A 57,671-nucleotide genomic window follows, 5' to 3' on the forward strand; every position below is an offset into this window, starting at 1 on the left:
CGGTGATCGTTCAGAATGCCTTGGAAACGTCTGCCATTTCAGGACGGAACCGTGACGCGGCGAAGATAGCAAACATGTTCGTTGCCAAGCTCTGGGAAGCCATTCCCGACTTGATTGCAGGCAGGAAGGGACCGAAGCCGTCCAACTTCGCGTTGGCAATCGGAGCCATGACGAACGGCCTTCATCGGACTGAGCCGGGCTCGGAAGCGGAAGACGCAGTGTTCCTCGCTCTCGGCAGTCTTTTGCACACACCGCAGGCAGCCAAAGCGGCAGCCTTGAATGAGGCGGACGCATTTCTCATTGAGGCTGGAGCCTCGCTCTACATGTCTAAAGGGCATGAGAAAGGGCTCTTGGCTCCAGAGGAGTTGGCCACGTTTGGCTAGGACCGCTTCTTATACCTATGGGCTAGCCCTGGACTTTGCCGGGTGCACCTCATACCCCACCGCCTCTCGGTCTCAGTCGCTCCCCTCCGCTCCTTCCACGCCCCCCACTACCCATACCTGACCTGAGTTTGATGTGTTGTCGGTAGGCTGCCCGGCTCCCTGCTTCCTATCTCCTCGGAAATAGATGCAGGACTGAGCCGGACACCCCTAGAAATCTGACCTTGAGAAGATCGCGCGTCTGGTGAGTGTACCCGGTGATCGCGACCCGGCTATTGCCGAGCTCCCTCAGGATTGCTCCGTCTCGCGATCATGACCGTTACGTAGGCCCCCGCAATGCGGACGACACAGACAGCGGTGGCGCCTATGTGCGTTAGGGTATCAATACGATTGAGACGAGAAATCCCAGGGTCCCCGCAAAGAGAGAGCTAGGCGGCAGATCACAGAAGCTGCCCTCTTAATCCCGGTCCGACGATCTTCGGCCTCGGCTAGTACGTGGCCGCTGCGGTCAGCCCGCTATTCAGCTCGCTATCGGCGCGCCCACCAGTAATGCGGTCAGAGCGGGGAGAAACGGGGCCACTACCTGAATATGATTAGCTGCTGCTGTGACGAACTTCTGGTAGGCGTCCGCGAAGTCGGAGCCGCCACGCTTGGACCTCATATCGTCCAAAGCCTCCAAGAGCCGGATCTGGTCGTCGCCGGAGACACCCCCCTCTATCGCGGATTTTAGGTCGCCGAAGACGTCGCCTTGAACAATCTGATTGGTGGATCGATCAGTTGAGCCCAAATTGGCGCGTGCGTTGGGACCGGACACGTCACCAGACAATAGGTTACCGTGCATTTGTTCGATCTTGATGGTCACGTGAGATGCCTTCTGCCGTTCAGCTTGAGAAAAACTGAGACCCTCGCCAGTGATGCCAGCTCGTTCGAGGTCTAGCGCCCAATCCAACACCTTCCCGCGAACACGGTCCACAATCTCTACGAAACGGGAAATGTCCAAGAACAAGCTAGCTTGGTTGATGTAGCGCTGGTTTGGGAATAGCTGCGTGATCATCTCCTGTGAGAACGGAAGGTGCCACTCCCCATCAGGCCGACGCACGTAGTCCTCAAGGCTGCTGATGGGCAGCCGGACCCGCCGCTGGGTCAGCAGCTCCATGATTGATGACGGGCCTTGGATCGGGAGCCAACCATGGACGGGGTTGAACCATTTAGGCTGTCCGCGCTGTACGCGGTACTCCGGCAAGACCGCATCGGTTTCATAACCGTTCAGCTCGGCATCAAGCCAATCACTCACCATGTCCAGTTTCAGCTTCACGGCCACAACCTTGGCGCGGCGCAGTAGCTGTGTGACTGGAACAGTTGGATCGAGGGCTTCGCGCTGCAACTCTTCGACTAGTCCGGTCATGCGCGGTCCTCATTGCCCGTCTCGCTTCTAGACGAGAGGCACTGCTTATTCGACCAAAGTGGAGCATCGTCGAGGTCGCACATCGGATTTCGGTGAGCGCCCATGTTGGCACTGAACGAGAACGGGCCAATCCCAAGCCGAGAAAAATCCTTTCCGGTCGTGAGGTCCGGGATCCGCACAGCCGATTTCCAAGGAAAGATAAGCCACCGGTGCCCTTTGCTTTTCTCGTCCTCAGCAGCCGGGAAAGCGGCTGTCCTGGGGAGGCTCGACCGCACGGCGTCAGTCGGCCGTTTCGAGAAGGCGATAGACTGAAGCCCGCCCGATCCCAAGGCGCTTGGCAATCTCGCTGGCCCCAACACCCTCAGCTCTAAGAGAGTTCACGGCATCCGCTTTGATGGTGGCAGGGCGTCCCGTGTACCGCCCTTCGGCTTTCGCCTTCTCGATCCCGTCCCGCTGGCGCTCTGCCCTTAGGTCCGTCTCAAACTCCGCGAACGCTGCGAGCATGTTGAGCATCAGCCGCCCGTTGGACGTGGTGGTGTCGATTGTCTGATCCAAAACCCTGAAGCCCACACCGCGCTTGTCGAGGTCAGCGACGATGGAAGAGAGGTCATTCACGGACCTAGCCAGCCTGTCGAGTTTCGATACCAACAGGACATCGCCCTTTCGCACAAACCGCAAAGCGGCATCTAGTTCGACGCGGTCAGCCCTAGTCGTACCGGATCGCTTCTCTGAGAAGATTTCCTCGCAGCCCGCCACAGTGAGCTTCTCTAATTGGACCTCTAGAGACTGGCCCGTTGATGAGACCCGCGCATACCCAACCAGTGCCATCTCGCTGCTTCCAACCACCGACGCCCATAGCGCCTTGTCTCGAAAGGTCTAGACCTGGATCGGGCTTATTGCAAGACATATTGTGAGACGCGCAATGTCGGCACTAAGCGGCGTTCGTGAGACGCCTCGCAGCGGTATAGCTAAAAAAGACAGCGGACCGGCCAAGGGGCTCCGGGGGGATTGCCGTGCCGCCATAGTAGGAGGTGGTGTCTCGCATGATCGCAGAAATTTTCATTCCTGCCGAACGGTTTTGCCAACGCGGAAAATCACCCTACAGGTTGTGCAGGGGGAGAATTTGATGGACTACAATTTCGAGTGCCTTGGCGCTGAGCGTTTCCAGAAGCTCTGTCAGAGCTTGGTTATCGCGGATTGGCCTAACGCTCGCGCTCTGGCTGTCGGACAGCCTGACGGTGGACGTGATGCTTTCATCCGCGGGCCAGACGGGTCAAACGAGGTAGTCTTCCAAGTCAAATTCTCCAGAAGCCCAACAAGCAAGGAAGCACGTGAAGAGCTGATTGCACTCGCCAAGCTCGAATATCAGAAAGTCCAACAGCTAAAGGCCGAAGGCCTAAAACGATACTATTTGATCAGCAATGTCTCTGGAACCGCGCACAAGGACGCGGGGACAGTGGACCGTTTAGACACGATCCTTACCGGCCTTCTAGGTATCGAAGCAACCTGCTGGTGGCGGGAAGATTTACAGGCGAGACTTGATGGCTCGACCTTGCGTTGGGCATATCCCGAGATTTTATCGGGTGCCGACGCGCTAGCCATTCTGATGCAGAGTGATTTGGGCGATAACCACCGCCGACGGAAGAACGCTACATCCGCATACCTAGCACACTATTATGAGGCAGAGCGTGACCTCAAGTTCAAACAGGTTGATCTTGAAAACAACATATTTAACCTGTTCACGGACTTGTTTGTCTACATCAAGCCAAGCGCCCCAGTAGACGGCCGCTCTATAGAGGGAGAGCGCCTTAACCGGAGCTTGGCCCACTCAGTAGCCTCAGAACTTATCGAGAGCGGCCTAACAGCTTCACTTGTTGACCGCTCGTATCAACGGGTCAGTGCATCTGCACTTTTCAGCCTTGGGAGTGTATCCGCTAGCTATCGCAATATTATCCTCGAGGGCGGACCGGGTCAGGGTAAATCGACCATCTCGCAATTCATGGCGCAAGTCTTCCGCGCCCGCCTGCTGGGGCGCGAAGCCGATCTCTCTGGCCTTCACTCGCAATACAAGAGCGGCCCCGTCAAACTGCCGCTCAAGGTCGATCTACGCGACTATACGGTCTGGGCAAAGCGGTGCCTGAAAGCGCAGGGAGATGAGGCGAACCTTTCGTTCGAAATGTATATAGCGAGCGAAATTGCCACCCATTCCGGCGGCATCCCATTTGACGTGTCCGACCTACACGAATTGCTCAGCAACAGCTCCACGGTAATTATCTTGGATGGTTTTGATGAGGTTGCTGATGTCAAACTCCGCACCCTCATTATCGAGCAAGCCACCTATTCAGCAATGCGCTTCAAGGGCCTATCTCTTAACTACCAGCTGATCGTAACGAGCCGTCCGACCGCCTTCGTTAACGCACCGTCATTTGATACTTCGACCTGGCAGCATGTGGACTTGAGTGCCCTAGAGAAGGAACAGGTTGCAGAGTACCTCGGGAGGTGGGTGAAGGCCAAGAGCATTAAAAGCTCCGAGGTGGAGACCTTCACGAGACGCGTGCTTCGACGCATGGAAGAAGAGCACATAGCGGAGCTCGCTAAAAATCCAATGCAGCTCGCCATCCTCCTAGCGCTCATGTGGCAAATGGGAGAAAGCCTGCCCGATAAGAGGACCGCTCTCTACAGAAGTTATGTCGAACTTTTCTTGAACAGGGAAGCCGAGAAGGACGAAGTCGTCAGAGACTTTCGAGAGGTTGTACTCGAGCTGCACGGCCATATAGCCTGGCTTCTTCAGTGCAAGGTCGAGACCGAAAAGAGCGACGGACGCATGACGGAGGCCGAACTTCTAGCCGCTGTGGGCACATACTTGAAAGCGGAAGAGTACGATGACGACCTCGCTGGCAAACTATTTACCGCGATGCGGCAGCGAGTTGTGGCAATCGTGTCTCGCGTGGAGGGTACATATGAGTTTGAGGTTCAACCACTTCGCGAATACTTTGCAGGCCAACATCTTTACGTAACGTCGCCATATTCCCCGACCGGTAGTGAGAAGAAAGGAACGCGCGGGGATCGTTTCTCGGCACTTTCTAAGAATATTTACTGGGGAAATGTCACTCGGTTCTTCGCTGGGTGTTACGACAAAGGCGAGCTCCCGGGGCTTCGCGAGGGGTTAGACGAACTGTTCGACACTCCGGACTACGGACTGACCAGCGAGCCTGCCACACTTGCCGTCACCCTACTTTCTGACTGGGTCTTCAATCAGTCAATACCGTCTAAGACGGCTATCCTGAAACGTGTATGTAACCCGCGCACCTTCCGCGTACTATCCAGCAAGGTTTATTCTCCACGCTCGCGCAATTCGCTTTCCTTACCAGAGCGGCAGGGGCGCGGCGATATCGTAGATGCGGCTGTGGAAGGACTGTTATCTTCTCGTACGTGGGACGCTAGATACGGCTTCTCAATGATTATCAAATCAAATCTTGGCCGAGCTGATCGTACTGCCCTATGGTTGTCTGCTTTCTCTGAAACGGAAGTCGCTCTTAGAGCGTCTGTCGGTCACTCCTTGGACGTTTTTCAAGACAAAGGACTGCCTTACCAACTAGTTCGAGAGCAGGTTGCCTCTGGACTGATAGACCTGTCTGACGTTTATGGGAACGAAAGCTACGCGGACGAGCTAGTATTAGACGACGACCTATTTTCGAACGCCTTAAGCGCGATGCTAAGCGGGGTTGTTCACAACTTCTATTTTGATCCACCCTCGACCGGGCGGCAGCTCCTGCTTACTGTACTTACAGCTATTACTGATGATGAGTTACCGTCAGCGCTACAACATCATGTAGGTGATAGGCCACTTATATCTTATCTGCCAGTAGCCCTCTCCCCCCAGAGGCCTGACGTTGAGGCCGACGACAGCCAATTGGCACCTGAGGTAGCCACATGGACGCGGGGCCTTATAGATCATCTTTACGCGCAAAGAGACGATTGGCTGACTAAGGCGGAGCCTTGGAGGGACGTCGTTAACGGCGGGGTTGCTGTTTGGGGTGAACGGCTTCTTTTCTACCGTCTGGCGATGATCGCTTGCTCTTTAGGAAGCAGCGATCTGAAGGCCGATTTGCAAAAGGGAGCTGACGGCCCACTAAAGACCGTCGCAATGGCGTTCAACTCACCACAGACGGATTTCTGGCAGAGCGTGCTACACTCTGCTGTGGGACCGAAGACGCTGGTCGGATGTGCACTTTGCGTGCTCTTGGCAGGACGTGATCAATCGATCGAATTGATTGATTATATAGATGACATTGTCGCCCGTCTTGACGCAGACGAGTTCGATATGGCCTGCTCTCTAGTTAAGGAGTTCTCGGCCCTCTTAGATGCTCCGGAGCGAGACTTAGATTTTAGTCAGGCAAGCTTCCGAACGGCTGCGCTGTATGCCTCTCTAGCAAGTCATCCAGACGGCGTACGGGCATTCTCAAGCCGTTTGGCAAACTATAGCGGCCCCGATGTAAAAATTCACGAGGTCCGAGCATCGTTCGCCCTGGATCCGGGACTGGATCTGACAGACGACGATAGACTTTCCATAATGAGCTCGGCATACGCAGTTGGGGCCATGTCATATCCGAACGCTCTAACGAATGGATCCGCGGACACGTCTAAGATGAACCGCAATCTATGGGTTCGTATTCTTGCAGAGCCAGAATGTTACCCACTTTTCGTCGTGAATGCAGCGAACCAGCGAGTTACAGACTTTTATGAGCCGACCCAAGTTTCGTTGACAGCGAACGCGGAAGAGTGGTTTTCCCACCACGTCGCCTGATCACGTCTGTCTGGATGAACAAGGCAACGAGACTGCGGAGCTTGGCGGAACAAGGGTAACTAGTCCGTCAATCCCCGCTTCTGACCTAAGTGATCATCGCTAGAGTGCACATCAAAGGGTGGCATGGGATTACCGTTCCGTCATGGCAGCCGCGTGCCGGAATTGCCAACTTCACGTGGCTGGGGCGTTTTGAGAGGGTCGCTGCCACCTTCTTCAACGTTAGGCGTTGCAGAGCTGGTTGGATAATCGTTATTTTCAAGCTGATACAATGAAGGCGGTCGGCACCCCCTGCCCTCTCTAATCGGTCGTGGATTTTACTCAGGCGGGTTGTGGTGTTGCTTCTAAGTTGCCTAGATACGGGACCGGCAACCGGCGCATTTTCCAGCTGCGCATCTGATCTAGTGGGATAACGCGGGTTAGCGGGGACCGTCAGTCTCCCCCGGCCCTTCATAAATCGATGTCGAACCCATTGGGTAATCGGCGGCGAGCTGTTACAGCTGCGAGCTCCAACCGTTACATTCGTATCGTAAAAACTCGTTTAGTTTCAATGTGCGTGGCAGGAGCGGTGACAGTCCCACCCTCTCCGCCACCGGCCCACAACCTGTCGCGACTAAAAAACTAGTTGTTTGACAAAGGGTTGGCGGTTAGCGCTGCGACAACGAATGCGACAAAAGCGGTCGTGTATCTTGGCTGCTGATCGGCTCCAGCACGCTGGCCACAGCGACCGCCTTTATCGTCGCGACTCTGTCTATTCCGCCGTAGCGCCCCTCCGGCACTCCGCGCAGCGTTTGGTAAGCGAGTCGCTTTCCCGAACAGCCGTGGTCGCGAACGTCTGACTTCAAATACCGTGTCGATGTCAGCTGGCTAATCAGCCTCCCTGCCCCGCGTTGGGCCTAAGCGCCATTCCGCGAGATCGCTCTGCGAGTGAGATTGCTGACTGCACCCCACCACCGACCGACTGACTACCCCTGAGGCAACTCGCAGACACCATCGGCCCCAGCGAAGCCCGACAGATCGATAGCATTCGCCATCGCCTGGTAGCCGGCGTCATTGGGATGGAGCCGGTCGTTTCCGACCAGATCTGCCCGGAGGGCCAGCGGCTCATCCGGATTCCGGGTGGCGAGATCAAAATCGGCGACGGCGTCGAACTCTCCGCTGTCACGAATGAAGGCATTGATCATCTGACGCGCGCTTTCGGACCGCTCGTCGAACCGCTCGGAGCCGCCGAACGCCGTCATGGTGCCGCCGATGACCTTGATGCCGCGCAGGTGCAGGCGAGCGATCACCTGACGATAGGCGGCGATCACCTCCTCCGGCGACCGGCCGACATTGGCCGGATTGCCGTCGTGGCGGATATCGTTGATCCCCTCGATCAGGATGACATGGGTCACGCCGCTGTGAGACAGCACGTCGCGATCCAGTCGAGCGCGTGCATTGGCGCTGCGTCCGTCGCGGACCATCTGGTTGCCGCTGATGCCGGCATTGACGACCACGAAGGCCCCCGGACAGGCGACCTCCAGTCGTCGGTTCAGCACAGCCGGCCAGTCGGCTTCCGCACCCAGGGTCGAGCTGCCGCCTTCGGTGATGGAATCCCCGAACGCCACCACCACCGCCGAAGGCTCGTCGGTCAGGGCGTAGACGGCCGAGACGAAACTCTGACGGCGCTCCAGCGGGGCCTCGGTCGGAACCGGCGCATCGCCCGCGCCCAGCCGCACCGCCACCCGCCGCACCACGCCGCGCGTCGGCCCGGGCGCATGCAGGCTGACGCTCAGAATCTCCGACCGCTCCAGCGCGATCGAAAGGGGATCGCTCAACAACGCAACCCCGACCGGCAGGGTGATGTCGGAAAGCCCGCTGAAGGTCACGGGCGACACCCGTCCGTCAGGTCCCGTGGCGGTGACGCGCGTCAGTGTCAGCGGCTCCAGACCGACCTCGTTGCTGATCCGCAGACGCACAGCCTCGGCCGAGACGCCGACCCGGATGTCCTGACGGATGGTCTGGTCCAGATAGCCGAGCGGAGCCTCTGGCGGGCCGTCGAACCGGGGCGGCGCCGGCGCGGCCGTCCAGGCGGGTAGCCACACCGATGCCTGCTGGGCCAGCGCCGGCGACCCCGCCAGCGCCAGCGACAGCGCGATCGCGACCCGCCCTAGCCGGATCACGAGAAATACATCCCGCCGTTGATGTCGATGTTGGCTCCCGTGACGAAGGCCGCGTCGTCCGAGGCCAGATACAGCACCGTCTCGGCGACCTCGCTGGCCCGACCCTGGCGACGAAGGGGCGTACTGCCTTCGACCATCGTGCGAACCTCCGGCTTGGTGAAGGTGTCGTGGAAGCTGGTCGCGATCATACCGGGACACAGGCTGTTCACTCGCACGCCCTTGGGACCCAGTTCCTTGGCCATCGACCGGGTGAAGGTCATCAGCGCGCCCTTGGACGTCGCATAGATGGCGGCGCCGGGGCCGCCGCCGTCACGGCCGGCCTGGGACGAGAAGTTCACGATGGCCGAACCGGCGGGCATCAAGGGCGCGACCGCTCGCGTCATCAGATAGGCCGACTTGAGGTTCAGGGTCATGACCTTGTCGAAGAAGGCCTCGTCGATGTCCGCCAGCGGACGCCGCTCGACCATGCCGCCGGCCAGGTTGACCAGGACGTGCACGGCCTCGCCGAAGGCCGCCTTGCTCGCGGCGACCAGGGCGTCGACGCCCGCCTGGGTGGTGACATCGGCGCGGCAGATGATCGCCTCGCCGCCCGCAGCCTTGACGCTCTCCAGCGTCTCATTGGCGCTCGCCTCGTCGTTGGCGAAGTTGATGACGACCTTCGCGCCTTCGCGGGCGAGAACCCGCGACACGTCGCGACCGATGTCGCGTCCGCCGCCGGTGACGATGGCGACCTTGTTCTTGAGGCGCATTAGGAATCCTTCAGAGCGTTGGGGGTGGCCGGCTGGACGGGCGCGATGCGACCGGTGACGAACCACAGGGAGAGGAGGGAAAGTGGAACCAGGGCGGCGACCAGAATGAAGATCGGGCCGTAGGAGACCTTGGTCATGACGGGTACCAGCCAGGTGGTGATCAGGGTGCCGGCCACCGCCGCCATGCCGCCGATGCCGGCCAGGGATCCGACCGAACGCCCGTCGAACAGGTCGCCGGGGATGGTCTGGATATTGCCGATGGCGATCTGGAAGCCGAACAGCACGCCCGCGATGACCAGGACGGCCGCAGTGGGATCGATCATCAACGGCGCCGCGATCAGGCAGGGCACCATGATCGCGCCGCCCAGGGTGACCACGATCTTGCGCGCGATTCCCGGCTCTCGGCCCGACTTGATGAGCTGGCCGGACAGCCAGCCGCCCAGCAGGCTGCCGATCATGGCGCCGACGAAGGGCACCCAGGCGAAGATGCCGATCTGCTTGATGTCGAAGTCGAACGTCTCGGCCAGATAGATCGGCAGCCAGGACACGAACAGCCACCAGATCGGGTCGAGGAAGAAGCGCGACAGGATGATGCCCCAGCTTTCGCGGTGGCTCAGCAGTTGCTTGACCGTCGGCACATAGGCGGGAGCCAGGGGTGCCTCCGGGTTCTGGACCTCGGCCTTATCCAGGATCAGGGCGCGCTCGGCCTCGCTGACCCAGGGATGCTTGTCCGGCCCGGCGCGATAGATGACCAGCCAAGGCAGCAGCCAGACGAACCCGAGCACGCCGATCACCAGGAAGGTTCCCTTCCAGCCCATGTAGAGAAACATCAGGGCGATCAGCGGCGCCGACACGATGGCTCCGATGGAGGCGCCGGCGTTGAAGATGCCTTGGGCGAAGGCCCGCTCCCTCGCCGGAAACCACTCCGCATTCGCCTTGACCGCACCCGGCCAGGCGCCCGCCTCGCTGATCCCCAGCATGGCGCGGAAGATGCTGAACGAGGTGATCGAGCTGGCCACTGCGTGCAGAGCGATCGAGATGGACCACACCCCGATCGACAGGGCGAAGCCCAGCCGCGTCCCGATCGCGTCGAACAGCTTGCCGAACACGAACTGACCCAGGGCGTAGAACAGCATGAAGACGGTGACCAGGAGGGCGTAGTCCTCCTTGGTCGCGCCGATCTCGGGCGCAATCTCCGGCCACATCACCGCCAGGGCGTTTCGGTCGATGTAGTTGACCACCGTGGCGATCGCGATCAGGCCGATGATGACCCATCTCATGTTGGACTTCATCGTCCCGCTCCTCAGCGATCGAACCGGGCGTAGGGCCCGGTCCATTCATAGGTCTGGCCGTCCGCCTGAACGCGATGCCGCGCACCGGCCGCGACGTCGTCGGCGACGCCCAGCGCCAGGGTCTTGCCGGAGACCAGCGTCAGCACGATCACATCCGCCCCCTCGCCGCGCAGGCGGGAGATGTCGCGAACCTGGCTCGTCGCCCCCGACACGATCTCGGCCGTGCCGTCCGACAGGCCGTGAGGCTCCAGCACGGAGAAGAAGCTGGCGTCCGCCTGCCCCGACATCCGCTGGATCAGCGCCTGTTCGCGTCGCAGGTTGAAGTTCGGATCATTGGCGCCGCTCTCGACCAGCAGGGCGCTGATCGGCGACGAGGCCGCGAAACGATAGGTGTAGAAGCGCCCGTCCAGCAGCCAGGTCAGGCTGCGGCTTTCGCTCGTCGGCGCGGCCACCGCATCGACCCACAGGTGCTGGTATCCGTTCGCCTCGCCCAGCACCGGCCGCTCGCGCACCGAGTGCTCCGCCTCGAAGGCCGAGATGATGTGACCGTTGAAATGCAGCGGCAGATCGTAGTCGGTCGCCGCCTCCCCGTCCGCGCGGAACAGGTCGATCACGATCGGGAACTGCAGGTCCGGATGCTCCACCATCGCCAGGGTCCGGGTCAGGACCACGCCGTCATAGCCTTGCTCCAGCCGGGCCGAAGCGATCTGCAAACCGTCCTCGACCTCGAAGAACAAGGGCGTGGTCGGATGTTCCTCGCCGGTCTGCCAGACCGCGCCGAACTGGCTCGCTCCGCCGACGACCAGCGTATTGTGCGCCACCGTCTGCATGGCCCAGCTGTGGTTCTCGTCCAGGTAATGACCGCCAGCCTTGGCCTCGATGTTCAGGAACCGCGCGGCGCCGTAGTCGCGCACCACCGGATTTCCATTGTCGTAGAACAGCATGCCCAGCCGGTCGAAATGGCCGTGGCCCTGCCCCTGCTGAGTGTTCTTCATCACCAGCGCCTGGCCGGTCTCACCGCCGTGCCTCAGGAAGACCAGGTTGCCCAGGTCCCCGTCCGGCCCGTCGCGAAGCTGCATCGAGCGAAAGTCGAACGGCTGGGCCAGCCCCTCGGCCACGCCCCGCGCCACCGCCAGACCGTCGGGCGAGAGCAGCGTCCGCCCCTGCCCCTCGGCGATCGACAACAGGCTCGGGTCCTGGGTCTGGGAATAGGCGACGGCCACGCCGGTGACGATCTCTTCCGACATCAGCCCCTTGTCGGGCATGGCGTCGTTGATCGGGAACAGCAGGCCGTCATAGGACGACTGGATCACCCCATCGACGGCCTTCAGCAGCACCCCGTCACGCCGCGCGAAGATGGCCCGATCCGGCTCGTTCTGCTGGATCGCGCGGGCGAAGATGATGAAGGGCGCCAGGGCGTAGCGCTGGTAGTACGGACCCTCGGCGTAATAGCCGTCCGGCGAGAACAGCTCGTCCACCTGCCGCAGGAACCCGGCGCGCCCGTCGCCCGCCGTGCCGTTCAGCGCGCGGTCCACCAGGTCCGGATCGCGCAGCACATAGCCGGTCATCCCCACCCCGGCCGTGGCCCAGGTCGCATGATTGTGGATGCGGTCGAAATAGGTCGCGTTCTCTTCGGACAGGAACCGCGCCATGCGCCTGAAGACGTCGTCGTCGATCGTCGTGCGCTGCTCGGGCGTCAGGGTCTCGCGGATCGCGTCATAGCCTTGCGCCGCATAGACCAGCCAGACCGAGTCGTTCAGCGCCTGCCAGAACAGCCGTCCCTTCACCGAGGCCGCGCCGCCCGAGAAGTCGCTCAGCGTCGGATACAGCCGCGCGTATTCCAGCAGCATGTCGCGCGCGAAATCGGCATAGGCCCGGTCGCCCGTCATCCGGTACAGGGCCCCCGCTCCGGCCAGGGCCTTGTAGTTGGCCTTGTGCTGTTCGTGCGTGACACCGCCGCCCAGATCCCTCGGCTGCGGCACGTTGATCCCGGCGGCCATCGCCGCACGGACCTCGCGCTCGACCCGCGCGCGCTCGGCGGCGAACATCGGATAGCGGTCGCCCGCCTCGGCCATCGCCCGCCACTGATCCGGCGAGACCAGCACCGGCCCGGTTTCGTCCGCGCGCACCGTCGCGGCCGGAACGCCTTGAGCCAAGACGCTCGCGGGCGCCCCCGCCGACAGGACGGCCAGCACCGCCATCAGGACCGAACGGTTCATGGCGCGATCTCCAGCGGCGCAACATTGGTGGTCAGGTCCGGCGTGTTCTCCAGCCGGTTGTCACTCCAGATCAGGACCGGATCGCCCACGCGTCGAACGAAGCTAGGCGCGCCGGAATCGACGAAACGGTTGCCCCGCACCTCGGTCCGCTGCACCCCGTGCAGCTTGATCGCCCCGGCGTCCTCGCCCCGCCCGACGCGCTCGAACCGCGATCCGGTCAGCGTCAGCCGAGGCCCGAAGGTGCTTTCGTCCGTCCCGCCGCGATAGAGGTCCAGCACAGGCCCCATCACGTCGCGGAACACGCTGTCCACCACCTCCACCACCTCGGCGTTATAGGTGCCCAGGTCCGCCGTCTCGGTATGGGCGGCCAGTACCGCCCCCGTCGCCTTATCGACCGTCACCCGCTCCAGGCGGATGCGATCGGCCAGCGAGCCCGGCCCTGCGGCGAAGACGTTGAAACCGCGATTGACCGTCAGGTCCTCGAACGACGAGTCCTCGACGATCAGGGAATAGCCCGCCGCCCCCTGCCCCGCCCGGATCACCGCCGCTCCCGCGATGTCGGGTGCCAGAACGCCGGACACGGCGACACGCGAAAGCCTCAGCGATCCGCCGCGCACGATCTCGAACAGGGCCGGACGCGAGAACCGGATTTCCGCCCGCCCCTCGGCCGGCCCCTCGACGGTCACGGCGCGGCTGACGGCGAGGGTCTGGTTGACGACATAGACGCCGGGCGTAAGCGTGATCCGGTCGCCGGCCGCCGCCTGGGCGATTGCGCGGGTCAGGGTATCCTCGCCGGGCGCGACCTCATGAACGGCCCCGCTGTCCAGTGCCGCCACGGTCCTCGTCTTGGGATACCAGCTGACGCCGGTCGCCTCGCGCGGAAGATAGGCCAGGTCGCGCCGCGCCCCCACGCCGTCCACACCCACGGGCGCCAGCAACCCGTTCGGACCTCGCTCCAGTACGATCTCGCGCCCTGACACGTCCGGCAGATCGCCCGCCGTCGGCGACTGCACATTGCCCGCGAAGGCGATGCCCGACATGTCGCCCATCACGCGCACAGGGTCACGGCCGTCGCGATTGACGATCAGGTTGTCGGCGAAGCGGCTGTTGATCGGCGCGGCCGACCGCTCGGCGTCCATCCCGGCGCCCAGCAGCATCTCGCGCGCGTCGATGACGGTGTTGTTTTCGATCACCGCGCCGTCGACCTGGACATAGCGGTGCAGCGGCGAGTTCGGCACGCCGTACATGATGGTCAGGGCGCTGCCGAAGTTCGACCCGCTCAGCCCCTCCATGTAGTTGTTGCGCACGGTGTTGCGCCGGTTGATCACCCGGACCCCGCCGGAGTTCGCCACGCCGTTGCCGAGGAAGACGTTGTCCTCGATGACGTTGCCGTCGCCGTGGCGCAGCACCATAGCCCCCTGGCTCTCGAAGAAGACGTTGCCGCGATAGGTGTTGCCGCCCGACTTGTTCGAGACGATCTCGACCTCGCCGTTCACGTGCTCGAACCAGTTGTTCTCGACCGTCGTGAAGCTGTCGGAGGCCGATTCATGGCTGGTCCCGACGCGGATCGTCTCGCCGCCGTTCGAGCCCAGCACGGGCCGGTCGCCGAAATAATTGTGGTCGATCCGGTGCCGGTTCACCAGCCCCTGTTCGGGATCGCGGATCACGACCAGGGTCGTTCCGGCGTTTGTCTTGCCGGTCAGTTGGTTGTGGTCGAAGCGATTGTGCTCGCCATACAGGGCGACCCAGTTGTCCGATTCGGCGCGGTCGGGCTTGGAAAAGCCGTCCACCACCACACTGGTGATCCGGCTGTAGTTGGCCCGCTCGGTCAGTGACGCGCGAAAGGCCAGCACCTCGCCCGTCGGCGAGAAGCCGTCGCGGAACACCAGGTTCGACACCACCAGATGCTCGCCCGACAGGCGCAGGTTGGACCGGCCGGTGATCCTCACCCCGCCGGGCGTCTGGGCCGTCAGGGTGATGGGCCGATCCTCGGTCCCGCGCCCGGCGAACAGGATCTCGAAATCCCTCCACTCGCCATCCGCCAGGGTCAGGGTGTCGCCGGGCTGCAGACGACCGACCGCCGTCGCGAACTCCTGCGGGTTTCGAACCAGGGCCGACTCGGCCGACGTCGTCGACGGCGCGCCGATCGCGGCGACCGCGACCGTGATCGCGAGAAGTGGCGTCTTGAGCCCCAGCGTCGGCATCGTTCCTCCCGGCGGATCTTGGCGATCTCTACCGGACCGAAGCTAGAAACTGGAACTGCAGCCGTCAACCGACTTTACGGACCAATTCCAGGACCGTTGTGCAAACCAGTTGCCGGACCAGTGAATAGTCCCTGCTGCGGCCTTTGCACAAATCTGCATAGCCATCCTCGTCGAACTCGACGAATGGCGGCGGTCTTTGCATTGTCGAAATCACCGAAATCGTCGGCGATCTGCGGTCATTGCCTGGTCGAAATCGCCACTTGGGGGCTCGACTGCAAAACGGACGCGGCGGGCCTCAGACCCGTGCGGACATGGTCGCCATGAACCGGTCCCGGTCCAGCTGGGTCTTCCTGCGGACCTCGGCCAGGGCCTCGGCCTCCTCGGACTCCAGCATGGCCTCGAACAGGCGGTGGAAGTGATCCCGCATCGCCGCCCGCGACGCCTGCGGATCCCGGCTGCGCAGGGCCTCCACGATGGCGGCATGCTCGTCCGTCCGGGAATCCCAGTCGTGATGACAGACGCTCTTGTAGACCTGAACCACCTTCGGCAGCTCGGTCCGCATCCGCCAGATCAGCTTGATGCAGTGCTCGACCACCGGGTTGCCTGAGATCCTGGCGATGGTCTCGTGGAACCTCTGGTCCGCCGCGCTCGACTGGGCATCCGTGGCCTTGGGGTCCGACATGACGGCGATCAGGGCGTCCAGCTCGGCCAGACCCGCCTCGTCGATATGGGCCGCCGCCAGGGCGGCCGCCTCCGCCTCGATCACCGCTCGCGCGGCCGTCAGGTCGAAGGCCGTGACGTCGGGCAGACGCCCGGCGACATGGGCGTCGCGCGACAGGACATAGACGCCCGATCCGGTCTTGATAGAGATCCAGCCCAGCGCCTCCAGCGCGATCTCCGCCTCACGGATCGTGACCCGGCTGACGTTGAACCGCTCCGCCAACTCGCGCTCGCCAGGCAGGCGCGCGCCCACGGGAAACTCCCCGCTTTCGATCGCGTCGCGGATCTGTTTGGCGACCGACTGGTAAAGGCGTTGTTCTGACATCGGCGACTCTTGAGGCTCCTCAGCCCTTCTCTACACCGTTACGCCACCATCTTCACAACCCTTGGGGGACGCCCGTCAGGACGCCCCCTCCGGTCGGGGAGAAATCTAGAAGCGCAGGCTCAGACCCGCCGTGATCCGACGATCCGTCAGGCCGTTGTAGCAGAGCAGCGCGTCGTCATTGATGCAGAACTCGTTGGCGTCTTCGCGCGTCAGATTGATCGCCTCGATGCCGACGCTCGCCCAGCTGGTCAGGTCGTAGTTGACGCTGGCGTTCAGCTGCCCACGGTCATCGCTGACCCGCGGCACGTCGAACGCCGAGGTGAAGGCCTCGGTGTTGATGAAGTCCGACCGCCACGTATAGCGAACCCGCGCGCTCAACCCGTCCCGCTCATAGAAGATGGTCGTGTTGTACGAGTATTTCGACAGGTTCTCGAGCTCGATCAGATCCTGCGGCAGGGGGCTGAAACCCAGGTCGCGCGTGGTGTTGCGCGACAGGCCGATGGTCCGGTAGTTCTGAACATCTCCCCCGGTTTCCTGGTAGGTGAAGTTGCCGATGAAGCCGAAGCCGGAGGCCCAGCCCAGGCGATCTTCGAACTGCGACAGGTCGTACTGCAAAGCCACCTCGACGCCGGTCTGGGTTGTCTCGCCATCGACGTTGAAGGTCGAGGTCAGGGGAACGCAGATGCCGACTTCGCCACGAGCGGGATTGTTCTGGTTGATGATGGCGATGGGGTTGTAAACCCCGCCCCCTGGGCAAGCCTGATCGCGGCTGCGATTTGCGACGCCGCCCACGGCATTGTCCGGCGGGCTTTCGGTTACGCTGGCGAACAGGTTGTCACGCACCTTGTGGAACACCCCCACGCTGATCAGGCTGGCGGGGGCGAAATACCACTCCGCGGCCAGATCGAACGACAGAACCGCCTCGGGCTGAAGCTCCGGATTTCCACGAACAACGGCGCTGGTCTCGCTGGTGACGAAGGTCACCGAGGAAGACAGATCATTGAAGTCCGGCCTGCGGATATCGCGGGCGATGCCGCCCCGGATGATGACGTCCTCCGCCGGTTCGGCCACGATGTTGAAGCGCGGCAGCCAGAACTCGTAGGACGAGGCGTTCTGCGCCTGCACCGTCGTACCGCCGGTAGCGACGGTGTTGCCTACGGATTCCAGATCTGTGGTGATGTAGCGCAGACCCAGGTTTCCGCGCACCGGAAAGCCGAGGGCTTCCGTCTCGTAGTTGGCCTGCACATAGGCGGCAGTCGTGTCTTCGGTGATCTCGAAGAAGGCGCTCGCCTGTGACGTCGGCACCCGGATTTCGGCGATGTTCGATCCGTTAGCCGCATTGCTGGCGACGATGGCGGCGTTCAGCGCGGCCAGGGTTCCCTCAGGATCGCCGAAGGCGCGCTGGCCATCGACGATCAGGAAGTCGGGGAAGTAAAGCCGCCGGTCGTCCGCGGCGTTGAAGTTGTCCGGGCCAGGGGTCAGCAGACCCGCGAACAGATTGCCGCTAGGCCGGAAGAACGAGTTGGTCAGGTTTGTGAAACCCGTCGTGCCGGTGACGTTGTCGTTCACCGCGCTCGTCTGGTTCCAGCGCAGGCCGGCGTCGATCGAAGTGATCAGCGGCAGCATGTCGAACGTGTCGTAGGAGGCGTCGAAGCGCAGCGCCTTCTCTTCGTTCTCACGCAGGTTCCGTGATTGTGCCACCTGGTGCAGGCGATAGTTGGCCGGGTCGCGCAGCATGGCGGGGGTGGGCGTGGACGCCAAACCCTGGGCGATGCCGAATTGCAGCGTATCGTTCCTCAGATCGAACTCGATCGGCACCCCATTGGCTAGGCTCAGCCCCCGAACCGGACGCGGCGAGTTGGGGTTTACGAACTCCAGCGTGGTGTTGAAGCTGGGCAGGAAGGAATCCGACGTCGACAGCGCCGCCTGACCGCTCAGGGTCAGCCGTTCGCCGGTCCATTCGAAGCCCGTCGACCAGACACGGCTTTCTGTAATCCGCGATCCAGTGTCGCTGGTGGTCCGCAGATAGGGCGCGAGGTTGCCGTTCAGGCGCGGCTGGATGATGCCGGCGACGGCCGCCTGAACGGTGCCCAGATTGATGTCGCCGTTCGGCCCCTGGGCCGTGCCCAGATTGACCGTCTCGAACGCGGTGTTGTCGGTATTGTCGACCACGCCGTTGTCGGACACGGTCGAGATCTGCACCGTCGAACTCTGCTCCGCCCGCTGCTGATCGTTCAGAACGGCGTCGAAATAGAACTTCAGATTGTCGGTCGGCTTCCACTCCGCAGAACCCGCGAAGTTCTGAGTTTCATACTCGAAATTATCATAGTCCTGGTTGAAGAACTGGATGCGCAGGAACGGAAACGCCTCGGCGCTGGCACGGCCCGAGGTCGGGGTCACCACGGCGTCGCGGTCGACCCGCGGACGGAAGGCGGCCACGTCCTGTTCGGCGTAGCTGAAGCTTCCCACCAGGCCGATTTCGCCGATGCCGGTATCCCAGCGACGGCCGACGGTGCCGGAGTAGCGCGGCGTCGCCGTGTCGGACAGGTCGCTGTATTCCGACTGTGCGCGCACGGCGAACAGGGGTTCGGTCAGGTCCAGCGGACGGATGGTGCGCAGGTTGATGGTGCCGCCGACCGACCCTTCGATGGTCGCGGCCTCCGAAACCTTGATCACTTCGACCGACGAGATCATCGAGGCGGCAAGGTCGTCGAAGCTGATGCCTGACCGGCCCGAGCCCGACCCCACGGTCGAGACGCCGTTGATCTCCACGCGGTTGGCGTCCGTACCCCGGATCTGCACGCCCCGGCCGACTCCGGCCTCGCGCGTGATCTGGATGCCGGTGACGTTCTCCAGCACCTCTGCGAGGTTCTGATCGGGCAGCTTGCCGATGTCCTCGGCCTGGATCACCTCCACCAGATTGTCGGCGTTCCGCTTCTCCGTCAGCGCGTTCTGCAGCGAGGCCCGGATGCCGGTGACGATAATCTCATCCACCTGATCCGCCGTCTCTTCGCGGGTCTGGCCGTCCTGGGCGAAAGCTGTTCCCGCGACCATCAGCGACGTACTGGCCAAAAGCGTCGGTATCAGCCGCCGGCCGAACTTCACCCGTCCCTTGATACGCATAATTATGGACCTCCCAATCCAACTTTATTGTTAGCTAGGAGGCTGGATTGGCGAGGCATATCTGTCAACCTATATCGACATCCAAAGAGCCTGTTATTTGCATACCAATTTAAAGGACCAATCGTGGGCGCACACGAATAGGAGATCGGCACGCTGAGCTTTCAAGTATCTCGATCGACCAATCGGCAGCGCCAAGCAGCAATGCCCGAGCAATGCACTTTCTCGGGATAGAGACCACAGACCCTATCAGGCCAAACTTAGCTCGACGGTAAGGGAACCCACTTAGTGGTGCCGGCCTGCCGAAATCGACCAACCCTTTCCGCTACTTCGACAACTCGCCTGAGGTAGTCCGGACCGTGGACATGACGTATGTTAAGTCCCCGCTGTCGCTCCGAAAGGTGGCTGACCTGCTGGCCGAGCGGGGCATCGATATCTGCTACGAGACGGTGCGGCTTTGGTGGAACCTTTCGGCGCTCAGTCCTGCCACCGGACAGGCCCTGCATCATCCGGATGCCCCCCTGCGCCGCTTCCCGCAATTCTACAGCGTCTTGTGTGGGCCATAGGCCGCCGGCGCGTCATGTCGTCGAAGCCCGTTGCGATGACGGAGATGATCCCGCTCAGCATTGGGCGATCGCCCATTCTGGCCTGCCGTGGCTCTTGGGAAAGTGCGGCCTGAGCCGCTCCATCTGCTCGTCGTCAGCCAATCAGGGGCGCTCTTATTCAGTCTCCTTGCAGAGCCTGAAGAAGATCGAGCGCATCACATCAATGGGGCCTGAGCCTAGAACGGACCGACGCCCTGACCGACGCCCTGACCGACGGTTCAGCGGGTCCCGGTAAGATGGTCAACCATCGTCCGGCAACCGGGTGGTGGCGGCATAGACAGGGTCGAGGCATTGATCGCATACCATCAGCGGCTTCATTTTCTGACCGCAAGCTCCGTGCAGAAGAATCTCAGGCGCGCCCTGATCGTCGCTCAACCACTCGTCGCCCCATGACATCAGTGTGGCGATGATGGGGAACAGGTCCAGGCCCTCAGGTGTCAGCCGGTATTCGGATCGTGCCGGGCGGACCTGATACTGAATTTTCACTAGGACCCCCCTGGCAACCAGAAGCGCCAGACGATCGGCAAGGATATTGGTGCCTGCTTTCAGGGCGCTCTGAAACTCCGTGAAGCGCCGACAGCCATAGAAGGCGGCCGCCAAAGTGTGGGTGGTCCAGCGGTCGCCAAGGATGTCGATCGAGCGTTCGATCATTGGATGAAGCTGTAGAGCGCTATCCTCGGGCATGGGCGCTGCGGCCAGAGTCGAACGGCGCTGCAAGCGGGCTTTGGGGGCAGGCTCGAGACCCGCGCCAGGACCATCGATCAGACTGACGCCGCGAGCGGTCACCGGCTCGCGACAGGCTCCACACACCAGGGTCGGCGTGAACGTCTTGCCGCACGTCGAATGGACCAGCCGATGCGACTTGAGTTCGCTGTCGTAGTGCCAGCGCTTCTCCCAGCCCAGCACCGCCAGGGCTGTGGGATACAGACCGACACCGGCGCGGGTCAGCACATATTCGTACCGTGCGGGCCGGTCCTGATATTTGCGTCGGTGAAGCACCTTCGACTCTTCGAGCCGCTTCAGGCGGTCCGCGAGAATGCTGCGCGCCATGCCGGTCAGCCTTTGCAGCCCGTCGAATCGCGTTTCGCCGGAGAAGGCGGCGTAGAGAATCAGCAGGCTCCAGCGATCGCCGACGATGTTCAGCGCGCGCGCCGCCGAACTGACGCGGACCAACTGGGATGTACCGGGCGTTGCAGCCGCCGCGGCGGCGTTTCCATGTAGCATTGTTTCAGGTGTGCGACCCAGCGCCCTCGAGGTCAAGCGCGGCCGAGACACGTTCGTCTCCGGCGCTGTTGCCGTCTCCATAGTAACTTGTATAGTGAAACTGACAAGGCGGCCGCAGAGCCGCCGGGATCGGAACGACCAACGAAACACGGGCGAGACGGCGTTCCCGCCGCTGCCCAGCCGCGTGAAGGGACCGAGGCATGGCCGGACACTACGAGATACTGAAGACGCTGATCGAAGCTTGGAAACAGGCGGATATCGAGGCGGTCGCCAGCCTGATGACCGACGATATCGTCTGGCACTACGCTACCGCGATCGCACCGCCGCTGATCGGCAAGACGGCGTCGGTGGAGTTCCTGACCAAATTCCGTGGAACGATGGGCGAGGTCACTTGGCGCATCTTTCACCACGCCGAGTCAGGCCCCCTTCTCTTCCTCGAGGGGGTCGACGAATACGTCGGCAACGACGGCGTGCGCGTCGCCGCACCCTATGCCGGCGTGTTGGAATTCCGGGACGGAAAGGTCTGCGCCTGGCGCGACTATTTCGACATGGGACTGGTGAAGCGGATGAAGGCCGCCGAGGCGGCGCCTGACTACGTCGAGGCTCTGATCGCCCGCCCGGCGGTCTGAATCCTCCCCTTTTTCCTCAAATCGAAGGACTGGATCGCATGAGCGAGTCCGCTGACACCGGCGCGGCCCCCAGCCGCGCGGACCTGAAGCCGTGGGCGTGGCCGGCGCTCGGATGGTGGGCCGTCACCATCCTGACCTTGGCCTATACGGTCTCGTTCGTGGACCGGACGATCATCAGCCTGCTGATCGACCCCATCAAGTCGGATTTGAATCTCAGTGACACCGAGATTTCCCTGTTGCAGGGCCTCGCATTCGGCATCTTCTACGCCATCATGGGCCTGCCCCTCGGCTGGGCAGCTGACCGGGTGCCGCGCCGGTCTCTGATCGCGGCGGGGATCACCTTCTGGTGCGCGGCGACAGCTCTGTGCGGCCTTGCCCAGAATTTCTGGCAGCTGTTCTTGGCGCGGATGGGCGTGGGTGTCGGTGAAGCGGCCCTGTCGCCCGCCGCCCTGTCCTTGATCAGCGACCTGTTCCCGCCCGAGAAGCGCGCCCTGCCGATCGCGGTCTATTCGGCAGCCTCTGCCGTCGGCGCCGGTCTGGCCCTGGTCATCGGCGGGGCAGTGATCGCCCTCGTCGCTACGGCCGAGACTATCACCCTGCCCGTCTTCGGCGCCTTGCGCCCCTGGCAGGCCGCCTTCGTTCTGGTCGGCCTTCCCGGATTGATCCTGGCGGTCCTGATGTTCACCATCCACGAGCCCGGTCGTCGAGGGCTGGACGCGAGCAAGGCGGCCGTCGCGGCTACCGGCATCGCTGAGCAGCCCTTTCTGACCCGGCTGAAGGAGCAACGCGGCTTCTATCTGCCCCACTACGCCGCCTGCGCCATCTACACTGCGTTGGTCTACGGCGTGCTGTCCTGGGCTCCGGCCTTCTTCATGCGTAAGTATGGGATGACCCCAGCGGAGGTGGGCCTGCAGTACGGCCTGGTCGTGCTCGTCTTCGCGGGTGCGGGGCCCATCGTCGGCGGCCTGATCGCCGGCAAGCTGTCGCGCGGCGGCATGAAGCTGGCCAACTTCCGCGTCGCGGTCGCAGGCATGATACTAACCGCGCCTTTGCTGCTGGCGGCCGTGGCCATGCCGAGCGCTGGCCTCTCACTGACGGTCTTCTCGGTGGCGCTGGTGTCCTTCTCCCTGCCCGGCGGCGTGGTCTTGGCCGCGCTTCAGGATGCCACGCCCGCCGCCCTGCGCGGTCGCGCGTCGGCCACCTACTATCTGGTCGTCAGCATCATCGGGCTCAGCGTCGGTCCGATCTCTGTAGCTCTGTTGACGGACAGGCTGTTCGGCGACCCTGCTGCCGTGGGCTGGTCCATCGCCGTGGTCGGGCTGATCGCTGCCCCGGTCTCGGCTTTCCTGATGCACCTGGGCAGCCGCAGTTACCTGAGGACACTTCCGGCTTGAGACCGGCCTGCGGTTTCGGTCGCGGCGTCTTCTACACAAAAGAGCCCCCGCGATCAGATCGCGGGGGCTTTCAGTTGTCAGGAATGCAGGCTGGGGAGGCCTTTCGGCCCCTCCTTCAGAAGTCGGCGCGAAGCTCGATGCCGACGGTGCGGCCCGGTGCCAGATAGGTCTGGTAGGCCCCGGACCACAGAACCGCATCGATGATGCGGAAGGCGTAGGTCTCGTCGAACGCGTTCTCGGCGAAGGCCACCAGTTCGTACCGGTCGTCCAGACGGACCCCGGCGCGGAAGTTTGCGACGCCATAGGCGGGCTGCATCGTGGCGGGGTTAAGGTCGCCGCCGAACGTCACGTCATCACGCCAGGAATACTCGCCCTGGACGTAGAAGGTGTCGTTCTGACCGAAGTCGAAATCATGCCGGTACGAGACGTTGAACTGATAGCGGGGCGAGGCATTGACCTGCTTGCCCGACAGGTCCTGCCCCACGGTCGGCAGACAGGTCCGCGCGAGCGTCGAGGGCACGGTACAGGGTGCCCCCTTGTACTCGTCGAACACGGCGTCGACGAACGAGAACCCTCCCATCAGGGTGCCGCCGTCCCACGGGATAGATTTGAAGTCGACTTCGAGTCCCTGCGTCCTGACCTTGCCGGCGTTGCGCAGGATGAAGGCGGCGGTGGTGCCATCGAACTGACTGGCCTGGAAGTCCGTGAAGTCGCTGTGGAACAGGGTGCCGTTCAGGACGAACCGCCCGTCGTTGAACCGCGTCCTCGCGCCGAGCTCGAAGTTCAGCACCGTCTCTGGACGAAGCACCGCCGACTGCGGGTTCGTGCTGAGGAAGAAGGGCGAGCTGATGGACACATCCACCGCCTTGCCCTTGTAGCCGCGTGACACCGATCCGTAGAATGACATGGCATCGTTCAGGATGTAGCGAGCACCGAACCGCCCCACCCAGTTGGTGTCGTCGTCCGAGACGGACGACCGGAATGTGCCGGGGAAGGCGAAGAAGTTACCTGACCGCGTGCCTGACGCCTCAACTTCCTCCTTCAGAAGACGCGCTCCGCCGAACACCTGCCACTGGTCGGTCAGGTCATAGGTGGCGTCCGCGTAGACAGCCATATTTCGGACCGCGACGTCCAAAGGCACCGTCGTCTCGCCCAGTCCGAACGGCGTATTGCTGCCGCCCTTGGTGGAGGTGAACTCATGCAGGTCCTGGTCGTAGAAATACAGGCCGAGAACATACTGCAGGCGCGACTCGGGCGCCGATAGCAGCTGCAGTTCCTGGGTGAACAGATCCAGGTCGCGGCGCTGGATCGCGAAGCTACCGACGTCGATGTCGATGCGGTCGCCGTCGTTGAACTCGTACTGCTCCCATTTGCGAGCGCCGGTGATCGACTTGATCGTCTGACCGCCGCTGAGCTGGTAGGCCAGGGTCAGGACGGCGTAGTCGCTGCGCATCTTCTCCTCGACGCCCTGTTCGGAGATCGAGACCCGGTTGTCCGGGCTGGGCGTCAGGCCGTTGGCTGTCAGGCGCGGGATCAGGAAGGTGTTCGTCAGCCCGCCGCGGACCGCTTCCAGCCCAGAGAAGGTGCGGGTGCAGCAGTCGTCGTCGCGTTGTTCGTAGGTGTAGATGAAGTCGGTCGTCAGCGGACCACTTTCATTATTGACGTGGAAGCGGGCGCCCCAGCGGTTGCGAACGTCTTCGGTTCCGCCGCGGATGGCGTTGGTGGTCCAGCCTTCGTTCTGGTCCAAATAAAAGCCCGCCAGACGAACCGAGGTGTTCTCACCGATCGGCCCGGTCACGGCACCCTCGACGCGGATTTCCTCCATCGCCTCGCCGTAGCGGACGATGCCATAGCCGCCGAACACGTCCTCTGGGGCATTGCTGACGACGTTGATGGCACCGGCCGACGCGTTCTTACCGAACAGGGTGCCTTGCGGCCCGCGCAGGACCTCGACGCGCTGGACGTCGAACAGGTCCGACAAACCCGATGCGGCAGGCCCAGTCACGACCCCGTCGATGATGGTCGAGACGCTCTGCTCGGTCCCGGCGTTGAAGGCGGCTGAGCCCACGCCCCGCACCCGAAGACCGGAGCCGGCCGAGGACTGGGAGCCCTGGTAGCTGAGAGCCGGGGTGACGGCGAACAGGCTGTCGATCTTGGTGATGCCCTGGCGTTCAAGGCCTTCGCCGTCCAGCGCGGTGATCGAGATCGGCACCTCGGACAGGCCCTGGTCGCGACGCTGCGCCGTGACCACGATGTCGTCGATCCGGTCGGTCCGGTCCTGCTCTGCGGCCGGCGTCTGGGCTGGAGCCGTCTGGGCCATGGCGGTGCCGGACTGGAGTGCCCCGATGGTAAGCGCGATTACGGCGCAACTGCGCGCCAAGGCTGACTTCCTCATGTGTTTCCCATCCCTATGTGTGACTTAGTGTCACTTTTATAGTGAGACTGACGATACTCGCTTTTTCGAGCCTGACAAGTCCGTCTCACTAAGCAAGACACCCCTTGCATCGCGCCGCGATCCAGTTACTTTCATAACGAGACTATCAAGGCGCGCGCTAATGATGCGCCCGGGAGGACAACATGGCCGACGACCGGCTGCATCCAGACAGGGCGCGGGCTCCGTTCCGTCCCGCAGGGTTTCTCGATGTCGATCTGGACATCGAGCGCCGCCCTGACGGCGTCATCCTCATGCGGTCGCGCCGGCCGCTGGACGCGTATGAATCAAACATCCCCGCCGCCTTCGCCGAGGTCGCGGCGATGAAAGCCGATCAGCCCGCCCTGCGCTTCCGGGAGGGTCCGGACCGCCAGTGGACGACGATCGAGTATGACGAACTGAAGGGCCGCATCGACTCCTTCGCCCAGTGGCTTCTGGACCAGAATATCCCGGCTGGGCGGTCGGTCATGCTGCTGGCGGCCAACACCCCGACCTTCGCCGTGGCGCTGTTCGCCTCCTATGCGGCAGGCGTTCCCGTCTGCCCGGTCAGCGTCCAGTACGGTGCTCTCGGCGGCGACTTCGGGCGCCTGAAGCATGTCGTGGACCTGACCGAGCCGGCCATCGTCGTGGCCGAGGATACCCTCCTGCTCAGGGCCGCGCTCGAGACGCTGGACTGGGCCGACGCCCGCATCATCACAGCCGATCCTGCCCTGCTGACGATCCCCGCAACCTCTCTCGATACCGTTCTTTCAACTCAGCCGACCGAGGCCGTCGCCCGCTCCATCGCGCAGCTGGACACTGATGCGGTCGCGGCCATGATGCTGACCTCCGGCTCGACAGGCATGCCCAAGGTCGTCGGCATCACCCTCGACAACCTGGCCTCCAACTCCGCCCAGTGCTTCCAGGCCATCGGACGCGAGGCGGGCTGGCGCGAGGCCATGCTGGACTGGCTGCCCTGGCACCACGCGGCGGGCGCATTTGTGCTCCGTACCACCCTACTGAAGGGCGGCGTCCTCTACATCGACGACGGCAAGCCTGCACCCGGCCTATTCGACGAGACCCTCAAGAACCTGCGCGAGATCCCCGTCAGCTTCTTCAACAACGTCCCGCTCGGCTATGCCCTGCTGGCCGATGCGCTGGAAGTCGATCCGGCCCTGCGCAAGACCTTTTTCTCGAAACTGCGCGTCATGCTTTACGGCGGTGCGGGCCTGTCCCAGCCCGTATACGACCGGCTTCAGGCCATGGCCGTCGCCGAGACTGGCCACCGCATCCGCCTGACCACCGGCTATGGCTCCACCGAGACGGTCTCGGCCTTCATGCTGATCCATTTCGACACCGACGAGGTCGGCATCGGCCTGCCCTCTCCCGGCGCGACTGTGAAACTGGTCCCCTGTGGCGATGGTCGGTACGAGGTGCGCGCCAAGGGCCCGAACGTGGCGCGCGGCTATCACAAGAACCCTACCCGCACCGCTGAGGTCTTCGACGACGAAGGCTTCTACAGCATGGGCGACATGGCACGGTTCCACGATCCGGAGACGCCGGAGCGCGGCCTGGTCTTCGCCGGCCGGACGGCGGACGAGTTCAAGCTGGCGAGCGGCGTTTTCGTCCACGGCGGTGCCTTGCGCGAGGGCCTGCTAAAGGCCCTGTCGCCTTGGGTAACCGACCTCGTCCTGTGCGACGACGACCGCCCCTTCCTGACCGCCCTCGTCTGGCCCTCCGCCAGGGCGCGCGAGACCGATGCCGCAGTGTTGAATGCCGCCCTCGCCGAGGCTCTGGGCCATTTCAACAGGTCTCAGGGCGGCTCGAGCGGCCGCGTCCAGCGCGCCCTGCTGATGAAGACGCCCGCCGACCCCAACGCCCACGAGATTTCCGACAAGGGCACCCTCAACCGCCGCACCATCGTCGACCGCCGCGCCGCCGATCTGGACAGGCTCTACTCCGACACCCCCGACACCGACGTCATCCTGGCCGGCTGACCGCCGCCGATCCGAGGACACACACCATGGCTCATCCCCCCGAGATACAGGCCCTGCTGGACAAACAGGCCATCGCCGAGGTCCTGACCCGCTACACGCGCGGGGCCGACCGTGGCGACGCCGACCTGATCGCCGCCGCCTATCATGACGACGCGACCGAGGATCATGGCGGCACATTCAGGGGCACAGCGGCAGACTACGTCGCCGGCCTGCGCAAGATCCTGCCTCGCTCCGGCATCATGACCCACTGCGGCACCAACCTGCTGATCGAGTTGCAAGGCTCCGACAAGGCTCTGGTCGAAAGCTATCTCCTGACCTTCGTGCGCATGAAGAAGGACGGAGAGGAGTTCGACACCCTCACCCTCGCCCGGGCCATCGACAATTTCGAGAAGCGCGACGGCGAATGGAAGATTGCAGCCCGGCGCCTGACCTGGGAATGGCATCACGAGATGCCAATGCGCGAGACCTGGGCGCGCGGCCTGATCACCGCCGACCCGTCCAGCCTGGTGCGCGGTGCCAAGAAGCCCGACGACATCCTCTATCAGGTGACCGCATGAGCGGCATGATCATCGAGGGCGCTGTCGCCCTGGTGACCGGCGGCAACCGTGGCATCGGCGAGGCCTTCGTCATCGCCCTGCTGGAAGCCGGTGCCGCCAAGGTCTGGGTCGGCTCGCGCGATGCTTCGGCCGCCGCCCATCTGGAGGCAGCCTACCCCGGCCGCGCCGTGGCCGTAGCCTTGGACGTCTCAAAACCCGAACAGATCAAGGCGGCCTCGCAGACCTGCGGCGACGTGTCGATCCTGATCAACAACGCCGGCGCCTTCAACGGCCTGACGCTGATGACGGCGCCCGACATGGCCTCGATGCGCGAGGAGATGGAGGTCAACTATTTCGGCGTCGTCGGTCTGTGCCGCGCCTTCGCGCCGATCCTGAAGGTCAACGGTCGCGACGGCCGCTCGGCCATCGTCAATGTCCTGTCCACGGGCGGCATTCTCGCGGCCCCGGTCATGGGCGGATATAGCCCGTCGAAATTCGCCGCCCGCGCCGCCAGCACCAACATGCGCGCCGAACTAGCGGGTCAGGGCACCAGCGTATCGGCCCTGATCGTCGGCTCGGTCGAGACCCGGATGTCGGCCCATGTCGCGGGCGCCAAGGAGAAGCCGTCGGACATCGCCGCCGTCGGCCTGACCGCCATTCGCAGAGGTCAGGACGAGGTTGATACCGACCGCATGTCGGTTGAGGTCCGCGCCGCCATGGCCCGCGACCCCAAGGCGCTGGAACGCGCCATGGCGCGACAACTGACCGCCACCACCATCTCGACCGGCCGCTGAGGGGAGCACCATGCTACAAGACATTCTGATCCTGCTGGCGACCAATGCGGTCGTCGTCTTCGCCCTAATGATCGCCCTGTGGCTTGTCGGTCTGAAGATCCGCGACGTGACCTATGTCGACGCCTTCTGGGCGCTGAACATGGTCATCGTGGCCATCGCCACCTGGTTCACGACTCCCGACGGGGATCCGACACGCAAGGCGCTTCTGGTCGGTCTCTGCGCTCTGTGGGGCGTAAGGCTGGGCGGCTACATGCTGTGGCGCTGGGCAGACCACGGGCCGGATCGCCGCTACAAGTCCCTGCTCGGCCGGGCCGAGGCGAAACAGGGCCTAAGCTTCGCCCGCGCCTCCCTGACCATGGTCTTCCTGACCCAGGCGCCGCTGCTGTTCATCGTCTGTCTGCCGGTCCAGTTGGGCCAGATCGCCGGCCAGCCGCCAGTCGGCGTCGTCTCCTGGATCGGCGCGGCCCTGACCGTCTTCGGCGTCACCTTCGAGAGCATCGGCGACTGGCAGCTGACCCGCTTCCGCAAGGATCCGTCCAAGGCCGGACAGGTGCTGGACACCGGCCTGTGGCGCTACACCCGTCACCCCAACTATTTCGGCGATGCCTGCGCCTGGTGGGGCCTGTGGCTGATCGCCGCCGAGACGACGCCCGGCCTGTTCGCCGTCGTCGGACCGGCCCTGCTGACGTGGACCTTGATGAAGTGGTCGGGCGCGCCGACGACCGAGAACCGCATGCGCAAGACACGCCCCGATTATGAAGCCTACATTGCGCGCACCAGCGGCTTCGTTCCGATGCCGCCCAAGCGGATCGCGGAGCACTGAGCCTCATGACCGACCGGATCGCCGAAGCCCCCTATCGCGACGCGCAACTGCTGCCGATCGACCTGGAGGTGGAACGGCGAGATGACGGCACAATCCTGATCACGTCGCGCGTGCCCCTGGCCGACCACGACTGGAATCTGCCCCGCCGCCTCGCCGAGGTGGCGGCGGCCCAGCCTGACATGCCGGCCCTGTCACGGCGCGATGGCGGCACGGGCGACTGGCGCACCGCCAGCCATGGTGAGCTGAAGCGGCAATGCGACGCGGTCTCCCAGTGGTTGATCGACCACCCGACGTCCGGCCCCGTGCTCATGATGGGGGCCAATTCGGTCGCCATGGCCGCATTCATCTTCGGCACGATGGCGGTCGGCGTCCCCAGCGCCCCGGTCAGTCCCCAACTGGCCTTGATGGGGGGCGACCTGGCGCGGCTGAAGCACGTGCTGAAGCTATTGAAGCCAACGGTCCTGTTCGTCGAGGACGCCCGTTTGTTGGCCACCGGGCTGAACGCTCTGGACATGTCCGGGGTCACGATCATCACCGGCACGCCCGAGGCCCTGACCTATCCGTCGATCCCGCTGGCCGAGGTCCTCGCCACCCCGACCACGCCCGCCGTCGCCGAACGGATCGAAGGCCTGACCTCGGCCGGCACGGTCCAGTTCCTGCTGACTTCCGGCTCGACCGGCCTGCCCAAGGCGGTGCCGACGTCGCTCGCCAACATCGCCGCCAACAACGCCGCCAATCTACAGCTGACCAGTCTGGCCTGGACCGAGGAGGTGCTGAACTGGATGCCGTGGCACCATGCGGCGGGCGCCGGGATCCTGCGCGCTGTCCTGCTCACCGGCGGCCACATGTATCTTGACGACGGCAAGCCGATCCCCGGCCTGTTCGATCTGTCGGTGCGAAACCTGAAGGAGCGGCCGGTCCGCTACTACGTCAACGTCCCCATGGGGTTCGCCCTGCTGGTCGATGCGCTGGAGGCCGATCCGGCCTTCCAGACGATGTTCTTCTCCGAGTTGCGGCTGATGCTCTACGGTGGCGCGGCCCTGTCCCAGGCCCTGTCTGACCGGCTGCAGAAGATGGCCATCGAGCACACCGGCCACCGCATCCTGATGATTTCCGGCTATGGCGCAACCGAGACCACGTCCGGTTTCATGGCCATCTACGACTACACAGAGACCGTGGGCCTCGGCCTGCCCCTGCCTGGCCCGACCATCAAGCTGGCGCCCAACGGCGAACGCTATGAGCTGCGGGTCAAGGGTGCGACGATCACCTCCGGATATCACGACGACCCCGAACGCAGCGCCGCCGCCTTCGACGAGGAAGGCTTCTACCGCACCGGCGACCTGGCCCGTTTCATCGACCCTCAGGATCCCGATCGCGGCCTCGCCTTCGCCGGGCGTCTCGCGGAAGAATTCAAGCTCGCAACCGGCGCATGGGTCTCCGGTGGAGAGATGCGCGAGACTGCTCTGCGCGCCCTGTCGCCGCTGGTGACCGAGCTGGTTCTGGCCGACGACAACCGCCCCTGTCTCTGCGTCCTCGCCTGGCCATCGCCCGATGGCGTAAAGTCCGAGCTGGGCCTGCCGCTCGCCGAGACTCTTGAGTCCGGTGCCCTCGCTGAGGCCCTGCAGGCGCGCCTGGACGCGTACAATCGCAGCGTCTCGGGCACCAGCCGCCGGATCGAGCGCCTGTCCCTGTTGTTGACCCCGCCCGACCCGAACGCCCACGAAGTCTCCGACAAGGGCAGCATCAATCGCCGCGCCGTCCTCGATCGCCGCTCTGCCGATGTGGACCGTCTGTACGAGACGCCCGTCCCGCCCGGCGTCGTCGCCACCACCGCCTGATCGGAACCGCCATGCCCGCCTATATCCAGGACGCCGTCCGCTCCCCGCGTGGCAAGGCCCGCCCCGACGGCGGCTTGGCCTCGATGAAGCCGCATGAGTTGGTGGCCGGGCTAATCGACGCGCTCGACGACCGCAACGACGGCACCGCACGCCAAGCCGAGGGACTGATCCTCGGCGCCGTGGGACAGGTCGGAGCCCAAGGTGCCAACGTCGCCTTGGTCGCCAAGATGCACGCGGGGCTGCCCGATGAGGCCTTCGCCTTCAGCCTGAACAACTTTTGCGTCTCGGGTCTGACCGCGATCGGACAGGCGGCGCGGATGGTCGAGACGGGCACGGTCGCTTCGGCGCTTGCGGGCGGGGTCGAGATGATGTCGCGCGTGCCTTTCATGGCGGACAAGGCCGACTACTACGAGGACGCCAGCTTCCCGAACCGCATCCGCTACATCCCCGTGGCCGTGGCCGCCGACCGGCTGGCCGAAGACCTGGACATAACGCGCGAGGAGATGGACGCCGCCGCCCTGACCTCGCAGCAGCGCACGGCGGCAGCTGAGGGCACCGCCCTTACCGCCTCCCGCATTTCGCTGAACGGGCTCACGACCGACGAGGCCGCTCGAGCCTCCACGACCGCTGAATCCCTCTCCGCTGTCCCGGCTGCTTTTGGACCACTGGCTGCACAGTATGCCGATGCTCTGGGTGGCCGCGCCCTCGACCACCGTCACACCGTCGCCCACGTCCCGCCGATGAGTGACGGCGCAGGGCTCGCCCTCATCTCGGCCAAGGCTGACGGAGCCCGCGCCAGAATCGTTGCCTATGTCGAGGCCGGCGGCGATCCCGAGGCCTCCCTGACGGCCGGCTTCACCGCCATGGACAAGGCTTTGGCCCAAGCGGGACTGGCGCTCGCCGACATGGACCGGATCGAGTTCATGGAAGCCTTCGCCGTCACCATCGCCCTGTTCCTCAAGACGCGTGACGTGACGCCCGACCGCGTCAACGTCGGCGGCGGTCACCTGGCCAAGGGACATCCGATGGGCGCGACCGGTGCCATCCTGCTGTCGTCCCTGCTCGACGCGCTGGACGCCTGCAAGGGCCGCTACGGCCTCGTCGTCGCGGCGGGCGCGCAGGGCGTTGGCGCCGCCATGGTGGTCGAACGTCTGGGCTAGACTCCGATCACCAGGCTGACGGTCGTGGTCGTGGATCCGCCGATGTTCAGCGTCTGGACGGTCTTCGCCGCTTCGACCTGATTGTCGGCCGCCGTGCCCGTGGTCTGTCGGAAGGCGTCCAGCGCCATCCGCACCCCGGTCGCCCCGACGGGGTGGCCGCAGCCGATCAGGCCTCCCGACGGATTGATGGGCAGTTTCCCGCCGATCTCGATGTCGCCCGCCTCGATGGCCTTCCAGCTCTCGCCCGGAGCCGTCAGCCCCAGATGGTCGATGGCCATGTATTCGGTCATGGAGAAACAATCGTGCGTCTCCACCGCGTCGATGCCGCCCAGATCGACGCCCGCGCGAGTGCGGGCATCGTCGATGGCCCGTTTCACCTGCGGGAAGACGTAGGCGTCCGACGCACTGGCCTCGACCTTGGTGCGATAGCGGATCGGCGCCGAACGGTGACCCCAGCCCTTGATGCGCGGCAGGCTTTCCAGAGGCACGCCCCGGCGTTTCGCGTACTCAGCCGCCCGCTCCGGCGAGGCCAGAACGATCATCGCCGACCCGTCCGTGACTTGGCCGCAGTCGGTCTTGCGCACCCTCCCTTCGACCACCGGATTGGCCTCGTCGTCGTCGGTGAAGCTCAGGTTGGTGAAGCCCCAGCTCCGCGTCTGGGCGTTCGGATTAGTCTTGGCGTTGCTGAAATTGATCTCGGAAATCCGGCGCAAATGTCGCTCGTCAATGCCGTAGCGGGCGTCGTACTCGTCCGTCAGGTCAGAGAAGGCGCGCGGCCAAACATAGGTCGCGTCCTCGAACTCATGCCCCGTCCAGGCCGCCGCACCCAGATGCCGGGCCGCCTCCACACCGGGAACGTTGCGCATCATCTCCAGCCCCAGGACGGCTGCCGTCCCGTACCGACCGGACTCGATGTCCGCGCAGGCCGCGAGGATGGCGATGCTGCCCGACGCACAGGCCGCCTCGTGTCGCGACGTCGGCATACCGTCGAACCCGGCGTTCGACTGGGCGAAGAAGCCGCCCAGCAGTCCCTGGCCCGCGAACAGGTCGCCGACGAAGTTGCCCACGTGCCCGACGTCGATATCGCCCGGCTCAAGAGCGACCGAGGCCAGACCCTCGTCCAGCGCCTCAGAGAAGCCGTCGGCGATCTCCATCCCCTCGCGAGCCCAGTTCTTCGAGAAGTCCGACTGCCAGCCGCCGAGGATATAGGTCACCGGCCCAGCTCCGCCTGAGACGCGCGGATGGTCTCGCCCTGTGACCAGGTCGCATGGGTCCCGCTGGACATCCGGCCGGGCAGAATGATGCGGCATACCGGCCCGTCCGCCAGCTTGCGCGCGTCATAGATCACGCATTCCGATCGATCCTCGATCAGGTCGCTGATGAATGTGATGAGATAGCCGTCGTCCTCCTCGGTCGCCCCGACGCGCGGCGCGAAGCCGGGCTCGGACCCGTAGCGCTCAGGCCCGAAGTCGATCGTCCAGCTCTCGCCGGTGTCCATGTCGTGCTTGACCAGGCCGGTGAACAGGAACCAGCCGGGCTTGGACACGGCCGAGTAGGCGTAGCGATACTTCACGCCCGCGAACTGGTTGTTGATGATGCCGAACTCCAGAATCCGGTCGTCCAGCTGGGTCTCGGTCGTCTCCCCGGTCGCGAGATCAAAGCGCCACCGGTGCAGCCGGGGCTTGATCATCGCCTGATCCAGGAAAGTCATCAAACGCTCGTGGCCAGGCCAGGCATCGGGGCTCGTTTCCGGCACCGGGTCGTGCTGGAAATAGCCGTCCATGACGATGGCCTCGCCGTCCTCCCAGGCATTGAGGAAGTGCAGAACGTAGGTCGGCTCGGCCTCGAACCAGCGCACCTCGGCGTCGGTCCCGAAGCGCGGGATGATCCCGAACCGTGTCTTCATCTCCGGATAGAACCGCGACACATGCACGCCCCGCTCCAGCAGGTTCGGGTCCCAGAACAGCGGGAAGTCGTTCAGGATCGAATAGTTCGTCGTGAACGCCATGTCGTGCGGCAGACGCGGCCCGGGCAGGGTCACGGGCGTCAGATGCTTCAGCACATTGTCCGCCCCGACAACGCCGTAGTGCATGTAGGGCGGTGTCTTGGAGTAGTTGAAGAACATCAGCTCTCCGGTCTTCTCGTCCACCTTGGGGTGGGCCGAGATGCCCTCCGGCGGACACCAGTCGTCGGTGCCCAGGGCCTCCAGCGTGTAGGGATCCATCCGGTAAGCCTCCCCGCATTGGTAGAAGGTCGACAGGATGGCACCGGCATGGATGATCACGTCCGTGGACGAGGAGTCCTTCAAGCCGCCGTGCGCGCCCCAGCCCGGCCGTTCGGACTTGGCTGGATTCTCCGCCAGCCCGGCCCACAAGGCGCGCCCGGCTTCCTGTTCGGCCTCGAACCCCTTGGTGCGGACGAAGCGGTTGCGATAGGTCGCCTTGCCGTCGCGCAGCGCCATGACGTGCAGCATGCCGTCGCCGTCGAACGGGTGATAGCGGCCGATCGGCTCGTGCAACGGGTTCTCGGTGTTGCGGACATAGACGCCGTCAATGTCGCTCGGGATCGTGCCGATCACCGGCATGTCCTCGGCGTCATGCTCCTGATGCTGGGGCGTCCAGGCCCCGGACATGTAGGGGTGGTCCTCGGTCGTCAAGCTGACCTTGAAGGCGGCTCGGCCTGCGCCGGTGCGTTCGATGCCCATGGCATCCTCCAGACAAATCGACAGGCTTTCGCCTCGGTGCGTTTCGTTACGATACCATCCTGATACGCCTTGGCTAGCGATTAAGTCTCGTTACGCAAGTGAGCCTCCAATCGAGCTTCGCGCAGTGCACGGCGGCGCACCTTCCCGGCGTCGTCGCGAAGGATTTCAGTCGTCGCCTCCAACGACCGCGGTCGCTTGAACGGTGCCAAACGCTCTGCGAGGAAGGCGTTCAGCGCCGCCTGGTCCAAGTCCGCGTCGGTTTGCACGATAGCATGGGCCCGCTGGCCCAGGTCTGCGTCCGGTAGGCCGATCACGACGCTGCACAAGACGCCGGGGAAGGCGTCGATCGCCGCCTCCACCTCGGCCGGATAGATGTTCGCCCCGCCCGAAACGATCAGGTCTACTCGCCGATCCGCCAGGAACAAGAACCCGTCCTCATCGACATAGCCCATGTCGCCGAACGTCTCCCAGGGCCCAGAAGTCCTGGCCTCGGCCCCGATGTAGCGATAGGTCGCTCCCTGCCCCCGGTCCGGCAGGAAATAGACCTCGCCGATCTGGCCCGGCGCACACTCTGTCCCTTCCTCGTCAAGCACCTTCATGCTGTAGCCCGGCAGGACCCGCCCTACCGATCCCGGTCGCTCCAGCCAGTCGGCACCGTTGATCGCCGTCCCGCCCATGGATTCGGTGCCGGTGTAGATCTCCCAGATTGTCTCGACACCGACCCAGTCGATCCATGCCCGCTTCAGCCATGCCGGACAGGGCGCCGCGATGTGCAGAACGGCCTGTAGCGACGAGATGTCGAACTTCTCCCGCTGTGGCGAGGTCCAGATCCGGTGCATCATCGTCGGCACCTGAAACAGCCAGGTCACGCGATGGCGTTCGATGAGACTCAACGTCTCGACCGGATCGAACCGGGGCGTCATCACGACGTGCATCCCCCACCCCAGCGCCATCACGTTCACGCCGAACGGTGCCGAGTGATAGAGCGGTCCAGGGTTGAGGACGACGTCGCCCGGCAGCATGGCCAGAACCGGCATGTCCGGGTCGTTCAAAGCTGGAGCGCTGTCCACAATCACCTTGGGCCGCCCCGTACTGCCGCCGCTGGCGATGGCCTTGAGGCAGGGAGAAGTGACGCTCGGAAGGGGCGACGGGTCGCACTCGGGATCATAGGTGGAGTCGGCGCTGACGTTTGGCCATGCCGTCAAACGGGTCGCGTCCTCAATCACCACGATACGCGGTTCGAGCAGGTCCAGAATCGCCTCAAGTTCTGCGTCCGCCAACTTGTGGGACAGCGGCGCAGGCGTGGCGCCCAAAACCCAGACAGCGTAGGCGATCTCAAGAAATGCCGCGCCGTTAGGTAAGACGATCGCGATGAAGTCGCCCTGACGCACGCCCAGCCCTGCGAGCATCCTGGCACGGCGGTTCACCCGCTCCGCCAGTTCTCGCCGAGAGAGCGTTACGCCATCACAAGTCAGCGCGGGCCGGTCCGGATCCCGCGCCGCCTGGATGTCGAGAAGGTCGCCCAACGGATGCGGCGTCATCACCGCACCGCCAGGGGGCCTTAAAGTGCGAGCCGCCATAGTCACCACCACTCAGTTCATCTCACTATGAAAGTGAGTTAAGTCGATATGGAGGTGTCTGGCGAGACCTCAGCAACGTAGCGATCAAAACTGGAGACGATTTGTCAGATGACTGGGTGCACCGCCACCGGCCTGCCGCCGCGATAAGCGAAGCGGGCTTTTGAAGCTGTAATTTCAGGGAGGGATTGAAATGCTCCCGCCAACAGATGCCTACGCCGGGATCAGCTGAAAGCCAGGACCATGTCGTAGATCAAAGGAGTCCGGCCGGTGACATAAAGCCGCTTGCCGGGAAGGGTCAGTTGCCCACGCGCCCAAGAATATTGTTCGCCCGAGGATATTATGACGGGCGTGTCTCCATTCCCCGGACCGACGTTCAGTCGATCATCTCCCACGACGTAGGTCGCCTGCCCCTCGACAAGGTGCACACCGCCGTCGGGGAGCGGTGTCCCTCCCTCGAGTTGGCCGCCATCGCGCAGCGTGATCTCGATCGACACCTCGACCTCGTCTTCGCCATCGGCCTCGAACCGGAGTCCGTAGCCAGTTGCTTCGGGTGTGGCCGTCATGCTCAGCCTGAGCACGCGGAACTGTGCGGGCCGATGGCTGAAATCGAGTGAGCTGTTGAAGCGGCCGTCAACCGACCGGCTCAGGGCGTAGGCACCGTCTGCATCGCGGCGCTGGGCAGGCATTGGCAAATAGTATGGCACCCGCATCTCGCCAGTCAGCCGTACTACGCCGTTGTCTTCCACGGCGACGGCTGAGGGCCGCCACTGTCCCATGCTGAAGAAATTCGGCGTCATCCGGATCGCATCAATCACCAGACCGCCCTTCCACAACCGCGCGATGGTCGGGTTCGTGGCCAGACCGGAACCGATCATGTTGTAGAAGGGCGAGGGTTCGCCATCCGCGAACCAGTCGCTGCCGGCGAAGAAGCTGGCGGTCATCTCCCCTCTGCGTTCCCGCACCAGGTTCACCGTCTCGAAGTGCCGCTGCAGATCGACGAACGGCGACACAGGCGTCGGCAGTGGGCGGGCGAGTTCTGGCTCGTCGATGATGTTGGTCAGGGCGTCGCCGAGCTGGCTGCTGTCATTCTGCTCGATCCAGCGCGCCACACCCGCGAAGCGGGCGTCGTTATCCCTCTGCGCCAACTCGCGGAACTGGAGGTAGTAGGGATGCAAGGTCTGCGTGGTCTGGGCCTGGTCCTGACGTCGCGACAGGATCGTTTCAACGTCGCCGTAGAAGGGCTCGGAGAGGTCGATGGTGGCTTGCAGATTGCGACGGACCAGGGCGCGCAGACCTTCATGTCCAGGCATATGCGCCAGACGCAGCAGGGACGGATTGCTGACGGCCTGGGCGTAGTTGGAACTCTGCTCCGAGTAGAAGCCTTCGGCGTTTATATCGATGCCCTCGGCCAGCCACTCTTCGACGCGGGCGCGGTAGGAGGGGTGTGGATCGACCTTGTCGATCTTGTACAGCGCCGCCGACAGTTCCCAGCGGTGGTTCGGGGTGTGGATGCCCCCCGTGCGCAGAGCCGGACCCGCCTTGCGCATCATGGCGACGAGACGCTCAGAGACGTCGAGACTGAGGGCGTGACGGCTGGTCTTGAGCGCGCCCAGCACGGTGGCCATGTCCTCGATCAGGAAGGCGGAATCCGGCGGCGAGTGGCGGTTCCCGCCGCTGAAGGTGCCGTCGTCATGCTGGGCCGCTTCGACCCGCGCCAGCAAGGTCTGGATCGGCGCTATCAGCGTCTCATCCTCGAAATAGCGTGAGTCCGGCCAGATGAAGGGCGTCACCAGACGGCGCATCTGGCGCAACGTGCCGCGCGCGCCGCCGTAGCCTGGTCCACCCGATGAGGCGAGTGCCGCTTCTACCAATCCATCAGCGGCTGGGGTCAGCAAAGCCAGCGTCGCCGTGTCCTTGGTCCCCGCCTGGGCGGCTAGCGCCGGAATCACTCCACCGGAACCGACTGCAAGGGCGGCCGTCGTGCCGGTCAGGAAGGTGCGTCGAAGCATAGTGAACTCCTCGGCCCGACCGGGTCGGGCAAACTGTCTTTGCTCCCCAGGTTCCGGCCGGCGCCGCATGGAGTACGGACGCCGGCCGGGGTTGCCCGGGGAGGAACGATCAGAAAGCGGTGCGCAGCGTGACCGTATAGGTCCGACCGTCATAGTCGGCCTTGCGCGGCAGGTTCAGCTGGTTCTCGTATTCCACGCGGATCGAGTTGGTCAGGTTGTAGGCGTCGAAGCCGATCGTGGCCCAGTCGTTGATGTTGTAGGACGCCGACAGGTCAAGTTGCCCCCGCGACCGCACCTGACGGGCCGCGCCGGTGAAGCTGGCGGTCGAGGCAAGATCATAGGCGTTGCGCCAATTGTAGACCATCCGGATGCCGAACTGGTCGGTCTCGTAGAACCCGATCAGATTGACATTGTGCTTGGACACGCCCGGCAGGGTGGCTTCGGCGCCCGCCAGGGTCTTCCCGCTGATGGTGGTGTAGGCATAGTTGAATCCGCCGCCGAAATGGCTCCAGATCCCCGGCAGAAAGTCCAGCGACTGCTGCAAGTTCAGCTCGAGCCCGCGCACAGTGATCGGGTTGGGCTGGTTTGTGAAGCCGGAGGCGTTGACGAGGAAGGGTTGAACCACTCCGCCGACGTCGGTGTAGGTCAGGCTGCTTTCGCAGCGGTCGCCGTTGATGCGCAGGGTTCCAATTCCCAGTCCCCCGCCGTCCGCCGGGCACAGTCGACGCGGATCTGTGATGGTGGCGATCAGGCCGGTGATCTCCTTCTGGAAGCCGGCCAGGGAAATAATGCTATCGGTGCGGTTGTACCATTCGGCCGAGATGTCAAACGAGTCGGCCTCATAGGGCTGCAGGCTCGGGTTGCCGAGAGTGACGGAATAGACGCCGTTGTTGGGCGCGCTGACGACCGTGCTCGGCGAGAACTGCAATGGCTGGGGCCGGACGTAGCTCTTGTAGGCCGCGGCGCGGACGACGACGTCCTCGGTGATGTCGGCCAGCAGGATGAAGGAAGGCAGCCATTTGTCGTAGTCCTGTCTGTAGGTCCGCTCCTGGAAGTCGTTCGGCGAGCCGATCACGCCGGTCAGGGACACGCGCGTCAGGGCGTCGATCTCGTTGGTCGCCTGTTCATAGCGTAGCCCGGCGTTGCCGCGCAGTCGGATATTGCCCAGATCAAAGTCGTATTTCACCTGGCCATAGGCCGAGAGGATGTCGGTCCGGTTAGTGAAGTTGTCCAGCTGATAGGCGTTGTTGGCGTAGTTGATGTTGTAGCCCGAGGGCGACAGGGCTCCGCCCGGATAGACCGTCACCGGACGCAGGGCCGAGATTGCGCGGGGTAGGTCGATGATCTGCCAGTTCTGCGTCGGCGCGCCGCCGTGCCCGCCCATGAAGTCTGTCGCGAACGGCGCGGTGATCAGGAAGTCCGGCGTTACGTTCCCGATCGGAATACCGAAGGCCATAATCCGGTAGCCCTCGGCCGTGAACTCGCTGGTCTCATAGCCGACGCCACCCTGCAGTGCGCTGATGATGCCAATGTCCAGCATGCGCTCGACATCCACCCGGGTTGCGAACAGTTCGTTGGTGCCGAACGTCTGCGTGCCCTGGAAGTTGAAGCGGTTGCGGCGAAGCGCTGTGTTGGCGTTGTCGAACCAGGCTCCGGACGTCGCGATGCCGCCCCAGACGCCGGTGCTGATCCCCGCCGTGGTGAAGACCGGGTTCGGCGTCAGAGTCTGGATGTGGCCGCCGATGTCGTCACCGCCGGTGACCAGTCGGCCCGTAACGCCGTTGCCGGCCGCGGTCTGCAGCGTCTGGAAATCGACGCTGGTCTCGACCGAGTCGTTCTGGGCCTTCGACAGGGCGGCGATCCCGTGGATGCGCCAGTCGTCATTCTCCCAGTCGCCGGTCAGATTGACGCCGTAGACCTGCTGATGCTGGCTGAATGCCCGGCTCGACGATGTCATGTCGGGGTTCGAGAAGCTGAAATCCTCGACGACATAACGGCCATCATCCATCCGCGTCGGCGCGGTGTTGGCCGTCAGCCGGCTGGTCAGGTTGTTCGAGGTGATTAGCAGATGCTGTGCCGTATTGGGCAGGTTGCGGTCGGAATAGAAGCCGGTCAGGCCGATCTTGGCCTCGTCGCTGATCCGCCATTCAGCTCCGGCCGCACCGGTGATCAGCTCACCCTCGTTCAGACGCACGTATTGGCGATGCTGGGCATCGTAGAGCACGCCGGCGGTCGAGGTCGTGCCGGTGCAGGACGGGCAAGCGGCCGACGGTGCGTAGAAGGACCCCAGCATGCCGGCGTTCGCCTGGGCCTGGGCAGGCGTGAAGGCGGCGTAGCTGTTGAAGAGAATCGAATCGCGACGGAAGTTTTCCTCGCGATAGGCCAGGACGCCGAAGACAGCGAAGTCGTCGCTGAAGTGATGGTTGTAGCTGACGGTCGCCGCCGGCGATCCGGTCTCGCCCAACTCGTTGTACTCGTAGGCGACCTTGCTGGAGCCGCCGTCTGTGCGAGCCAAGGCGCCACCGATCTGCAGATCCACATTCCCGGAAAGGCCGCCGCTCTGTGCGTCAGCGAGCGGCGACTTGTTGACGATGATGCCGGTGAAGATGTCGGAGTTGAAGGCACCCAGGGGCGCCGACTCGCGCAGGATTGGTTCGGCGAAGGCGACGCCGTTCAACGTCAGGCGCGAATATTCGCCCGGCAGGCCCCGCAGGTTGATCGTCGCGTTCCGTCCCTCGGCTTCGCGATTGAGCTGGACGCCGGGAACCCTCTGCAGCGCTTCGCCGACGTTGAGATCGGGGAAGCGCCCGAGGCCATCGGACGAAATCCCGTCGGTGATCGCCACCTCATCCCGCTTGGCGGCAATGGCGTTGGCCTGCGCACGACGGAAACCGGTGACGACGATTTCATCGACCTGGGTCGTGTCATCAGAAGCCGGCGCGGGATCCTGCAACGGCGCGGTCTGAGCCCAGACCGGCGTGCCCGCCAGGGCCGTCGCGCCCAGCAAAACAGACATCAAAACGCGATTGTGCGGACGAATAGCCATATCGATAAACCTCCCCATCCGCCCTGTTCCGAGCGTGACTTCTTGTTGAGGAAGTTAGAATGGGTTTTTCATATTGTGTCAATCGTGCCGTTTCCATTTCATTTTTTAGAACGACGCAAAGATCGAATTCCAATTTCGAAAGGCCGCGCCGGGGGCTCGGCACGGCCTTTCAGCACCCTGAATAGAACGGCTACAGACGAACGAGGACGCCCTCGCGTGCGGACTTCTGGGCGGCTTCGGCCAGTTCGAGGGCCGCGATTCCATCGGTCTGGTCGATCAGGGGCGACGCGCCGTCGAGCATGTCGGCGAAGTGGGCGATCTCGCGCACATAGGCGACGGAATACCGATCGAGGAAGAAGTTCTGGAACCGATCGGCCGACGCGCCGCCCTCACCCCAGGTCTCGACCGTGCTTTCCAGCTGGTTCTGGGCGCGGATCATACCTTTGGACCCGTAGGCCTCGATCCGCTGGTCATAGCCGTAGCCGCTGCGGCGGCTGGAGGAGATGACGCAGATCTTGCCCGACGCCGTCTTCAGGATGGTCTTGGCCGTATCGACGTCTCCCGCTTCGCCGATCGCCGGATCGATCAGGACGGAGGCGGTCGAAAAGACTTCGGTCACTGGTTCAGCCAGCAGCCAGCGCGCCATGTCGAAGTCATGGATCACCATGTCCTTGAATATGCCGCCCGAGGTCGCGACGTAGGTCGCCGGCGGTGGCGCCGGGTCGTGGCTGATGATGTGCAGGGTCTCCAACGACCCCACCTCCCCCGCTGCCAGCCTGGTCTGGAGGGCGGCGAAGTTTGTGTCGAAACGCCGGTTGAAGGCGAGGAAGACTTGGGCACCGATCGCGGCCAGTGAGGTGCCAGCGACTCGCGCGCGCTCCAGATCCTGATCCAAAGGCTTTTCGCAGAAGACGACTTTACCCGCCTCAGCGGCCGCCAGACTGTAGTCCAGATGAGTATCGGTCGAGCTGGCGATGACCACGCCATGGATGGCCGGGTCCGCCAGCACCTGATCCATCGTCGCGACCGCGGCCCCGTACTGGCCCGCCAGCTCCGCCGCAGCGCCCGTCGGATCGACGACGCTGACCAGTTTCAACCGAGAGTTAGAGGCGACGTTGGCTGCGTGGATCCGTCCGATCCGCCCGGCCCCGATCAAAGCGATCCCGTGCATGTCCATTCCTTGTAACGAAAATTCTTTATGCCCCTTGGCTGGAACATCGACACCATAACGGCCTCCGCCGGGATGCGCGATAGTTGCGTTCCAAAAATCGAACGGATATTCCGTTTTCTGATCTCATGAGGTGACCGCATGCCGAAAGCGCCTCCAGCGCCCGCCACAGCCGACGAACTGTGCGCGGAAATCGTCCTGCGGTACGAGAGCCTGAGCAAACGGCTCAAGCAGATCGCGCGCTATATTCTCGACGAGCCGAACGACATCGCGTTGGAAACCCTGGCGGTCATTGCGTCACGCTGCGACGTCCAGCCGTCGACCATCGTGCGGTTCGCCAAGAGCTTCGGCTTCGAAGGCGCCAGCCAGATGCAGCGGCTGTTCCGGGACGGCCTGCTCAGCAACAATATGGCGCTGGGCTACTCGGAGCGGGTTCGCCAGCTGAACGAGACCACAAGCAAGGCCACAGCCAAGCCCGCCGACCTTCTGGCCGAGTTCGTCGAAGGCAATATTCTCGCACTCCAGAATCTGCTCCAGACCGTTAGCCGAGCCGAGATTCGCGCCGCCGTGGATTTGATCGCCAAGGCCCATACGGTCCATGTCGTCGGCTTCCGACGCTCGTTCCCCGTGGCCTCCTACCTTGTCTACTCCCTGCTGCAGGCTGGCAAGCGTGCTGTTTTCATTGATGGCGTGGCGGGTCTAGCCATGGCGCAGGTTCAGGCCATCAGCCCCCAGGACCTGCTGATAGCCGTCAGCTATCACCCCTACGCCGCCGAGACCGTCGCCGTCGTCGAGGCCGCTCGCGAGAACGGAGCCAAGGTTCTGGCCATCAGCGACAGCTTGGTCAGCCCGGTCGCCAAGCCCGCCGACCTCGTCCTCCAAACCCGGGAATCAGAGGTGCGGAAATTCCGCTCCCTGTCCGCGTCCATGTGTCTCGCTCAGGCCCTCGTGATCAATTTCGCGTTCGAGGCGTCCAAGGAAAAAAGCCCTCGCAAGCGCACGCCGAAGACCTGAAATACGGAATGGAACTAACCTTCCGCAGCAGCACGTTCTGAAACAGCTATTGCGATACCAGAACGAATGGAATAGTTGTTTTGGACGACGGGGAGTGGTCCAGAACACATGGCCGAACATATCAGCCGATCGGAAAGCCAGCGGAGCCTGGACCTGATCACACTCGGCCGCGCCGGCATCGACCTCTATGGCGAGCAGATCGGCGGACGGCTGGAAGAGATGGCGAGTTTCGCCAAATACGTGGGTGGCAGCCCCACCAACACGGCCGTCGGCGGCGCCCGTCTGGGCCTGAGAACCGCCCTCGTCACCCGCGTGGGTCATGACCATTTCGGTCGCTTTTTGATCGAGGAGCTGGCGCGCGAAGGCGTCGACACCAGCGGCATGATCGTCGACCCGGATCGGCTGACGGCGCTCGCCGTTCTCGGCATCCGCGATCCCGACACCTTCCCCCTGATCTTCTTCCGCGAGAACTGCGCCGACATGGCGCTGACTGCCGACGACGTCGATCCGGCCCTGATCGCCCGCGCCGGCGCCCTGCTCGTCAACGGCACCCACCTGTCCCAGCCCGGCGTCTTCGCCGCTAGCCTCAAGGCGGCCGAACTGATGAAGGCCCAAGGCGGCCGGGTCGTGTTCGACATCGACTATCGCCCGGTCCTCTGGGGCCTCGCCTCGAAGGCCAACGGCGAGGACCGGTTCGTCGCCAGCGCCCGTGTGACCGAGGAACTCCAGCGCATCCTGCCCCTATGCGACCTGATCGTCGGCACCGAGGAGGAGATCCACATTCTGGGCGGCACGACCGACACGGTCGCCGCTCTCCGCGCCATCCGCGCCCGGACCAAGGCCCTGCTGGTCTGCAAGCGCGGCGCGGACGGCTGCGTCGCTTTCCCGGGGGATGTTCCCGATTCCCTGGACGACGGCGTGGTCGGCCGCGGCTTTCCGATCGAGGTGTTCAATGTACTGGGCGCCGGCGACGCTTTCATGGCCGGCTTCCTGCGCGGCTGGCTGCGCGACCTGCCTCTGGAGACCTGCTGCGAGTTCGCCAATGCCTGCGGAGCGCTCGTGGTGTCGCGCCACGGCTGCGCCCCGGCCATGGCATCCTGGGATGAGCTTCAGGTCTTCCTAGCCGGAACCTGGCCCCACCGCCTGCGCGACAGCGCAGAGCTGGAACAGTTGCACTGGTCGTCCAACCGCCATCTCGACCATGACGACCTGACCGTTCTCGCCATCGACCACCGCAGCCAGTTCGAGGACCTGATCGCCGAACTCGGCGTCGGCGATGCGAAGGCCGTCGCCCATTTCAAGAACCTTGCTCTCAAGGCCGTCGACCGCATGGCCCAGGGCGACCGCCGCTATGGCCTTCTGCTAGACGGCCGCTTCGGCGCCCGAGCGCTCGAGGCCGCCGCCGACCTGCCCTACTGGATCGGCCGCCCGATCGAGGAGCCCGGCTCGCGTCCGATCGCCTTCGAAGGCTCCCCAGATGTCGCCGCCACCCTTCGGGAATGGCCGATCAATCACGTCGTCAAATGCCTGGTCTTCTATCACCCGGACGACGACGCCGAGATGCGCGCGCGTCAGGACCGCCAGATCCTGCGCCTGTTCGATGCCTGCCGCGCGACCCGCCACGAGTTCCTGCTGGAGATCATCGCCTCCAAGCATGGGCCGGTGGACAGTGATACGATCGCGCGCGTGATCGATCATGTGTACGACCTGGGCATCTATCCCGACTGGTGGAAGCTCGAACCCACCAGCGACCCACAGGCTTGGGCCGCCAGCCAGGCCGCCGTCCTGCGTCACGATCCACGCTGCCGGGGCATCGTCCTTCTCGGACTGTCCGCGCCGCAGGAAGAGATCCTGGCCGGCATCGCCGCCGCCGCCCCCTTCCCGCTAGTCAAGGGTTTCGCGGTAGGCCGCACCATCTTTCAGGACGTCGCTGCGCGCTGGCTGCGCAAGGAGATCGACGACGACGGCGCGGTCGGTCAATTGACCGCCAACCTCAGCGTCCTCGCCGAAGGCTGGCGCGCCGCTCGTGACGCCAGGGCCGCCGCATGAACCGCACGGTCCGCCTGACCATGGCCCAGGCCCTGGCCCGTTGGATGAGCGTCCAGGGCGTCGAGGTCGATGGAACGATCGTTCCATACTTCGCGGGCGTCTGGGCCATCTTCGGCCACGGCAATGTCGCCGGCATGGGCGAGGCCCTCGCCGCCATGGAGGACAGTCTCCCGACCTTCCGCGCCCATAACGAACAGGGCATGGCCCACGCCGCCATCGCCTTCGCCAAACAGTCGCGCCGTCGCCGCGCCATGGCCTGCACCACCTCGATCGGTCCCGGCGCGACCAACCTGGTCACCGCCGCCGCCCTGGCCCACGTCAACCGCCTGCCGGTCCTGTTCCTGCCCGGCGACATCTACGCATCCCGCCGTCCCGACCCGGTCCTGCAACAGCTCGAGGATTTCGCCGACGCGACCGTCAGCGCCAACGACTGCTTCCGCCCGGTTTCCCGCTATTTCGATCGCATCACGCGGCCGGAGCAGATCCTCGACGCCCTGCCCCGCGCCATGGCGGTGATGACCGATCCGGCCACCTGTGGTCCGGCGACCCTGGCCCTGTGCCAGGACGTCCAGGCCGAGGCCTTCGATTATCCGGAGAGCTTCTTCGAACCCCGCGTCTGGCGCACGCGCCGCCTCCGCCCTGACCAGCAGGAACTCGCCGACCTCGCCGACGCCCTGAAGACCGCCAGAGCCCCGCTGATCGTCGCCGGCGGCGGCGTCCTCTACTCCGAGGCCGAGGCTGTCCTCGCCGACTTCGCCGCCTACACCGGCGTACCGGTTGCGGAGACGCAAGCCGGCAAGGGCGCCCTCGTCTGGGACCATCCCCAGTCACTCGGCTCCATCGGCGTAACGGGAACCAGCGCCGCCAATGCGGCCGCCGAGGCCGCCGACCTGATCGTCGCCATCGGCACGCGGCTTCAGGACTTCACCACCGGTTCACGCACCCTGTTCGCGGGCAAGCGCCTGTTCCAGATCAACGTCGCCCTCCACGACGCCGGCAAGCATGACGCGCACCCCGTCCTCGGCGACGCCCGCGCGGTGATGGAAGAGTTGTCCGAGGCGCTTGGCGACTGGACAGTCCCCACCGCATGGCGTGACGCTTGTTTCTCTGGCGTCACCGAATGGAGCGCCGCCTGGGACCGTGCCACCGCTCCGTCCGACGCCCTGCCTTCAGACGCCCAGGTCATCGGCGCCGTCTGGCGTCAGGCCTCGGAGGATGCCGTCGTCGTCTGTGCAGCGGGCGGCCTGCCCGGAGAGCTGCACAAGCTGTGGCGCTCACATCGCCCCGGCGGCTACCACGTCGAATACGGCTTCTCCTGCATGGGCTACGAGGTCGCGGGCGGGCTGGGCGTCAAGATGGCCGATCCTTCGCGCGACGTCTTCGTCATGGTCGGCGACGGCAGCTATCTGATGCTGAACTCCGAGCTGGCGACCTCCGTCATGCTGGGCGCCAAGATCACCGTCGTCCTGCTCGACAACCGGGGCTACGGCTGCATCAACCGCCTGCAACAGGCGACCGGCGGACGGCCATTCAACAATCTTCTGGACGACGCTCGCCACGACGTGATGCCCGACATCGACTTCGCCGCCCATGCCCGCAGCCTGGGCGCCTCGGCCGAGAAGGTCACGGGCGTCGCCGGGCTGAAACAGGCGCTGGCCCGCGCCGCCGCCAGCGACAAATCCTACGTCATCGTGATCGACACCGATCCGACGATCACCACGCCCGAGGGCGGCTGCTGGTGGGACGTCGCCGTCCCCGAGGTCTCGTACCGCGCCGAGGTCCAGGCCGCCCGCCGCGAATACGAGTTCAAGCTTACCGGAGACGACCGATGACTATCCGCTGGGGGGTCAGCCCCATTGCCTGGGCCAATGACGACATGCCCGAACTGGGCGGCGACACGACTCTGGACGCCCTTCTCACCGACGTGAAGGAGATCGGCTTCGAAGGCGTCGAACTGGGCAACAAGTTTCCGCGCAACGCCGCGACCCTGAAGCCGATCATGGAGAGCTACGGCGTCGATATCATCGGCGGCTGGTATTCCTCGAACCTGCTGGTTCGCGACGCCGAGGCGGAGATAGCCGCCATGGCCGGTCACATGACGCTGCTGAAGGCCATGGGCTCGACAGTCTTCGTCCTGGCCGAAACTTCCAACGCCACCCACGGCGATCGTGACGGCGGTCGGCTCGACACACACCCGATCCTGACCGACGACCAGTGGGCCCTCTTCGGCGAGCGGCTGAACGCGGTGGCGGCCTACGTCAACGAACAGGGCCTGCGCTTCGCCTATCACCACCACCTCGGCACGGCGGTGGAGACCAAGGCCGAACTGGAACGGTTCTTCTCGGTCACCGGCGACCATGTTGGTCTGGTGCTGGACAGCGGCCACGCGACCTATGGCGGCATCGACCCGGTCGAGGTCGTAGAGACCCACCCCGAGCGCGTGAACCACGTCCATTGCAAGGACGTCCGTACCAGCCGCCACAGCGAATTCTACGCCGGCGGCCACAGCTTCCTGAATGGGGTCGTCGGCGGCATGTTCACCACGCCCGGCGACGGCGACTACGACTTCGCCCCGCTGATGCGCGCACTGAAGGGCATGGACTACTCCGGCTGGATCGTCATCGAGGCCGAACAAGACCCGGCCATCGCTGATCCCCGCACCTACAATCAGGCCGGCCTCGACACCCTGAAGCGTCTCGCCGCCGAAGCCGGGCTGATCTGATGTCGCTTCTGGTTCGCCCCCAGACGCCGGATGCGCAAGGCGTCGTTACCGACGTGACCCCTGAGAGCGCCGGCTGGACCTACGTCGGCTTCCGCGTCGTGAAGCTGGCCCCCCGCCAGTCCTACAGCGGCGCCGAGGCCGGCCGCGAAGCCTGCCTCGTCATCCTCTCCGGCAAGGTCTCGGTCGAGGCGGGCAGCGAGGTCCATGCCGATCTGGGCGCACGCCGCGACGTCTTCGATGGCCCGGCGACCTCCGTCTATCTGCCCGCCGACCTGCCCTATGCGATCACGGCCGAGAGCGACGCCGAGATCGCCGTCTGCACCGCCCCCGGCACAGGCGCGGGCGCTGTGCGCGTCCTGCATTCCGACGCCGTCGAGGTGCGTGGTCAGGGGACCAACACCCGCCACGTTCGCAACATCCTGTCCGAAGCCGACGATGTCGCCGAGAGCCTTCTGGTGGTCGAGGTGGTCACTCCTGGCGGCAACTGGTCCAGCTATCCGCCGCACAAGCACGATCGCGACGCTGTCCCGGAAGAGACCCTGCTTGAAGAGACCTACTACCACCGGCTCTCCCCGCCCCAGGGCTTCGCCTTCCAGCGCGTCTACACCGACGCTCGCGACCTCGACGAGACCATGGCGGTGCAGGACGGCGATGTCGTCCTGGTCCCGCGCGGCTACCACCCGGTCGGCGCCCCGCACGGCTACGACCTCTACTATCTCAACGTCATGGCCGGCCCGGTCCGCAAATGGATCTTCCACAACGATCCCGCCCACGACTGGATCGTGAGGCGATAGGCATTCCCATGAGACAGGTTCACCATATCATCGCCGGCGACGCCGCCGGCTCCGCCTCGCGCCACGGCGAGGTCTTCAACCCCAGCCTCGGCGAGGTCCAGGCTCGCGTCAGCCTGGGTGCCGCCGCCGATCTGGAGCGCGCCGTCGCCGCCGCAAGGGCCGCCCAGCCCGGCTGGGCCCGCACCAATCCGCAACGCCGCGCCCGCGTCATGTTCCGCTTCAAAGAGCTGATCGAGGCGAACATGCAGTCGCTGGCCGAACTGCTGTCGTCGGAACACGGCAAGGTCGTCGCCGACGCCAAGGGCGACATCCAGCGCGGCCTCGAGGTCATCGAATTCTCCTGCGGCATCCCCCACGCGCTGAAGGGCGAATACACGCAGGGTGCCGGCCCCGGCATCGACGTCTATTCGATGCGTCAGCCGGTCGGCATCGGCGCCGGCATTACGCCTTTCAACTTCCCGGCCATGATCCCCATGTGGATGTTCGGTCCGGCCATCGCCTGCGGCAACGCCTTCATCCTCAAGCCCTCCGAGCGTGATCCGTCGGTGCCAAACCGCCTGTGCGAACTGATGCTGGAGGCCGGCCTGCCCGAAGGCATCCTCCAGGTCGTGCATGGCGACAAGGAGATGGTCGACGCCATCCTGGATCACCCGGCCATCGGCGCGATCAGCTTCGTCGGCTCCTCCGACATCGCCCAATATGTCTATGCCCGGGGCGCCGCCGCCGGGAAGCGCGTCCAGGCCATGGGCGGGGCCAAGAACCACGGCATCGTCATGCCCGACGCCGATCTGGATCAGGTCGTGTCCGACCTCTGCGGTGCAGCCTTCGGCTCGGCCGGCGAGCGCTGCATGGCCCTGCCTGTCGTCGTGCCGGTCGGCCAGCAGACGGCAGAAGCCCTGCGCGCCAAGCTGATCCCGGCCATCGAGGCCCTGAGCGTCGGCGTCTCCCACGATACGGACGCCCACTATGGGCCCGTCGTCACCGCCGTCCACAAGAAGCGCATCGAGAGCTGGATCCAGACGGGCGTTGACGAGGGTGCCGAACTGGTCATCGACGGCCGCGACTTCACGCTTCAGGGCCACGAGAACGGCTTCTTCGTCGGCCCCTCGCTGTTCGACCACGTTACCCCGACCATGGAATCCTACAAGGAAGAGATCTTCGGCCCCGTGCTCCAGATCGTCCGGGCACCCGACTTCGAAAGCGCCCTCGCCCTCGCCGACGACCATCAGTACGGCAACGGCGTCGCCATCTTCACCCGCAACGGCCATGCGGCGCGCGAGTTCGCCGCCCGCGTCCAGGTCGGGATGGTCGGCATCAACGTGCCCATCCCCGTGCCCGTCGCCTACCACTCCTTCGGCGGGTGGAAGCGGTCCGGCTTCGGCGATCACAACCAGCACGGAATGGAAGGCGTCCGATTCTGGACGCGCATGAAGACCGTGACCCAGCGCTGGCCGGACGGCATGGTCCAGGGCGCCGCAGCCGACGCCTTCGTGATCCCGACCATGAGCTGAGCGTGACGCGCGGCACGCGAGATCGCCGCGCAAGCCAAGAACGACTTCCCCGGCAACGACTGGGGCAGCAGGAGGACCGCCAGTGACCGACCCCATCGCCGCTACGCCTGCGATGCCCACGCATCCGACCCGCCCAGTGCGCTGGTACAACATGGCCGCCTACGGTCTGAACGACATCCTGGGCGGCGGGTCGATGACCGTCATCGGCACATGGATCCTGTTCTTCTACACCACCTTCTGCGGCCTCTCGGTCGCCCAGGCGACGCTGATCTTCGGCGTGGCACGCATCCTCGACGCTGTCGCCAGCCCTGTCATCGGCCACCTGTCGGACAGCATGGGCCGAGGCTGGCTGGCGCGCACCTTCGGGCGGCGGCGCTTCTTCATCCTGGCGGCGATCCCGCTGCTGCCGTCCTTTGCCTTCATGTGGGTGCCTGGCCAGACCTTCTGGTACTACCTGATCACCTACGTCCTGTTCGAGCTGGTCTACGCGATGGAGATCATCCCGTACGAGACCCTCGCCTCGGAAATGGCCACTGATTACAAGACCAAGGCCCAGATGGCCGGAGCACGAATCCTGTGCGGCCAGCTGGCCTCCGCCGGCGCCGCCTTCCTGCCGGGCTGGCTGATCACCCAGCTGGGGCCGGACGATCCCAACACCTACCTCTACATGGGCATCGTCTTCGCCGGCCTGTTCATGGTCGTCGCCGGCCTGCTCTACGCTTTCAGCTGGGAGCGCCGGCGCCCGCCCGAGCTGGAGGAGGCCGAGTTGCGCGCCCGTCCGAGCCTGCTCAGCCACATGGGCTCGCTGTACCGCAACCTGTTCTCGACCCTGCGTATCCGGGCCTTCCGACTGCACCTCGGCATGTATCTCGGCGGCTATATCAGCCAGGACATCTACAACGCCGCCTTCACCTATTTCGTCGTCTTCGCCCTGAGCGGATCGGCAGCCATCGTGGCCGGCCTGGTCGGCGTCACCTCTCTGGTGCAACTGGTCTCGGTGATCATCGCGATCAACTTCGCCATCCGTCTGTCGCCGGCCGCAGCCTATCGCTTCGCGGCCCTCAGCTTTGGCCTCGGCGTGGTGATCTTCATCAGCATGTATCTCGCCGGCTACAACGCCGCCTCGGTCCTGCTGTGGCTGCCGGTCGTAGTGGCGGGCCTAGGTCGCGGTGCCCTCTATTACGTGCCGTGGGCCACCTACAACTACATGGCCGACGTGGACGAGATCGTCACCGGTCGCCGCCGTGAGGGGGCCTTCGCCGGCGTCATGACCTTCGTCCGTAAAATGAGCCAGGCCGGCGCCGTCATCCTAGTCGGTCAGGTCATGGAGGCCGCCGGCTTCGTCTCGGGCGCCGACATCCAGAGTCCCCAGGCCATCTTCGCTATCGTCGCCGTCCTCGGCATCGGCACTCTGGTCGTCCTGATCCTCGGCGTCCTGGTTTCGACCCGGTTCAGGCTCAACCCCGTCAACCACGGCATCCTGCTGGAAGAGATCGAACGCTTCCGCTCCGGCGAACGCACCCCTTCCGACCCGGAACACCAGCGCATCGTCGAGGACCTGTCGGGATGGAAATACGACCGCCTGTGGGGCAACAACCCCGTCGCCCGCCGCTGACCGCCCGCCCTGTTCAGGAGTACCCCATGGCCGCTCTCACCCACCTCGTTCCGCGCGCCCAGGTTACCGACGCCATCGCCCGGCTGATCGACAACCTGATCAATATCACGGACGAGACCGGCGAGTTCCTGATGACGCTCGAGGACGGCCGCGTCATCGACACCAAGGGCTGGAACGACTGGGAATGGACCCACGGCGTAGGCCTGTTCGGCCTGTGGCGGCTGTATGAGCAGACCGGCGACGCCGAGGCGTTCCGGGTCATCACCCAGTGGTTCGCCGACAGGTTCGCGGTCGGCACACCGACCAAGAACATCAACACCATGTCGCCGATGCTGGCCCTGGCCTACCTCTACGAGGAAACGGGCAAACCGTCGTATCGGCCCTATCTGGAAGCTTGGGCCGAGTATTTGGTGGCTAACGATGGTCTGCCGAAGACGGAGGAAGGCGGCTTTCAACACATCACCTATGACACGGTGAACTATCAGCAGCTGTGGGACGACACCCTGATGATGTCGGTCCTGCCCCTGGCAAAGATCGGCCTTCTGCTCGACCGTGCGCACTACGTCGAGGAGGCCAAACGCCAGTACCTGTTGCACATCAAATACCTGACCGACCGCCAGACGGGGCTCTGGTATCACGGCTGGACCTTCGACGGCCGCCACCACTTCGCCGGAGCCCTGTGGGCGCGCGGCAACTGCTGGGTCACCATCGCAATCCCCGAGTTCATCGAGATGCTGGATTTGCAGCCTGGCGATGCGCTTCGGACCTTCCTGATCGACGCGCTCGAACAGCAGGTCGCCACCCTGGCGAAGCATCAGGATGACAGCGGCCTGTGGCACACCCTGCTGCTGGATCCTTCTAGCTATCTGGAAGCCTCCGCGACCGCCGGCTTCGCCTACGGCATCCTGAAGTCGGTGCGAAAGGGCTATCTGCCGCGCAAGTACGAGGCCGTCGGCCTCAAGGCCGTCCAGGCGGTGCTCGACAACATCGCGCCCTCGGGAGAGCTCCAGCAGGTGAGCTTTGGCACGGCGATGGGACACGACATGCAGTTCTACAAAGATATCCCGGTCACCTCGATGCCCTACGGCCAAGCCCTGGCTGTCGTCGCGCTCACCGAGTTTATGCGAACCTATATTTGATACTCGACCACCACCGAGTTCACGAACTCCACGCCCAGCGGGAGACTTCAACTGCCTCGTCACTCTAGCGATGATCCTGTCTTGCCGAGGATCATTCTCCTTAGCCAAGGCGAGCCGAATGTTGCGACGGGCGTTTGCCCCGATCGCGTGTTTGACACAATCTCACGGGCTGAGCTTCATGTGTTCGAGGTTGCAGACGCCCTCGCGGACATCCTCGTCTGCTGCGGTGGGGGATACACACGGCTCTTCTACGACAAGGAAGGCGTGGACGTCGCACGGTGGCTCAACGCTGCAGGGTTTAATGCCTATGTCCTGATCCACCGATTGCCCGGCACGCGCTCGGATGACGGGACGGTAAGAGCCTCGTCAGTCCCTCTGGACGACGCGATTGAAGCCTTGGCGCATCTGGGTCTTGATCGACCATATTTCGTCCTCGGACTGTCGTCCGGCGGGCACCTCGCCGGGGCCGTCGCCTGCAACGCAAAACAGCGACCTCGGGGGTTGCTCATTGCCTACGGTCCGATCAACGCCAACCACCGGAGCTACAAGGCACCTGCCGGCAAGCCCGACTATCCGCCACGGGAGAAGCAGGCTTTCTACGACGCTTGGCCTGTGTTCATCGCGAGCGAGCCTCGCGGCGTTCCGAGCTGTCCGACTTTCCTCGCCTACGCGCTCCATGACCAGTCAGTGCCGGTCGACCACGCCTTGAACGCGATCGCTGCTGGCCGAGATCTGGGCCTCGATCTCGACACCCATATTTTCGGCAAGGCTTGCCACGGCTTCGCTGTTCGCGACCTCAAAGGCTCCGAATCAGACTGGCCCGACTTGGCGGAGCGCTGGATACGACGCAAGCTCAACGAGCGAAGCCTGTAGACCATGCCCTCCTTCAGGGTTTGAAGGTTCGGAAGGGAGGTCGCCTTGAGCCGGGACCGGTCGTCCCGAGTGAGATCGCCGTAGACCGCAGCCTGCACCCTCCAAGCGATGAGATGGCGTACGAGGCGGACTGATCTGAGCTTGGGCGGAGATTCCCATCGCTCTCGCCACTCGTCGCGCAGGGCCGTCAGCGGCATCTTCTCAAGACTAGCCAGGAACGCTTGAAGCTCGTTGTCAGCCGCCGACATCCGACCCTCCCTGTGGTCTGAGGCGGCGACGTTTCCACGCTAAAACATTACAAAACATGAGCTACAAAAGCATTTTTTTGCAGCAACTTAGCGATCATAACTGGAGACGATTTGTCAGATGACTGGGTGCACCTCCACCGGCCGGCAACCCGGGGATCCTTCCAGACCCAACTGAAAGCCCCGGTGCTGTGGAGGGCTTTCAGCGTGGGAATCTCTGCTCCTGACTGATGACGGGCCAGGCGTCGCTTTTCAGACCGCAACGACTGGATCGTCAGCCCGCCCGCCATTCCGTGAGCACGGTGCCACTGGCATCTTCGAAGGCCACCCGATCCATCCGCGCGGCCGCGACACAGACCGGACGCTGATCCGGACCCGACGCTTTGCAGCGGATCGCGCGGCCTCCTGGAAAACCGACGACCCGGCCTTCGAGCACAAGCCGGTAGCCGTCGACGGGCGCAACCAGGGTCTGGCCAGCCTCTGGACGGACGGAGAAGGCGTAGGCGCGCCCGTTTCGCCTTCCCACTCGCGAGCCGTCCGCTTCGAACACCGCAGCGATGCCCAAGGTCTGAGGCGAGGCTGTCGCTCCCACGGTCAGGAGCGGATCTGTCGGCGCAGAAGGACAAGCCTCGGCCGTCATCCAGGGTCGTGGGACCCAGAAACCTTCGACAGCCTCCCATGTCGCCGCCGCGCGCGTACCGAGCGGAGCGGCGATGAGAGCCGAGTCCGTCCAGTCGCCCGGGCTCAGGCTGAGTTGGATGGTTTTGTTGTCGTCCCCCCAGGACCAGCGGGCGATGCCCTGCTCCGCATCGGGCCCGCCTGCTATCGACGGCCCGGAACATCCGAACGGCATACGAACGGTGAAGCTCCGCCCGATCAGGGGATCCGTCGTCACCGCAGTCGCGCCCTCCGCATAGGCAGACGCCGCCCGTGCGGCTGCGTTGATCAGATCGCCGCGACTGAGCGCCGTCTGAGGTTGGGGCGCGGCTGGATTGGTCTTCTCCGCCGCGACAACGGGTGGATCGGCGGGTACGGGCGCGGGCGGCGCGTCCGTCGCTCGGTCGCACTGCACGAGCGGCAAGGCGGCTGCGGACACGAGAGCCGCCGCCAGGATCGACCGGCGACGCGACATCGGAGCGTGACGTGACATCTGAAGACTCTAGCACGAGAAAGCCCGCGAACGCGACTTTGATGCGGCAAGGCTTGACCCGGCGCCGTTGGCGGCGTCAGCAAGGGAGATGGAATTCAATCAGATCGCGGCTCTGGTCGTCCTGGTCGCCGTAGTCGGCGTCCTGATTCACGGGAAGGTCCGATCGGACGTCGCGGCTCTGTCTGCGGCGGCGGCTCTTCTCTTGATGGGCGTCATCCGACCGGTAGAAGTGCAAGGTGCCTTCGCCAGCCCTGCGGTCATCGCCCTCGCCTGTCTGTTCGTCATCGCCTACGCCATCGAGCTTTCAGGTCTGCTGGGTCTCTTGATCCGGCAGGCGACGGCGCTTTGCGCACGCCTCGGCGCCTTCGGGCTTTGGTTCGTCATCGTCCTTTGTGGCGGCGCTTCCGCTTTTCTCAACAACACGCCGATCGTGGTCTTGGCGGCCCCGGTCGTGAAGGACGTCGCCACCTCGCTGAACCTGTCGCCCAAACGGTTTTTGATCCCGCTCAGCTACATCACCATCATGGGCGGCGCCTGCACGCTGATCGGCACCTCGACCAATCTGCTGGTCAACGACATGGCGCGAAACGCCGGCCAGCCGGTTTTCGGCATGTTCGAGATCACGCCCGTGGCCCTGATCGTCGCGGCCGTCGGCGGGCTCTATCTTTTCCTGATCGGCGGTCGTCTGCTGGCGGGTCAGAAGGACGAAGAGACGACCCTTCATGGTCCGCATGAGCAGACGGGCGATGGCCTGATGGGCGATGTCGAACTGTTCGCAGTCGACCGCGCCTTCGACCTGCGCCGGGCCTCGATCTCTCTCGTCGTCTTCACGGGCGTGATCGCCGCCGCCGCCCTGGGAATAGCGCCCATCGCCGCTTCGGCCTTCGCCGGCGCGGTCATCCTCATCCTCTTGCGGGTCATCAGTCCGGAAGAGGCCTATGCGGGATTGCGACCCGAGGTGCTCCTGCTGATCGCCGGCATGGTCGTGGTCGGCCTTGCGATCGAGGTGACCGGACTGGCGGCCTCGGGAACGGCACTGCTGATCGACTTCATTCGGCCGTTCGGTCCGCTCGTCGCTCTCGCCATCCTCTACGGCGTCACCCTGTTCGCGACCGAGTTCCTGTCGAACGCTGCCGTCGCGGTCCTGATCACCCCCGTCGCGGTGGCCCTGGCGGAAAGTCTGGGCGTCGATCCCCGGCCGTTCCTGATCGCGGTCATGATGGCGGCCTCCGCCGCCTTCGCGACGCCGTTCGGATATCAGA

At 64.3% G+C, this 57,671-nt stretch carries 39 protein-coding genes and 2 pseudogenes (1 of these 41 cut by a window edge); 21 read left to right on the top strand and 20 right to left on the bottom strand.

Annotation, left to right across the window (positions count from 1 at the left end; genetic code table 11):
* The first annotated feature begins 74 nt into the window (after positions 1 to 74).
* On the top strand, positions 75 to 383 hold the full coding sequence (locus tag ACW171_RS05420; protein WP_492096071.1) for a hypothetical protein: 309 nt from the start codon (positions 75 to 77) through the stop codon (positions 381 to 383).
* A 517-nt stretch (positions 384 to 900) separates the two neighbouring features.
* Here ACW171_RS05420 and ACW171_RS05425 read toward each other — a convergent pair.
* Together ACW171_RS05425 and ACW171_RS05430 are read right to left on the bottom strand one after the other, a co-directional pair.
* On the bottom strand, positions 901 to 1,785 hold the full coding sequence (locus ACW171_RS05425) for an AbiTii domain-containing protein (protein WP_492096072.1): 885 nt from the start codon (positions 1,783 to 1,785) through the stop codon (positions 901 to 903).
* Positions 1,786 to 2,064: 279 nt separating this feature from the next.
* Positions 2,065 to 2,613 carry a recombinase family protein gene (locus tag ACW171_RS05430; protein WP_492096073.1) on the bottom strand — a complete coding sequence of 183 codons (549 nt, stop codon included), beginning with the start codon at positions 2,611 to 2,613 and terminating at the stop codon, positions 2,065 to 2,067.
* A gap of 298 nt (positions 2,614 to 2,911) precedes the next feature.
* Here ACW171_RS05430 and ACW171_RS05435 point away from each other — a divergent pair, with 298 nt between their 5' ends.
* Complete coding sequence (locus ACW171_RS05435; protein ID WP_492096074.1) at positions 2,912 to 6,592, top strand: NACHT domain-containing protein; 3,681 nt, start codon at positions 2,912 to 2,914, stop codon at positions 6,590 to 6,592.
* A gap of 962 nt (positions 6,593 to 7,554) precedes the next feature.
* Here the strand turns inward: ACW171_RS05435 and ACW171_RS05440 are convergent.
* The 7 genes from ACW171_RS05440 to ACW171_RS05470 form a co-directional block, all read right to left on the bottom strand.
* Positions 7,555 to 8,751: an SGNH/GDSL hydrolase family protein gene (locus tag ACW171_RS05440; protein WP_492096075.1), complete on the bottom strand. Its 1,197-nt coding sequence runs from the start codon at positions 8,749 to 8,751 to the stop codon at positions 7,555 to 7,557.
* Positions 8,748 to 9,500, bottom strand: a complete 753-nt coding sequence (locus ACW171_RS05445) for an SDR family NAD(P)-dependent oxidoreductase (RefSeq protein ID WP_492096076.1) — start codon at positions 9,498 to 9,500, stop codon at positions 8,748 to 8,750. Before ACW171_RS05445 ends, ACW171_RS05440 begins: the two co-directional genes overlap by 4 nt.
* The gene (locus tag ACW171_RS05450; RefSeq protein WP_492096077.1) at positions 9,500 to 10,792 is read right to left on the bottom strand and encodes an MFS transporter; all 1,293 of its coding nucleotides are present in this window, start codon (positions 10,790 to 10,792) and stop codon (positions 9,500 to 9,502) included. Before ACW171_RS05450 ends, ACW171_RS05445 begins: the two co-directional genes overlap by 1 nt.
* A gap of 11 nt (positions 10,793 to 10,803) precedes the next feature.
* The gene (locus ACW171_RS05455) at positions 10,804 to 13,011 is read right to left on the bottom strand and encodes a heparinase II/III domain-containing protein (protein ID WP_492096078.1); all 2,208 of its coding nucleotides are present in this window, start codon (positions 13,009 to 13,011) and stop codon (positions 10,804 to 10,806) included.
* On the bottom strand, positions 13,008 to 15,215 hold the full coding sequence (locus ACW171_RS05460; protein WP_492096079.1) for a polysaccharide lyase 6 family protein: 2,208 nt from the start codon (positions 15,213 to 15,215) through the stop codon (positions 13,008 to 13,010). The genes ACW171_RS05455 and ACW171_RS05460 overlap by 4 nt, the downstream gene beginning before the upstream one ends.
* Positions 15,216 to 15,510: 295 nt before the next feature.
* The gene (locus ACW171_RS05465) at positions 15,511 to 16,260 is read right to left on the bottom strand and encodes a FadR/GntR family transcriptional regulator (RefSeq protein WP_492096080.1); all 750 of its coding nucleotides are present in this window, start codon (positions 16,258 to 16,260) and stop codon (positions 15,511 to 15,513) included.
* A gap of 105 nt (positions 16,261 to 16,365) precedes the next feature.
* Positions 16,366 to 19,383, bottom strand: coding sequence for a TonB-dependent receptor (locus ACW171_RS05470; protein ID WP_492096081.1), 3,018 nt, complete (start codon positions 19,381 to 19,383; stop codon positions 16,366 to 16,368).
* A gap of 362 nt (positions 19,384 to 19,745) precedes the next feature.
* Between ACW171_RS05470 and ACW171_RS05475 the strand changes: the two genes are divergently transcribed.
* Positions 19,746 to 19,946 (top strand): hypothetical protein, encoded by a 201-nt coding sequence (locus ACW171_RS05475; protein WP_492096082.1) that lies wholly within the window; start codon positions 19,746 to 19,748, stop codon positions 19,944 to 19,946.
* On the opposite strand, the pseudogene ACW171_RS05480 reads toward ACW171_RS05475, so the two are convergent.
* Together ACW171_RS05480 and ACW171_RS05485 are read right to left on the bottom strand one after the other, a co-directional pair.
* Positions 19,925 to 20,069: pseudogene (locus ACW171_RS05480) on the bottom strand (IS5/IS1182 family transposase); the annotation flags it as partial. The gene ACW171_RS05475 and the pseudogene ACW171_RS05480 sit on opposite strands and share 22 nt — an antisense overlap.
* A 156-nt stretch (positions 20,070 to 20,225) precedes the next feature.
* Entirely contained in the window at positions 20,226 to 21,158 is a 933-nt protein-coding gene (locus ACW171_RS05485) for a winged helix-turn-helix transcriptional regulator (protein WP_492096083.1), read from the bottom strand.
* Between the two features lie 251 nt (positions 21,159 to 21,409).
* Between ACW171_RS05485 and ACW171_RS05490 the strand changes: the two genes are divergently transcribed.
* Entirely contained in the window at positions 21,410 to 21,838 is a 429-nt protein-coding gene (locus ACW171_RS05490; RefSeq protein WP_492096084.1) for a nuclear transport factor 2 family protein, read from the top strand.
* A 38-nt stretch (positions 21,839 to 21,876) separates the two neighbouring features.
* A complete protein-coding gene (locus tag ACW171_RS05495; RefSeq protein WP_492096085.1) occupies positions 21,877 to 23,232 on the top strand; it encodes a spinster family MFS transporter in 1,356 nt (451 codons plus the stop codon).
* Between the two features lie 115 nt (positions 23,233 to 23,347).
* Here ACW171_RS05495 and ACW171_RS05500 read toward each other — a convergent pair whose 3' ends face one another.
* The gene (locus tag ACW171_RS05500; protein ID WP_492096086.1) at positions 23,348 to 25,627 is read right to left on the bottom strand and encodes a TonB-dependent receptor; all 2,280 of its coding nucleotides are present in this window, start codon (positions 25,625 to 25,627) and stop codon (positions 23,348 to 23,350) included.
* 182 nt (positions 25,628 to 25,809) lie between these two features.
* On the opposite strand from ACW171_RS05500, the gene ACW171_RS05505 reads away from it, so the two are divergent.
* Genes ACW171_RS05505 through ACW171_RS05530 form a run of 6 tightly spaced genes read left to right on the top strand, consistent with a single transcriptional unit; the run spans position 25,810 to position 32,790 of the window.
* Positions 25,810 to 27,639: an AMP-binding protein gene (locus ACW171_RS05505; RefSeq protein ID WP_492096087.1), complete on the top strand. Its 1,830-nt coding sequence runs from the start codon at positions 25,810 to 25,812 to the stop codon at positions 27,637 to 27,639.
* Between the two features lie 26 nt (positions 27,640 to 27,665).
* The gene (locus ACW171_RS05510; RefSeq protein ID WP_492096088.1) at positions 27,666 to 28,196 is read left to right on the top strand and encodes a nuclear transport factor 2 family protein; all 531 of its coding nucleotides are present in this window, start codon (positions 27,666 to 27,668) and stop codon (positions 28,194 to 28,196) included.
* The gene (locus ACW171_RS05515) at positions 28,193 to 28,969 is read left to right on the top strand and encodes an SDR family oxidoreductase (RefSeq protein ID WP_492096089.1); all 777 of its coding nucleotides are present in this window, start codon (positions 28,193 to 28,195) and stop codon (positions 28,967 to 28,969) included. The genes ACW171_RS05510 and ACW171_RS05515 overlap by 4 nt, the downstream gene beginning before the upstream one ends.
* 10 nt (positions 28,970 to 28,979) lie before the next feature.
* The gene (locus tag ACW171_RS05520; RefSeq protein WP_492096090.1) at positions 28,980 to 29,792 is read left to right on the top strand and encodes a DUF1295 domain-containing protein; all 813 of its coding nucleotides are present in this window, start codon (positions 28,980 to 28,982) and stop codon (positions 29,790 to 29,792) included.
* A 5-nt stretch (positions 29,793 to 29,797) separates the two neighbouring features.
* Positions 29,798 to 31,630 (top strand): AMP-binding protein, encoded by a 1,833-nt coding sequence (locus ACW171_RS05525; protein ID WP_492096091.1) that lies wholly within the window; start codon positions 29,798 to 29,800, stop codon positions 31,628 to 31,630.
* Positions 31,631 to 31,641: 11 nt separating this feature from the next.
* Positions 31,642 to 32,790, top strand: coding sequence for a thiolase family protein (locus ACW171_RS05530; RefSeq protein ID WP_492096092.1), 1,149 nt, complete (start codon positions 31,642 to 31,644; stop codon positions 32,788 to 32,790).
* Here ACW171_RS05530 and ACW171_RS05535 read toward each other — a convergent pair.
* The 6 genes from ACW171_RS05535 to iolG form a co-directional block, all read right to left on the bottom strand.
* A complete protein-coding gene (locus tag ACW171_RS05535) occupies positions 32,787 to 34,004 on the bottom strand; it encodes an acetyl-CoA acetyltransferase (protein WP_492096093.1) in 1,218 nt (405 codons plus the stop codon). The genes ACW171_RS05530 and ACW171_RS05535 overlap by 4 nt on opposite strands.
* Positions 34,001 to 35,494, bottom strand: coding sequence for a carotenoid oxygenase family protein (locus tag ACW171_RS05540; RefSeq protein WP_492096094.1), 1,494 nt, complete (start codon positions 35,492 to 35,494; stop codon positions 34,001 to 34,003). Before ACW171_RS05540 ends, ACW171_RS05535 begins: the two co-directional genes overlap by 4 nt.
* Before the next feature lie 80 nt (positions 35,495 to 35,574).
* A complete protein-coding gene (locus ACW171_RS05545) occupies positions 35,575 to 37,035 on the bottom strand; it encodes an AMP-binding protein (protein WP_492096095.1) in 1,461 nt (486 codons plus the stop codon).
* Between the two features lie 260 nt (positions 37,036 to 37,295).
* Positions 37,296 to 39,152 carry a hypothetical protein gene (locus ACW171_RS05550; RefSeq protein WP_492096096.1) on the bottom strand — a complete coding sequence of 619 codons (1,857 nt, stop codon included), beginning with the start codon at positions 39,150 to 39,152 and terminating at the stop codon, positions 37,296 to 37,298.
* Positions 39,153 to 39,192: 40 nt separating this feature from the next.
* Entirely contained in the window at positions 39,193 to 42,129 is a 2,937-nt protein-coding gene (locus tag ACW171_RS05555) for a TonB-dependent receptor (RefSeq protein WP_492096097.1), read from the bottom strand.
* Positions 42,130 to 42,319: 190 nt separating this feature from the next.
* Positions 42,320 to 43,300 (bottom strand): inositol 2-dehydrogenase, encoded by a 981-nt coding sequence (gene iolG, locus ACW171_RS05560; protein ID WP_492096098.1) that lies wholly within the window; start codon positions 43,298 to 43,300, stop codon positions 42,320 to 42,322.
* Between the two features lie 138 nt (positions 43,301 to 43,438).
* Between iolG and ACW171_RS05565 the strand changes: the two genes are divergently transcribed.
* The 9 genes from ACW171_RS05565 to ACW171_RS05605 all read left to right on the top strand — a co-directional run bounded on the left by ACW171_RS05565 (position 43,439) and on the right by ACW171_RS05605 (position 55,014).
* Positions 43,439 to 44,311 (top strand): MurR/RpiR family transcriptional regulator, encoded by an 873-nt coding sequence (locus ACW171_RS05565; RefSeq protein ID WP_492096099.1) that lies wholly within the window; start codon positions 43,439 to 43,441, stop codon positions 44,309 to 44,311.
* 108 nt (positions 44,312 to 44,419) lie between these two features.
* Entirely contained in the window at positions 44,420 to 46,360 is a 1,941-nt protein-coding gene (locus ACW171_RS05570; RefSeq protein WP_492096100.1) for a bifunctional 5-dehydro-2-deoxygluconokinase/5-dehydro-2-deoxyphosphogluconate aldolase, read from the top strand.
* Positions 46,357 to 48,192, top strand: a complete 1,836-nt coding sequence (iolD, locus tag ACW171_RS05575) for a 3D-(3,5/4)-trihydroxycyclohexane-1,2-dione acylhydrolase (decyclizing) (protein WP_492096101.1) — start codon at positions 46,357 to 46,359, stop codon at positions 48,190 to 48,192. The genes ACW171_RS05570 and iolD overlap by 4 nt, the downstream gene beginning before the upstream one ends.
* Entirely contained in the window at positions 48,189 to 49,082 is an 894-nt protein-coding gene (gene iolE, locus ACW171_RS05580) for a myo-inosose-2 dehydratase (protein WP_492096102.1), read from the top strand. The genes iolD and iolE overlap by 4 nt, the downstream gene beginning before the upstream one ends.
* A complete protein-coding gene (gene iolB, locus ACW171_RS05585; RefSeq protein ID WP_492096595.1) occupies positions 49,079 to 49,876 on the top strand; it encodes a 5-deoxy-glucuronate isomerase in 798 nt (265 codons plus the stop codon). The genes iolE and iolB overlap by 4 nt, the downstream gene beginning before the upstream one ends.
* 8 nt (positions 49,877 to 49,884) lie before the next feature.
* The gene (locus ACW171_RS05590) at positions 49,885 to 51,387 is read left to right on the top strand and encodes a CoA-acylating methylmalonate-semialdehyde dehydrogenase (protein ID WP_492096103.1); all 1,503 of its coding nucleotides are present in this window, start codon (positions 49,885 to 49,887) and stop codon (positions 51,385 to 51,387) included.
* A gap of 82 nt (positions 51,388 to 51,469) precedes the next feature.
* Positions 51,470 to 53,002, top strand: coding sequence for an MFS transporter (locus tag ACW171_RS05595; RefSeq protein WP_492096104.1), 1,533 nt, complete (start codon positions 51,470 to 51,472; stop codon positions 53,000 to 53,002).
* A gap of 26 nt (positions 53,003 to 53,028) precedes the next feature.
* The gene (gene bglB, locus ACW171_RS05600) at positions 53,029 to 54,141 is read left to right on the top strand and encodes a beta-galactosidase BglB (RefSeq protein WP_492096105.1); all 1,113 of its coding nucleotides are present in this window, start codon (positions 53,029 to 53,031) and stop codon (positions 54,139 to 54,141) included.
* Positions 54,142 to 54,222: 81 nt separating this feature from the next.
* Positions 54,223 to 55,014 carry an alpha/beta hydrolase gene (locus tag ACW171_RS05605; protein ID WP_492096106.1) on the top strand — a complete coding sequence of 264 codons (792 nt, stop codon included), beginning with the start codon at positions 54,223 to 54,225 and terminating at the stop codon, positions 55,012 to 55,014.
* A 47-nt stretch (positions 55,015 to 55,061) separates the two neighbouring features.
* On the opposite strand, the pseudogene ACW171_RS05610 reads toward ACW171_RS05605, so the two are convergent.
* Positions 55,062 to 55,262, bottom strand: a pseudogene (locus ACW171_RS05610) (DUF2924 domain-containing protein); the annotation flags it as partial.
* 271 nt (positions 55,263 to 55,533) lie between these two features.
* The gene (locus ACW171_RS05615) at positions 55,534 to 56,409 is read right to left on the bottom strand and encodes a hypothetical protein (RefSeq protein ID WP_492096107.1); all 876 of its coding nucleotides are present in this window, start codon (positions 56,407 to 56,409) and stop codon (positions 55,534 to 55,536) included.
* Between the two features lie 88 nt (positions 56,410 to 56,497).
* Between ACW171_RS05615 and ACW171_RS05620 the strand changes: the two genes are divergently transcribed.
* Positions 56,498 to 57,671 carry the 5' portion of an SLC13 family permease gene (locus tag ACW171_RS05620; RefSeq protein ID WP_492096108.1) on the top strand. 125 nt of this gene lie beyond the right edge of the window, so the window shows 1,174 of its 1,299 coding nt (coding positions 1-1,174); the start codon lies at positions 56,498 to 56,500; the stop codon falls past the right edge of the window.

This window comes from Brevundimonas sp. FV1ye28 (assembly GCF_058681135.1).

Coding starts and splice junctions, on each gene's coding strand:
- bglB (WP_492096105.1), top strand. CDS start 53,029: ATGGCCGCTCTCACCCACCTCGTTCCGCGCGCCCAGGTTACCGACGCC.
- ACW171_RS05505 (WP_492096087.1), top strand. CDS start 25,810: ATGGCCGACGACCGGCTGCATCCAGACAGGGCGCGGGCTCCGTTCCGT.
- ACW171_RS05445 (WP_492096076.1), bottom strand. CDS start 9,500: ATGCGCCTCAAGAACAAGGTCGCCATCGTCACCGGCGGCGGACGCGAC.
- ACW171_RS05435 (WP_492096074.1), top strand. CDS start 2,912: ATGGACTACAATTTCGAGTGCCTTGGCGCTGAGCGTTTCCAGAAGCTC.
- iolE (WP_492096102.1), top strand. CDS start 48,189: ATGACTATCCGCTGGGGGGTCAGCCCCATTGCCTGGGCCAATGACGAC.
- ACW171_RS05430 (WP_492096073.1), bottom strand. CDS start 2,613: ATGGCACTGGTTGGGTATGCGCGGGTCTCATCAACGGGCCAGTCTCTA.
- ACW171_RS05565 (WP_492096099.1), top strand. CDS start 43,439: ATGCCGAAAGCGCCTCCAGCGCCCGCCACAGCCGACGAACTGTGCGCG.
- ACW171_RS05455 (WP_492096078.1), bottom strand. CDS start 13,011: ATGAACCGTTCGGTCCTGATGGCGGTGCTGGCCGTCCTGTCGGCGGGG.
- ACW171_RS05450 (WP_492096077.1), bottom strand. CDS start 10,792: ATGAAGTCCAACATGAGATGGGTCATCATCGGCCTGATCGCGATCGCC.
- ACW171_RS05495 (WP_492096085.1), top strand. CDS start 21,877: ATGAGCGAGTCCGCTGACACCGGCGCGGCCCCCAGCCGCGCGGACCTG.
- ACW171_RS05465 (WP_492096080.1), bottom strand. CDS start 16,260: ATGTCAGAACAACGCCTTTACCAGTCGGTCGCCAAACAGATCCGCGAC.
- ACW171_RS05475 (WP_492096082.1), top strand. CDS start 19,746: ATGACGTATGTTAAGTCCCCGCTGTCGCTCCGAAAGGTGGCTGACCTG.
- ACW171_RS05420 (WP_492096071.1), top strand. CDS start 75: ATGTTCGTTGCCAAGCTCTGGGAAGCCATTCCCGACTTGATTGCAGGC.
- ACW171_RS05570 (WP_492096100.1), top strand. CDS start 44,420: ATGGCCGAACATATCAGCCGATCGGAAAGCCAGCGGAGCCTGGACCTG.
- ACW171_RS05490 (WP_492096084.1), top strand. CDS start 21,410: ATGGCCGGACACTACGAGATACTGAAGACGCTGATCGAAGCTTGGAAA.
- ACW171_RS05540 (WP_492096094.1), bottom strand. CDS start 35,494: ATGGGCATCGAACGCACCGGCGCAGGCCGAGCCGCCTTCAAGGTCAGC.
- ACW171_RS05520 (WP_492096090.1), top strand. CDS start 28,980: ATGCTACAAGACATTCTGATCCTGCTGGCGACCAATGCGGTCGTCGTC.
- ACW171_RS05545 (WP_492096095.1), bottom strand. CDS start 37,035: ATGACGCCGCATCCGTTGGGCGACCTTCTCGACATCCAGGCGGCGCGG.
- ACW171_RS05510 (WP_492096088.1), top strand. CDS start 27,666: ATGGCTCATCCCCCCGAGATACAGGCCCTGCTGGACAAACAGGCCATC.
- ACW171_RS05550 (WP_492096096.1), bottom strand. CDS start 39,152: ATGCGGCGCCGGCCGGAACCTGGGGAGCAAAGACAGTTTGCCCGACCC.
- iolD (WP_492096101.1), top strand. CDS start 46,357: ATGAACCGCACGGTCCGCCTGACCATGGCCCAGGCCCTGGCCCGTTGG.
- ACW171_RS05555 (WP_492096097.1), bottom strand. CDS start 42,129: ATGGCTATTCGTCCGCACAATCGCGTTTTGATGTCTGTTTTGCTGGGC.
- ACW171_RS05515 (WP_492096089.1), top strand. CDS start 28,193: ATGAGCGGCATGATCATCGAGGGCGCTGTCGCCCTGGTGACCGGCGGC.
- ACW171_RS05525 (WP_492096091.1), top strand. CDS start 29,798: ATGACCGACCGGATCGCCGAAGCCCCCTATCGCGACGCGCAACTGCTG.
- ACW171_RS05615 (WP_492096107.1), bottom strand. CDS start 56,409: ATGTCACGTCACGCTCCGATGTCGCGTCGCCGGTCGATCCTGGCGGCG.
- ACW171_RS05425 (WP_492096072.1), bottom strand. CDS start 1,785: ATGACCGGACTAGTCGAAGAGTTGCAGCGCGAAGCCCTCGATCCAACT.
- ACW171_RS05460 (WP_492096079.1), bottom strand. CDS start 15,215: ATGCCGACGCTGGGGCTCAAGACGCCACTTCTCGCGATCACGGTCGCG.
- iolG (WP_492096098.1), bottom strand. CDS start 43,300: ATGCACGGGATCGCTTTGATCGGGGCCGGGCGGATCGGACGGATCCAC.
- ACW171_RS05530 (WP_492096092.1), top strand. CDS start 31,642: ATGCCCGCCTATATCCAGGACGCCGTCCGCTCCCCGCGTGGCAAGGCC.
- ACW171_RS05470 (WP_492096081.1), bottom strand. CDS start 19,383: ATGCGTATCAAGGGACGGGTGAAGTTCGGCCGGCGGCTGATACCGACG.
- ACW171_RS05500 (WP_492096086.1), bottom strand. CDS start 25,627: ATGAGGAAGTCAGCCTTGGCGCGCAGTTGCGCCGTAATCGCGCTTACC.
- ACW171_RS05590 (WP_492096103.1), top strand. CDS start 49,885: ATGAGACAGGTTCACCATATCATCGCCGGCGACGCCGCCGGCTCCGCC.